The 56,278-nt window shown below is 63.8% G+C and carries 53 protein-coding genes (2 of these 53 only partly in view); 36 read left to right on the top strand and 17 right to left on the bottom strand.

Translation table 11 applies throughout. From position 1 onward, the window contains the following. A protein-coding gene (locus BMZ70_RS18810) for an RNA polymerase sigma-70 factor (protein ID WP_092278249.1) crosses the window boundary here: on the bottom strand, positions 1–654 show its 5' portion. 219 nt of this gene lie to the left of the window's left edge; the window shows 654 of its 873 coding nt (coding positions 1–654); its start codon is at positions 652–654; its stop codon lies off the left edge, out of view. A 141-nt stretch (positions 655–795) separates the two neighbouring features. Here BMZ70_RS18810 and BMZ70_RS18805 point away from each other — a divergent pair, with 141 nt between their 5' ends. The 11 genes from BMZ70_RS18805 to BMZ70_RS18755 all read left to right on the top strand — a co-directional run bounded on the left by BMZ70_RS18805 (position 796) and on the right by BMZ70_RS18755 (position 9,605). Next, entirely contained in the window at positions 796–2,067 is a 1,272-nt protein-coding gene (locus BMZ70_RS18805; RefSeq protein ID WP_092278247.1) for an O-acetylhomoserine aminocarboxypropyltransferase/cysteine synthase family protein, read from the top strand. A 273-nt stretch (positions 2,068–2,340) separates the two neighbouring features. After that, a complete protein-coding gene (locus tag BMZ70_RS18800; RefSeq protein WP_092278245.1) occupies positions 2,341–3,435 on the top strand; it encodes a sigma-54 interaction domain-containing protein in 1,095 nt (364 codons plus the stop codon). Beyond that, positions 3,435–4,073 (top strand): cytochrome c biogenesis heme-transporting ATPase CcmA, encoded by a 639-nt coding sequence (ccmA, locus tag BMZ70_RS18795; RefSeq protein ID WP_092278243.1) that lies wholly within the window; start codon positions 3,435–3,437, stop codon positions 4,071–4,073. Before BMZ70_RS18800 ends, ccmA begins: the two co-directional genes overlap by 1 nt. Next, complete coding sequence (gene ccmB / locus BMZ70_RS18790) at positions 4,067–4,735, top strand: heme exporter protein CcmB (RefSeq protein ID WP_092278241.1); 669 nt, start codon at positions 4,067–4,069, stop codon at positions 4,733–4,735. The genes ccmA and ccmB overlap by 7 nt, the downstream gene beginning before the upstream one ends. A gap of 18 nt (positions 4,736–4,753) precedes the next feature. After that, positions 4,754–5,533: a heme ABC transporter permease CcmC gene (gene ccmC, locus BMZ70_RS18785; protein ID WP_373922523.1), complete on the top strand. Its 780-nt coding sequence runs from the start codon at positions 4,754–4,756 to the stop codon at positions 5,531–5,533. Further along, positions 5,530–5,676: a heme exporter protein CcmD gene (ccmD, locus tag BMZ70_RS18780; protein ID WP_092278239.1), complete on the top strand. Its 147-nt coding sequence runs from the start codon at positions 5,530–5,532 to the stop codon at positions 5,674–5,676. Before ccmC ends, ccmD begins: the two co-directional genes overlap by 4 nt. After that, positions 5,673–6,116: a cytochrome c maturation protein CcmE gene (gene ccmE / locus BMZ70_RS18775; RefSeq protein WP_092278237.1), complete on the top strand. Its 444-nt coding sequence runs from the start codon at positions 5,673–5,675 to the stop codon at positions 6,114–6,116. Before ccmD ends, ccmE begins: the two co-directional genes overlap by 4 nt. Beyond that, positions 6,113–8,131, top strand: coding sequence for a heme lyase CcmF/NrfE family subunit (locus BMZ70_RS18770; RefSeq protein WP_092278235.1), 2,019 nt, complete (start codon positions 6,113–6,115; stop codon positions 8,129–8,131). Before ccmE ends, BMZ70_RS18770 begins: the two co-directional genes overlap by 4 nt. Further along, the gene (locus BMZ70_RS18765; RefSeq protein WP_092278233.1) at positions 8,058–8,585 is read left to right on the top strand and encodes a DsbE family thiol:disulfide interchange protein; all 528 of its coding nucleotides are present in this window, start codon (positions 8,058–8,060) and stop codon (positions 8,583–8,585) included. Before BMZ70_RS18770 ends, BMZ70_RS18765 begins: the two co-directional genes overlap by 74 nt. Beyond that, positions 8,578–8,976 carry a cytochrome c-type biogenesis protein gene (locus tag BMZ70_RS18760; protein ID WP_092278231.1) on the top strand — a complete coding sequence of 133 codons (399 nt, stop codon included), beginning with the start codon at positions 8,578–8,580 and terminating at the stop codon, positions 8,974–8,976. Before BMZ70_RS18765 ends, BMZ70_RS18760 begins: the two co-directional genes overlap by 8 nt. Beyond that, entirely contained in the window at positions 8,976–9,605 is a 630-nt protein-coding gene (locus BMZ70_RS18755) for a tetratricopeptide repeat protein (RefSeq protein ID WP_092278229.1), read from the top strand. Before BMZ70_RS18760 ends, BMZ70_RS18755 begins: the two co-directional genes overlap by 1 nt. 69 nt (positions 9,606–9,674) lie before the next feature. Here the strand turns inward: BMZ70_RS18755 and groL are convergent, their stop codons facing one another. Beyond that, positions 9,675–11,294, bottom strand: coding sequence for a chaperonin GroEL (gene groL / locus BMZ70_RS18750; protein ID WP_092278227.1), 1,620 nt, complete (start codon positions 11,292–11,294; stop codon positions 9,675–9,677). Positions 11,295–11,580: 286 nt separating this feature from the next. On the opposite strand from groL, the gene BMZ70_RS18745 reads away from it, so the two are divergent. Further along, positions 11,581–14,247 (top strand): TonB-dependent receptor, encoded by a 2,667-nt coding sequence (locus tag BMZ70_RS18745; RefSeq protein WP_207231584.1) that lies wholly within the window; start codon positions 11,581–11,583, stop codon positions 14,245–14,247. A 38-nt stretch (positions 14,248–14,285) separates the two neighbouring features. Here the strand turns inward: BMZ70_RS18745 and BMZ70_RS18740 are convergent, their stop codons facing one another. From BMZ70_RS18740 to BMZ70_RS18695, 10 genes are all read right to left on the bottom strand, one after another. Continuing rightward, positions 14,286–14,990, bottom strand: a complete 705-nt coding sequence (locus BMZ70_RS18740) for a lectin (RefSeq protein WP_229205500.1) — start codon at positions 14,988–14,990, stop codon at positions 14,286–14,288. Continuing rightward, entirely contained in the window at positions 14,990–15,469 is a 480-nt protein-coding gene (locus BMZ70_RS18735) for a c-type cytochrome (RefSeq protein ID WP_175500806.1), read from the bottom strand. Before BMZ70_RS18735 ends, BMZ70_RS18740 begins: the two co-directional genes overlap by 1 nt. A gap of 28 nt (positions 15,470–15,497) precedes the next feature. Further along, positions 15,498–16,502 carry an SMP-30/gluconolactonase/LRE family protein gene (locus BMZ70_RS18730; protein ID WP_092278223.1) on the bottom strand — a complete coding sequence of 335 codons (1,005 nt, stop codon included), beginning with the start codon at positions 16,500–16,502 and terminating at the stop codon, positions 15,498–15,500. 10 nt (positions 16,503–16,512) lie between these two features. Further along, positions 16,513–17,094 carry a peroxiredoxin gene (locus tag BMZ70_RS18725; RefSeq protein ID WP_092278221.1) on the bottom strand — a complete coding sequence of 194 codons (582 nt, stop codon included), beginning with the start codon at positions 17,092–17,094 and terminating at the stop codon, positions 16,513–16,515. A gap of 25 nt (positions 17,095–17,119) precedes the next feature. Beyond that, positions 17,120–17,737, bottom strand: a complete 618-nt coding sequence (locus BMZ70_RS18720; protein WP_229205499.1) for a c-type cytochrome — start codon at positions 17,735–17,737, stop codon at positions 17,120–17,122. Positions 17,738–17,752: 15 nt separating this feature from the next. Next, positions 17,753–18,130 (bottom strand): hypothetical protein, encoded by a 378-nt coding sequence (locus BMZ70_RS18715; protein ID WP_092278219.1) that lies wholly within the window; start codon positions 18,128–18,130, stop codon positions 17,753–17,755. Between the two features lie 12 nt (positions 18,131–18,142). Beyond that, the gene (locus tag BMZ70_RS18710; RefSeq protein WP_092278217.1) at positions 18,143–18,553 is read right to left on the bottom strand and encodes a CHRD domain-containing protein; all 411 of its coding nucleotides are present in this window, start codon (positions 18,551–18,553) and stop codon (positions 18,143–18,145) included. Positions 18,554–18,564: 11 nt separating this feature from the next. Further along, positions 18,565–20,010, bottom strand: a complete 1,446-nt coding sequence (locus tag BMZ70_RS18705) for a DUF1501 domain-containing protein (RefSeq protein ID WP_092278215.1) — start codon at positions 20,008–20,010, stop codon at positions 18,565–18,567. Between the two features lie 30 nt (positions 20,011–20,040). Further along, positions 20,041–22,362 (bottom strand): DUF1549 and DUF1553 domain-containing protein, encoded by a 2,322-nt coding sequence (locus BMZ70_RS18700; RefSeq protein WP_175500805.1) that lies wholly within the window; start codon positions 22,360–22,362, stop codon positions 20,041–20,043. 183 nt (positions 22,363–22,545) lie between these two features. Continuing rightward, complete coding sequence (locus tag BMZ70_RS18695; protein WP_092278213.1) at positions 22,546–25,359, bottom strand: TonB-dependent receptor; 2,814 nt, start codon at positions 25,357–25,359, stop codon at positions 22,546–22,548. Positions 25,360–25,672: 313 nt separating this feature from the next. On the opposite strand from BMZ70_RS18695, the gene BMZ70_RS18690 reads away from it, so the two are divergent. From BMZ70_RS18690 to BMZ70_RS18655, 8 genes are all read left to right on the top strand, one after another. Further along, entirely contained in the window at positions 25,673–26,116 is a 444-nt protein-coding gene (locus tag BMZ70_RS18690; RefSeq protein WP_092279506.1) for a rhodanese-like domain-containing protein, read from the top strand. An 8-nt stretch (positions 26,117–26,124) separates the two neighbouring features. Beyond that, positions 26,125–26,826, top strand: a complete 702-nt coding sequence (locus BMZ70_RS18685) for a cytochrome b/b6 domain-containing protein (protein WP_092278211.1) — start codon at positions 26,125–26,127, stop codon at positions 26,824–26,826. A gap of 139 nt (positions 26,827–26,965) precedes the next feature. After that, positions 26,966–27,742 carry an energy transducer TonB gene (locus BMZ70_RS18680; RefSeq protein ID WP_092278209.1) on the top strand — a complete coding sequence of 259 codons (777 nt, stop codon included), beginning with the start codon at positions 26,966–26,968 and terminating at the stop codon, positions 27,740–27,742. A 30-nt stretch (positions 27,743–27,772) separates the two neighbouring features. Further along, positions 27,773–28,495, top strand: coding sequence for a MotA/TolQ/ExbB proton channel family protein (locus tag BMZ70_RS18675; protein ID WP_092278207.1), 723 nt, complete (start codon positions 27,773–27,775; stop codon positions 28,493–28,495). After that, positions 28,495–28,905, top strand: a complete 411-nt coding sequence (locus BMZ70_RS18670; RefSeq protein ID WP_092278205.1) for an ExbD/TolR family protein — start codon at positions 28,495–28,497, stop codon at positions 28,903–28,905. The genes BMZ70_RS18675 and BMZ70_RS18670 overlap by 1 nt, the downstream gene beginning before the upstream one ends. Next, complete coding sequence (locus tag BMZ70_RS18665) at positions 28,905–30,059, top strand: efflux RND transporter periplasmic adaptor subunit (protein WP_092278203.1); 1,155 nt, start codon at positions 28,905–28,907, stop codon at positions 30,057–30,059. Before BMZ70_RS18670 ends, BMZ70_RS18665 begins: the two co-directional genes overlap by 1 nt. Further along, positions 30,056–33,223, top strand: a complete 3,168-nt coding sequence (locus BMZ70_RS18660) for an efflux RND transporter permease subunit (protein WP_092278201.1) — start codon at positions 30,056–30,058, stop codon at positions 33,221–33,223. The genes BMZ70_RS18665 and BMZ70_RS18660 overlap by 4 nt, the downstream gene beginning before the upstream one ends. After that, a complete protein-coding gene (locus tag BMZ70_RS18655) occupies positions 33,223–34,242 on the top strand; it encodes a sulfate ABC transporter substrate-binding protein (protein WP_092278199.1) in 1,020 nt (339 codons plus the stop codon). The genes BMZ70_RS18660 and BMZ70_RS18655 overlap by 1 nt, the downstream gene beginning before the upstream one ends. A 6-nt stretch (positions 34,243–34,248) precedes the next feature. Here the strand turns inward: BMZ70_RS18655 and BMZ70_RS18650 are convergent, their stop codons facing one another. From BMZ70_RS18650 to ubiG, 4 genes are all read right to left on the bottom strand, one after another. Further along, on the bottom strand, positions 34,249–35,352 hold the full coding sequence (locus BMZ70_RS18650) for a hypothetical protein (RefSeq protein WP_092278198.1): 1,104 nt from the start codon (positions 35,350–35,352) through the stop codon (positions 34,249–34,251). Between the two features lie 106 nt (positions 35,353–35,458). Further along, positions 35,459–36,325, bottom strand: coding sequence for a hypothetical protein (locus BMZ70_RS18645; RefSeq protein ID WP_092278196.1), 867 nt, complete (start codon positions 36,323–36,325; stop codon positions 35,459–35,461). Between the two features lie 83 nt (positions 36,326–36,408). Further along, positions 36,409–37,095 carry an HAD family hydrolase gene (locus tag BMZ70_RS18640; RefSeq protein ID WP_092278194.1) on the bottom strand — a complete coding sequence of 229 codons (687 nt, stop codon included), beginning with the start codon at positions 37,093–37,095 and terminating at the stop codon, positions 36,409–36,411. A 2-nt stretch (positions 37,096–37,097) separates the two neighbouring features. Beyond that, positions 37,098–37,799: a bifunctional 2-polyprenyl-6-hydroxyphenol methylase/3-demethylubiquinol 3-O-methyltransferase UbiG gene (gene ubiG, locus BMZ70_RS18635; RefSeq protein ID WP_092278192.1), complete on the bottom strand. Its 702-nt coding sequence runs from the start codon at positions 37,797–37,799 to the stop codon at positions 37,098–37,100. 87 nt (positions 37,800–37,886) lie between these two features. Here ubiG and BMZ70_RS18630 point away from each other — a divergent pair, with 87 nt between their 5' ends. Beyond that, entirely contained in the window at positions 37,887–38,207 is a 321-nt protein-coding gene (locus BMZ70_RS18630; RefSeq protein WP_092278190.1) for a hypothetical protein, read from the top strand. Positions 38,208–38,647: 440 nt separating this feature from the next. Here the strand turns inward: BMZ70_RS18630 and ompA are convergent, their stop codons facing one another. Continuing rightward, positions 38,648–39,364: an outer membrane protein OmpA gene (gene ompA / locus BMZ70_RS18620; RefSeq protein WP_092278186.1), complete on the bottom strand. Its 717-nt coding sequence runs from the start codon at positions 39,362–39,364 to the stop codon at positions 38,648–38,650. Between the two features lie 409 nt (positions 39,365–39,773). Between ompA and gyrA the strand changes: the two genes are divergently transcribed. The 15 genes from gyrA to BMZ70_RS18545 all read left to right on the top strand — a co-directional run. Beyond that, positions 39,774–42,404, top strand: a complete 2,631-nt coding sequence (gene gyrA, locus BMZ70_RS18615; RefSeq protein WP_092278184.1) for a DNA gyrase subunit A — start codon at positions 39,774–39,776, stop codon at positions 42,402–42,404. Positions 42,405–42,494: 90 nt separating this feature from the next. Further along, on the top strand, positions 42,495–43,583 hold the full coding sequence (serC, locus tag BMZ70_RS18610; protein ID WP_092278182.1) for a 3-phosphoserine/phosphohydroxythreonine transaminase: 1,089 nt from the start codon (positions 42,495–42,497) through the stop codon (positions 43,581–43,583). Positions 43,584–43,585: 2 nt separating this feature from the next. Beyond that, entirely contained in the window at positions 43,586–44,659 is a 1,074-nt protein-coding gene (pheA, locus tag BMZ70_RS18605) for a prephenate dehydratase (RefSeq protein ID WP_092278180.1), read from the top strand. Between the two features lie 17 nt (positions 44,660–44,676). After that, positions 44,677–45,789 (top strand): histidinol-phosphate transaminase, encoded by a 1,113-nt coding sequence (hisC, locus tag BMZ70_RS18600; RefSeq protein WP_092278178.1) that lies wholly within the window; start codon positions 44,677–44,679, stop codon positions 45,787–45,789. Then, the gene (locus tag BMZ70_RS18595) at positions 45,789–46,706 is read left to right on the top strand and encodes a prephenate dehydrogenase (protein ID WP_175500804.1); all 918 of its coding nucleotides are present in this window, start codon (positions 45,789–45,791) and stop codon (positions 46,704–46,706) included. Before hisC ends, BMZ70_RS18595 begins: the two co-directional genes overlap by 1 nt. Before the next feature lies 1 nt (position 46,707). After that, the gene (gene aroA / locus BMZ70_RS18590) at positions 46,708–48,024 is read left to right on the top strand and encodes a 3-phosphoshikimate 1-carboxyvinyltransferase (protein WP_092278176.1); all 1,317 of its coding nucleotides are present in this window, start codon (positions 46,708–46,710) and stop codon (positions 48,022–48,024) included. 5 nt (positions 48,025–48,029) lie between these two features. Next, a complete protein-coding gene (cmk, locus tag BMZ70_RS18585) occupies positions 48,030–48,698 on the top strand; it encodes a (d)CMP kinase (RefSeq protein WP_092278174.1) in 669 nt (222 codons plus the stop codon). 77 nt (positions 48,699–48,775) lie between these two features. After that, positions 48,776–50,452, top strand: coding sequence for a 30S ribosomal protein S1 (gene rpsA / locus BMZ70_RS18580; protein ID WP_092278172.1), 1,677 nt, complete (start codon positions 48,776–48,778; stop codon positions 50,450–50,452). 10 nt (positions 50,453–50,462) lie between these two features. Further along, positions 50,463–50,768, top strand: coding sequence for an integration host factor subunit beta (locus BMZ70_RS18575; protein ID WP_008446215.1), 306 nt, complete (start codon positions 50,463–50,465; stop codon positions 50,766–50,768). 107 nt (positions 50,769–50,875) lie between these two features. Beyond that, on the top strand, positions 50,876–51,178 hold the full coding sequence (locus BMZ70_RS18570) for a LapA family protein (protein WP_092278170.1): 303 nt from the start codon (positions 50,876–50,878) through the stop codon (positions 51,176–51,178). A 22-nt stretch (positions 51,179–51,200) separates the two neighbouring features. Further along, positions 51,201–52,376: a lipopolysaccharide assembly protein LapB gene (lapB, locus tag BMZ70_RS18565; RefSeq protein WP_092278168.1), complete on the top strand. Its 1,176-nt coding sequence runs from the start codon at positions 51,201–51,203 to the stop codon at positions 52,374–52,376. A gap of 118 nt (positions 52,377–52,494) precedes the next feature. Then, positions 52,495–53,868 carry a UDP-glucose dehydrogenase family protein gene (locus tag BMZ70_RS18560; RefSeq protein WP_092278166.1) on the top strand — a complete coding sequence of 458 codons (1,374 nt, stop codon included), beginning with the start codon at positions 52,495–52,497 and terminating at the stop codon, positions 53,866–53,868. A gap of 12 nt (positions 53,869–53,880) precedes the next feature. Beyond that, on the top strand, positions 53,881–54,804 hold the full coding sequence (rfaE1, locus tag BMZ70_RS18555; protein ID WP_092278164.1) for a D-glycero-beta-D-manno-heptose-7-phosphate kinase: 924 nt from the start codon (positions 53,881–53,883) through the stop codon (positions 54,802–54,804). Between the two features lie 91 nt (positions 54,805–54,895). Beyond that, positions 54,896–55,192 (top strand): ComEA family DNA-binding protein, encoded by a 297-nt coding sequence (locus BMZ70_RS18550; RefSeq protein ID WP_092278162.1) that lies wholly within the window; start codon positions 54,896–54,898, stop codon positions 55,190–55,192. Positions 55,193–55,254: 62 nt separating this feature from the next. Beyond that, positions 55,255–56,278 carry the 5' portion of a M20/M25/M40 family metallo-hydrolase gene (locus BMZ70_RS18545; protein WP_092278160.1) on the top strand. It continues 338 nt past the right edge of the window, so the window shows 1,024 of its 1,362 coding nt (coding positions 1–1,024); its start codon is at positions 55,255–55,257; its stop codon lies beyond the right edge, outside the window.

Genomic DNA, 56,278 nt, shown 5'->3' with positions numbered 1-56,278 from the left:
AGCGCCATGCAGCACGTGCAGGTAGGAGTTGACCTTGCCGCCGCCATCGGCCACCAGCTGCACATCGTCGGCCAGCATGGTCTTCATGGCCGCGCGGTCGCCCACCTGTGCGGCGGCGATGAAGCGGCCCAACAGCGCATGATGCTGCTCCTGCGGCACCGAAAAGCGCGGCGCCTGCTGCTGCACGCGCTCCTGCGCCCGATGCACCATCTGCCGGCAGGCGGCTTCGCTCTTGCCCAGCAGGTCGGCGATATCGGCGTAATCGTGCTCGAACACTTGCCGCATCAGGAAAGCCGCGCGCTCTTCCGGCGACAGTCGCTCCAGCACCCACATCAAGGCCATCGACACTTCACTGGCCAGTTCCGCATGGCTCTCCGGCGTGCGCTCGTCCAGTTCGACGATGGGCTCGGGCAGCCACCAGCCCACATACGACTCGCGTTCCGCCATGCGCGCGCGCAGGCGGTCGATGGCCAGCCGGGTGGTGGTGGTCACCAGCCAGGCTTCCGGCGACTGCACGGCCGCCTGATCACTGCCATGCCAGCGCAGCCACGCATCCTGCACCACATCCTCGGCATCGGCGCGGATGCCCAGCATGCGGTAGGCAATGGCAAACAGGCGCGGTCGCAGCGCGTTAAAAGTGGAGGTTTCGCTCATCATGCATCCTAGACGCGCCAGCCGCGCGGTTTGTGACAAGGATAGCTTATCCGGAATGCGTATTTGTATTTTTGGAATCATTCGTGGCCGCCGGCGCGGTTTCCCGCTACCGTTTTATGCACCATTGACCAAGGAGACAACATGAAACTGGAAACCATCGCCGTCCACGGCGGCTACAGCCCGGACCCGACCACGCGCGCCGTGGCGGTGCCGATTTACCAGACCGTGGCCTACGCCTTCGACGACACCCAGCACGGCGCCGACCTGTTCGACCTGAAAGTGCAGGGCAATATCTACACCCGCATCATGAACCCGACCCAGAACGTGCTGGAGGAGCGGGTGGCGGCGCTGGAGGGCGGCATCGGCGCGCTGGCGCTGGCCTCGGGGCAGGCGGCCATCACCTACGCCATCCAGACCATCGCCGAAGCCGGCGACAACATCGTGTCCGCCGCCACGCTGTACGGCGGCACCTACAACCTGTTCGCCCACACGCTGCCGCAGTTCGGCATCAGCACCCGCTTTGCCGATGCGCGCGACCCGGCATCGTTTGCCAGCCTGATCGACGAGCGCACCAAAGCCGTGTTCATCGAATCGATCGGCAACCCGCTCGGCAACATCACCGACATTGAAGCGATTGCCGCCGTGGCCCATGCCCACGGTGTGCCGCTGGTCGTCGACAACACGGTGGCCACGCCCTACCTGCTGCGTCCGATCGAGCACGGCGCCGACATCGTGGTGCACTCGCTGACCAAATACCTGGGCGGCCACGGCAACTCGATCGGCGGCGCGATTGTCGATTCCGGCAAATTCCCGTGGGCCCAGCACAAGCAGCGCTTCAAGCGCCTCAACGAGCCGGACGTGTCTTACCACGGTGTGGTCTACACCGACGCGCTGGGCCCGGCCGCCTACATCGGCCGCGCGCGCGTGGTGCCGCTGCGGAATACCGGCGCGGCGTTGTCGCCATTTAACGCCTTCCTGATCTTGCAGGGCATCGAAACGCTGGCGCTGCGCATGGAACGCATCGTCGAGAACACGCGCAAGGTGGCGCAGTTCCTCGGCCGGCACCCGAAGGTCAAGTGGGTCAATTACGCCGGGCTGGAAGACCATCGCGACCACGCACTGGCGCGCAAATACCTGGGCGGCCGTCCATCCGGCGTGCTGACGTTCGGTGTGCAGGGCGGGAAAGAGGGCGGGGCGCGCTTCCAGGATGCGCTCAAGCTGTTCACGCGGCTGGTCAATATCGGCGATGCCAAGTCGCTGGCCTGCCATCCTGCCTCCACCACGCACCGCCAGCTCAACGAGGAGGAACTGGCGAAGGCAGGCGTGACTGTGGATACGGTGCGGCTGTCGATTGGCATCGAGCACAGCGACGACTTGCTGGCCGACCTCGAACAGGCACTCGCGGCGGTTTAATCCTTGATACGCAGGCCACTGGTGTTGCATATCTGGTGGCCTGATGCACGGTTTTCACCACTTTGTAACATCGTATGTAAATACAACAGTCCCAGTTCCCATAAGGCTTCCTTGCTCATAGGGGCGACGTGTCTTTATCCAAAATGTGAATTTACATTGTCGGAATGATTCGTGTGCGCCGCAGCAAATTGGCCGTAGTCTGTAGTGACTACTTAATAACAATGAACGGGATGTGCTTTGGAAAAATTACTGACTTTCCCTGATCTAGGCAATATGGCTTTGTCCATCCGGGCCAAGGCCATGCTGTTCCATGATCCACGTTCGTGCGAATTGCTGCAGCAGGTTGAACGCATCGCGCGCAGCGATGCCACCACGCTGATCATCGGTGAAACCGGCACCGGCAAGGAGTTGATCGCACGCCATATCCACGCCCAGAGCGGCCGTCGCGGCCCGTTCGTGGCGGTCAACTGCGGCGCCTTCAGCGAGACGCTGATCGATGCCGAATTGTTCGGCCACGAAGCGGGCGCCTTCACCGGCGCCACGCAGGCGCGCTCCGGCTGGTTCGAGGCCGCCAACGAGGGCACGCTGTTCCTCGACGAGATCGGCGACCTGTCGATGGCCTTGCAGGTCAAGCTGCTGCGCGTGCTGCAGGAGCGCCAGGTGGTGCGCCTCGGCGCGCGCCAGCCGATTCCGCTCAATGTGCGGCTGGTGGCGGCCACCAACGTCGACCTGCACAAGGCGATTGTGGCGGACCGCTTCCGCTCCGACCTGTACTACCGGCTCGGCGTGGCCACCGTGCGCCTGCCACCGCTCAGTGAACGTAGCGGCGACATCCTGCCGCTGGCGCGCCATTTCATCGAGGTCTATAGCACCAAGCTGAAACTGCAAGACGTGACGCTGTCGCCGGACGCCAAGGTGGCGCTGCTGTCCTACGAATGGCCGGGGAATATCCGCGAGCTGGAAAACGTCATTCACTACGGGCTGATTGTCTGCCGCGATAACGTGATCCAGGCCGAGGACCTGAAGCTGACCGGCATTTCGCATCGCACGCAGCTGCATCATCCGCGCAAGCCGGCGCCGGGCGCCGCATCGCCTGAAACGGCCGACGCCTTCCAGCAGCAACTGGCGGCGCTGGTGAACAGCATGATCGAATCCGATCAGCCGGACCTGTTCGACCGCATCGAATCGGGCGTGGTGCGCACCGCGTTTGAAACCTGCAATCGCAATCAGGTGCAGACCGCGCGCGCGTTGGGCATCAGCCGCAACATCCTGCGCACGCACCTCAAGCGCTTTGGCTTGATCGGCTTCGATGGCGTGGCCGACCCGGTGCCGGGCGGCACACGACGCGACGAAGTATTGCAGCACTGATGGCGGCCCTGCAAGTACACCAGCTGGCGTGCGGACGCGGCGACCGCCAGCTGTTCAGCGACCTGAGTTTCGAACTGCAGGGCGGCGAAGCCTTGTGGCTCAAGGGCCGCAACGGCAGCGGCAAAACCAGTTTGCTGCGCGTGCTGTGCGGCCTGGGACGGCCGTTGCTGGGTGAGGTGCGCTGGAACGGCGCGCCGATCGAACGCCTGCGCGAGGACTACTACCGTCAGCTAATCTACTGCGGCCACGCCGCCGCCGTGAAGGACGATCTGCTGGCATGGGAAAACGTCGCCATGAGCAGCACGCTGTCCGGCGTCGCTTGCAGCCGTCAGCAGGCACTGGATGCATTGGATAGCGTAGGCCTGGGCGCGCAAGCCACGCGGCCGGCGCGCGCACTGTCGCAGGGCCAGCGCCGTCGTGTGGCGCTGGCGCGGCTGGCGGTCGAACCGTTGCCGCCCCTGCTGCTGCTGGATGAACCATTCGTCGCGCTGGACCAGCCGGCGGTGCAGACACTGTGCGCCACGCTGAACCGGCACCTGGCCGATGGCGGCATCCTGGTCTACACCACGCACCAGGCGCAGGCGCTGCAAGCGCGCCGCCTGGAGCAGTTTGACCTCGATCAGTTGGCCGCATGCTGAACGCGCTGCTGCATGTGATCCGCCGCGACCTGCTGCTGGCGTTCCGTCGCCGCACCGATGTGTTGGGAACCCTGGTGTTTTTCTGCATCGTGGGCGCGTTGTTCCCACTGGGCGTGGGGCCGGAGCCGGAACTGCTGCGTACCCTGGCGCCGGGCGCGTTGTGGGTGGCGGCGCTGTTGGCCAGCACGCTGGCGCTGCAACGCCTGTTCGGCGCCGATCACGCGGACGGCACGCTGGAACAACTGCTGCTGTCACCCGAGCCGCTGGCGCTGATCGTGGCCGGGAAGGTAATCGCGCACTGGCTGATCAGCGGCCTGCCGCTGGTGTTGCTGACGCCCTTGCTGGCGCTGCAATTCGGGCTGGACGCCGACGCCACTATCGCACTGGCACTGAGCCTGCTGGTCGGCACGCCGGCTCTGAGCCTGGTGGGCGCGATTGGCGCGGCGCTGACGCTGGATGTGCGCGGCGGCGGCGTGCTGGTGGCGCTGCTGGTGCTGCCGCTGTCGGCGCCGGTGCTGATCTTCGGCGCCGGCGCGGCGGTGGCCGAAACCGGCAGCTCGCTGGCCGACGCCAACCTGTTGCTGCTCTGTGGCCTGCTGGCCGCCGCTGCCGCGCTGGCGCCGTGGGCCACTGCCTCGGCGCTGCGCATCTCGCTGGAATGAACCTTGAAGGAAAAGCTTGTGTCTCAAATTGGAACCCTCATCGATGAACGCCGGCCGCGCGCCGCAAGCCTGCTGCGCTACGCCTCGCCGCAAGCCAGCCTGCCGCTGGTGGAGCGCCTGATCCCGTGGCTGCACGGCACGGCGGCGCTGCTGGCGCTGGCCGGCTTGTATATCGGCCTGCTGCTGGCGCCGACCGACTTCCAGCAGGGCGACGCCTACCGCATCATCTTCGTTCATGTGCCGGCGGCCTGGCTGTCGATGCTGATCTACGTGGCGATGGCTTTCTGGGCCGGCGTGGGGCTGGTGTTGAACACGCGCCTGTCGGCCATGCTGGCCAGCGCGCTGGCGCCCACCGGCGCCTTGTTCACCTTCCTCGCGCTGTGGACCGGCGCCCTGTGGGGCAAGCCGACGTGGGGCGCGTGGTGGGTGTGGGATGCGCGCCTGACCTCCGAATTGCTGCTGCTGTTCTTGTACATCGGCTTCATGGCCTTGCAGGCGGCCATCCCTGATCCACGCCGTGCCGACCGCGCTGGCGCCGTGATTGCGCTGGTCGGCGTGGTGAATGTGCCGGTGATTTACTTCTCGGTCCAGTGGTGGAACACGCTGCATCAAGGCGCATCGGTATCGCTGCGCAGCGCACCGTCGATGGCCACGCCGATGCTGGTGGGGATGCTGATCATGACGCTGGCGCTGTGGGCCTACGCCATTGGCGCGGTACTGCAACGGCTGCGCGCCATCGTGCTGGAGCGCGAGCGCCATGCGGCGTGGGTGCCGCGCCATCTGGGAGCGTCGAAATGATCTGGGACAGCTGGAACGATTTCATCGCAATGGGTGGCTACGGCCGCTACGTATGGGGCTCGCTGGCCGCAGTGGCGCTGGCGCTGGCGATCGAACAATGGACCCTGCGCGCACGCAACCGCGCAGCGGAGCAGCGGCCATGACGCGCCGCCAGCAACGCCTGCTCCTGCTGGCGACCGCATTGGCCGCGCTGGCGCTGGCCGCGTGGCTGGTGCTGTCGGCGTTCCGCAAGAACCTGGTGTTCTTCTACACGCCGACGCAAGTGCTGGCCGGCGAAGCGCCGCACAACCGCAGCTTCCGTCTGGGCGGCATGGTGGAAGCGGCAAGCCTGAAGCGCGACGCCGATGGTGTCGGCGTCAGCTTCGTGGTCACCGACACGGGACGCAGTCTGCCGGTGCATTATCGCGGCATCCTGCCGGACCTGTTCAGGGAAGGCAAGGGCGTGGTCGCGCAGGGCAAGCTGGATGCCGACCATCGCTTCGTCGCCGATGAAGTGCTGGCCAAGCACGATGAAAACTACATGCCGCCGGAAGCCGCCTACGCGCTGAAGAAAGGCCGCGAAAGTGTGAAGGTGGATCGATGATTCCTGAATTGGGCAATTTCGCGCTGATGATCGCACTGTGCCTGGCGCTGGTGCAGGGCAGCCTGCCGCTGCTGGGCGCCTGGCGCGGCAAGCCGCACTGGATCGCACTGGCGCGGCCGGCGGCGGTGGGGCAGTTCAGCTTCGTGGTATTTGCGTTCGGCTGCCTGCTGGCGGCGTTCGTCAACAACGATTTCTCGGTGGCCTATGTGGCGTCGAACTCCAACTCCATGCTGCCGCTGCACTACCGCGTGGCGGCGCTGTGGGGCGGGCATGAAGGCTCGCTGCTGTTGTGGGTATTGATCCTCGCCTGCTGGACTGCCGCCGTGGCGCGCTTCAGCCGCCAGTTGCCACCGCCGTTCGTAGCGCGCGTGCTGGGCGTGATGGCGTGGGTCAGCGTCGGCTTCCTGCTGTTCATGCTGTTCACATCCAATCCCTTCGACCGCCTGCTGCCGGCCGCGCGCGATGGCCGCGACCTCAATCCGCTGCTGCAGGACTTCGGCATGATTATCCATCCGCCGCTGCTCTACATGGGCTATGTCGGCTTTTCGGTGGCGTTCGCGTTTGCGATTGCGGCGCTGCTGGGCGGCGAACTGAATGCGGCGTGGGCGCGCTGGTCGCGTCCTTGGACGCTGGTGGCGTGGGCCTTCCTCACGCTGGGCATCTTCATGGGCAGTTTCTGGGCCTATTACGAATTGGGCTGGGGCGGATGGTGGTTCTGGGATGCGGTTGAAAATGCGTCCTTCATGCCCTGGCTGGTTGGCACGGCGCTGATTCACTCGCTGGCGGTGACGGAAAAGCGCGGCAGCTTCAAGAACTGGACCGTACTGCTGGCCATCGTGGCGTTCTCGCTGTCGCTGCTGGGGACTTTCCTGGTGCGCTCCGGCGTGCTGACGTCGGTGCATGCCTTTGCCACCGATCCGCGCCGTGGCCTGTTCATCCTGGTCTTCCTGGCGCTGGTGATCGGCGGTTCGCTGGCGCTGTATGCGTGGCGTGCGCCGACGGTGGGATTGGGTGAACGCTTTGCGCTGTTCTCGCGTGAATCTCTTCTGCTGTTGAATAACGTGCTGCTGCTGACGGCCGCCGCCACCATCCTGCTCGGCACCTTGTACCCGCTGTTCCTCGATGCGCTGGACCTCGGCAAGATATCGGTCGGTGCGCCGTATTTCGAATCGGTGTTCGTTCCGCTGCTGTTGCCGGTGCTGCTGTTGATGGCGGCGTCGCCGTTCGTCGCATGGCGGCGCGACGACTGGCGCGGCGTGGCGGCGCGCTTGGCGAAAATCGCGCAGGTCTCGCTGCTGTTTGGGCTGGCCTTGTGGCTGGGCTGGAAGTTTACGCCGGCAATGGCGGCAGGGTTGATGCTGGCGGCCTGGATTCTGCTGGGCTGCGCGCAGCATGTGCTGGAACGCCTGTCGTCGGTAGGCGAGGGCGTGACGCTGGCGCGCCATGTCGCCAAGCAGCCATTGAGTTACTGGGGCATGTTGGCGGCGCACGCCGGCGTGGCGGTGTTTGTGGTCGGCGTCGCGCTGGTCAAGGGCGGCGAAGTGTCGGAGGATGCCAGCCTGCAGGTGGGCGAAAGTGTGGTCAGCAACGGCTGGCGCTACAGCTTCACCAACCTGCAAAAGGTAGATGGCCCGAACTACGTGGCGGCACGCGCCACTTTCGAAGTACATGGTCCCGATGGCCGCGTGCTGCTCCTGCAGCCGGAGAAGCGCTACTACACCGTGCAGCAGATGCCGATGACGGAAGCAGCCATCGATCGCGGTTTTACGCGTGATGTCTACCTGTCGCTCGGCGAGCCAGGCAAGGATGGCGCGTGGCTGGTGCGCATGCAGCATAAGCCGTTCATGGGTTGGGTCTGGGGCGGCTGCCTGATTATCGCGGCCGGTGGGCTGCTGTCGGCATCCGACCGCCGCTACCGTTCTTATGTGAAGAGGAAGGAAGATGAAACGATACATACTGCCGCTGAGCGGCTTCGCGCTATTGCTGGTGTTGCTGGGCGTGGGCCTGCGGCTTAAGCCGCAGGAGATTCCGTCACCCCTGATCGGCAAGCGCGCGCCGGAGATCACACTGCCGCAGGTGGAGGACGGGAGTAGCGTGTTCCGTTCCAGCGATATGCGCGGCAAGGTGTGGGTGCTGAATGTGTGGGCGTCGTGGTGCGGTCCATGCCGCGCCGAGCATCCGGCTTTGCTGGCGTTGTCGAAGCTGGCGGTGGCGCCGGTGGTGGGCCTGAATTACAACGACCAGCGCGGCGACAGCCTGCAATGGCTGCGCGAGGTGGGCAATCCATACAGCGTTTCGGCGTTTGATGGCGATGGCAAGGCCGGCATCGAGTTTGGCGTGTATGGCGTGCCGGAGACCTTCGTCATCGACAAGCAGGGATTGATCCGCCTGAAGCTGACCGGGCCGGTGACGCAGGAAATCATCAACGACAAGCTGCTGCCTTTGATTCGCGAGCTTGATCATGGTTAGGCGCTGGGCTGCCATGCTGCTGTTTTGCTGGGGCATCGCCGCCAATGCGGCTACGGATACGGCGCTGCTGGAGCGGCGCGTCAATCACGTGGCGGAGCAGTTACGTTGCCTGGTGTGCCAGAACCAGAGCATCGCCGATTCGCATGCGCAACTGGCGGTGGACTTGAAGCGCGAGGCACGCTTGCAGTTGTCGCAGGGGCGTTCGGAGCAGGAAGTGATCGATTTCATGGTGCAGCGCTATGGCGACTTTGTGTTGTACCGGCCGCCGTTCAAGGCGATGACGATGGTGTTGTGGCTTGGGCCGTTTGTGGTGCTGGCCGCAGGTTGTACCGCCTTGCTGTACAACTTGCGCCGCCGTGAATTGCGCGAGGATGCGTTGGAGGAGGTTTGATGAGCGGTTTTATCGTTGCCGCCGGCGGCATGCTGGCCGGCGGTCTGGGATTTGTGGTGCCGCCGCTGTGGCGCAAACAGCGCGCGCTGGCGTCGGCGATAGCTGTATTGCTGCCGCTGGCGGCGGTGTCGCTGTATGTGGTGCTGGGGAATCCGAATGGCTTACGGCCGGTGCCGGAAGCGGTGGCCGAGGTTGGGCCGGCGCAGGTTGAGCAAATGGTGTCGCGCCTGGCCGCGCGGCTGGCGCAGCAGCCCGACGATGCTGCCGGCTGGCGCATGCTGGCCCGGTCGTATGAGACGCTGCGGCGCTTCGATCAGGCGGCCGACGCGTATCGGCACCTGTTGGCGCTGGAACCGGACAATCCGGATGTGATGGTCGATTATGCGGTGGTGCTGGGGATGACGGCGAACAGCAGTCTGGTTGGCGAGCCTGAGGCGCTGCTGGCGAAGGCCCTGGCGCTTAATCCGAATCACTTGCAGGCGCTGGCCTTGTCCGGCAGCGCGGCGCTGGAACGGGGCGATGTGGCGAATGCCGTCAAGCCGTGGAAGAAGATACTGGCGCTGGTGCCGGCCGATTCGGATATCGGCCGCTCCATCGCCGCCAGTATCGCCAAGGCGCAAGCTCGCTAAACCCCACCGCGCCACCGCGTCATTCCCGCGCAGGCGGGAATCCATGCTGAGAGCGAGTCGCCGCGACGTCTAATCGTGGTGGTCGTCGTGATGGTCGTGCGGGTCGTTTGGTTGCGGGATGGTGTAGATGCCGGCGTCGGTGGTCAGCAGCAGGCCGGCGATGGAGGCGGCGTTTTGCAGCGCGATGCGCGTTACCTTGGCTGGATCGAGCACGCCCAGCGCGGCCAGGTCGCCATAGCTGCCATCGGCGGCGTTGTAGCCGAAGTGGCCGGAGCCTTCCAACACACGGCCCAGCACAATCGATGGCGAGTCGCCCGCGTTGGCCGCAATCTGCCGCAGCGGTTCTTCGAGTGCGCGCAGCAGGATCGCAATGCCAGCATCCTCGCCCGCATTGGGTCCGCGTAGCGGCGACAGGGATTGGCGTGCACGGAGCAAGGCGATGCCGCCACCGGCCACCACGCCTTCGGCGATGGCTGCGCGGGTGGCATGCAGAGCGTCTTCAAGCCGCGCCTTTTTCTCTGACAGCTCCACGTCCGTGGACGCGCCGAGCCGGATTGCCGCTACGCCGCCGGCAAGTCCAGCCAGTCGCTTCTGCAATTGGTCGCGGTCATAGCCCGCGCCAACGGCCGCCATCTCCGCTTTGATCAGCGCCGCGCGCGCCGCGATCTGTTCCTGCGTTCCCGCGCCGTCGATAATGGTGGTGTGCTCCTTGCCGACCTCCACGCGGCGCGCCTGTCCCAGGTCGCCCAGGGACAGCGTATCCAGCGCCAGGCCGCTGTCACTGCTGATCAGACGCGCACCGGTCAGCGCCGCCAGATCCTCCAGGCTGGCGCGGCGACGTTCGCCGTAGCCGGGCGCCTTGATCGCCACCGACTTGAGCGCGCCACGCGCATGGTTCAGCACCAGCCCCGCCAGCGCATCGCCCTGCACATCTTCCGCCACCACCAGCAGCGGCCGCGCCGCCTGAGCCGCCAGTTCCAGCACCGGCAGCAGTTGGTGCAGGCTGGTGATCTTTTGGTCGGCCAGCAGGATCAGCGGCCGTTCCAGCTCCGCCAGCCCGCGCTCTGCGTCGCTGATGAAGTAGGGCGACAGATAACCGCGCGCAAACTGCAAGCCCGCCGTCAGTACCAGTTCATCATGCCGGCTGGGGCCATCTTCCACCGTGATCGCGCCATCCTTGCCAACCTTTTCGAAGGCCTGCGCAATCAGCGCGCCGATCGTGGCGTCGCCGTTGGCGGACACGGTCGCCACCTGTGCGATCTCGCTGGACGATGCCACCTCGCGTGACAGCGCCGCCAATTGGGCCAGTACGGCGGCAGTGCCAAGGTCGATGCCGCGCTTGAGCTCCGTCGGACTGTGGCCGGAAGCGACGTGCTTCAAGCCCTCGCGCAGGATGGCTTGCGCCAGCACGGTCGCCGTGGTGGTGCCGTCGCCGACACTATCGCCAGTGCGGGCCGAGACTTCGGTCGCCAGCTGCACGCCCATGTTCTGCAGCGGATCGGCCAGCGCGATTTCGCGCGCCACCGTTATGCCATCCTTGGTCAGTACCGGCGCGGCGACGCCGCGCTCCAGCACCGCGTGCCGGCCGCGCGGGCCGAGCGTGACTTTCACCGCATCCGCCAGCAGGTTGACGCCAGAGGCCAGGCGCGCACGCGCATCCTGGCCAAACACCACTTCCTTTGCACTCATCTCTTCTCTCGATAAACGGTCATTGCGCCGATTGTAGGTTGGCCAGCATGGCTGGCAAAGTAAGAGTTCCGCATTTGCATAGCGGCTTTAGGTATAAGCGCTTTGCTGTTTGGCTCGCAGCAGCAGGGCAACAAGAAATAGTGCTGCGATCAACAGTTGGCTGGCGTGAAATCGGCATCTCCCTGTGATGGCGGCGTGGCATACGACTTGCAAAGCGGGAGTTCACCGTTCACTTTTAAGATCGCACACAATGAAAGAACTATCGTTGACCGCCGTGGCGTCTGCCGTGGCATTACTGACTTCGGGCGCGGCGTATGCGGCCGATCCGAGCGTCGCCGAACTGCAGGCGGAGATCGCGCGCCTCAAGCAGATCATTGCCGCGCAGGGCGGCGCAGCGGCTGTGCCGGCGGCCGCGCCAGTGGCGACAACTGCTGCTGCGCCATCGGACGCTCCTGTCGTTGCGGCCGCCCCGGCGCCAGATGAAGCAGAAACACTGGGCGAGCTGACCGTCCGCGCCCGCAATCGCCTGGAGCGCCTGAAAGACGTCCCGGCCTCGATCTCGGTCGTCACCGGCAGCGAACTCGATCGCTTGCAAGCGCGCGACGTGGCCTCCATCACGCAGCGCGCCGCCAACGTCTCGTGGAATCAGGGGAATGCCCGCACCAGCGCCATCTCGATACGCGGCCTTGGCAAGCAAGCGCAGACCGACGCGATGGACCCCAGCGTCGGCATCACCGTGGATGGCGTCAGCTACGCCTACAATCCCTTGTCGTCGTTCGATTTCTACGACGTTGATGGCGTCGAAGTGCTGCGCGGCCCGCAGGGCACCCTGTATGGCAAGAACGCCAGCATGGGCGCGATCAACATCACCACCCGCCGTCCTTCCTTCACGCCGGACAGCAGCTACTCGGTCGCCTTCGGCGAGAAGAATCGCCTGATCGCCAACGCCGCCATCGGTGGCGCGGTGATTGATGACCTTCTGGCTTGGCGTGCCGCCTTCAGCGTGGACAAGGGGCAGGGCGTCTATCCCAACGCCTACAACGGGGACTTCAGCTACAAGAACAAGGACAACGTCTCCGGCCGCGTGCAGTTCCTTTTGACGCCATACGCCGGCTTCAACGCCTTGCTCAAGTTGGAGCTCACACCGCGCCACGAGGAGTACTACAACGGCTGGACGTTCTTCACTCCGACGCCGACCAAGTACGCCAACGGCCAGCCCAATGCGCTGGCGACAGACGCCTCCACGCGCCTGGCGCGCCGCTGGTTCCTCCAGCAGAAGGACTACGGCTACGCGAGCTCCTATCTTGCAGCACAGGTCAATCAGGATAACCAGCGCCCGCTGGTCACTGCCACCAACGGCGCCTCGGCCACGCTGACGTGGAAGCTGGGTGAACACACCGTTACCTCGATCACCGGTTACAAGGACTTCTACTTCCAGGCCCGCAACGACGAAGGTACGCCGTTCGATATCAGCAAGAACGGCGGTGGTTATGTCTCGCGCAATGCGCAGGTCAGCGAGGAGTTGCGCCTGACGTCACCGGTGGGCGGAGCGGTCGACTACCAGACCGGCTTGTACCTGCTCTCGCAGAAGAACAACTACAGCTCGCGTACCGGCTTCGGCTCGGATGCCGGCGCATGGTTCGCCAGCGCCGCCCAGTACACCACGCTGGATAAGGACGGCGCCGGCCGCTACCTGCTGCAAAATTCCCTGAGCCGGCTGGAGACCAACACGCCGCAGGACATCCACAGCAAGAGCGCCGCGCTGTATGGCCAAGCCAACTGGCATGCGTCGGAAGCGCTCACCGTCACCGGTGGCTTGCGCATCACCGCCGAGCAGCGCAAGAATTCCTCGGTCAAGTTCATCGCCGAAGACGGCTTTGGCGCGGAGCTGAATCCGGCGACGGTGAACGGCATCTCGCTCGGTGGCTTCAATAGCGACGCCAACGGCAACCTCGCCGCCAACAGCGCCACTCAACTGGCCCTGGCCGACTACACGGCGCAAAAATACTTCGGCGTCGCCTACGCGGCACTGAGCACTGACCAGAAGAAGCAGATCGCCGCCGCCAAGGCGATCCGCTCGGCGAACATCGGCGTGGTCTATAACCTGAAGCAGGCGGATACCATCCACGACCGCCAGCCGACCATCCTGCTCAGCCCAAGTTACAAGATCAACGACAACGTCACCACCTACGCCTCCTTCCAGTATGGAGAGAAGGCTGGCATCGCGCAGGTCATCAACGGCTTTTCCAACGACGCACGGCCGGAGAAATCGAAGTCCTACGAGATCGGCGTGAAGACCACGCTGCTGGACAAGAAGCTGACCCTGAGCGCGGATCTGTTCCTCAACGATATCAAGGACTATCAACAGGCGGTGCAAGTGTACGACGCCTACACCACGGCGCAGAAGGCTGATGGCTCGCTGTACTACACCGCTGCCACCGGCAATGCGGCGCGGGTACGGGCGCAGGGGCTGGAGTTCGACGGCGTCTACAGCGGCATCCCGAACACCAATATCCGCTTCTCAGGCGCGTTCAACGACGCGTACTACAAGGAGTTCAAGAATTCATCCAATCCGGTTGAAATGGCCAACCTCACCACGCCGTATCGCGACGTGACAGGGCAGAACCTGCCGGGAGCAGCGAAGTTCACCTTCAACGTGGGGGCCGAGTACCGCGCGCCGGTGAAGGGCTGGGACAAGGAATTCCATGCCAGCTTCAATACCGCCTATAGCAGCAAGTACAACTCGGATGTGGCCTTGTCCAGCTATGCATGGGTGCCGGCGTACAGCATCACCGACTTCGGCATCGGCCTTGGTACGCTGGACAAAAAGTTCGATGTGACGCTGCTGGCCAAGAACCTGTTCGACAACCGTACTTCGCAAGTGGTGACGTGGAATAGCTATGTGCCGGCGGTTGGGCGCTGGGTCGGCGTGGTATTCAGCGGGAAGCTGTAGCAGGAGGGAAGGGCGGCGCATGCGCCGCCCGGAGAAGCTTAGTTTGCGGCGAAGCAGTACAGCAAACCGGCGCCGCCGGTGGCGACCAGGTTGGCCTGGCCGCAGCCACGGCTCGGATGCGCCGCGTTCCACGAAGTGTTGCCACCGCCGGTGCGGTCGAAGTGACCCAGCTGCGCCGAACCATCCGCCGCGCTGGACGTGTAGTTCTTGCAGGTGTGGTCCGCCGCATCGGCGAACGCACGGCCATCCGGCGTGGAGCCGGTGATGATGTCATGCTCGTTCGGTTTGTCGCCCGCACCTTTCACCGGCTCGTTCTTCTCGGTCAGTACGGTGGTGCGCGACAGGTTGTTGCCGAGCCGTGCCGCCTCCACGTTATCGCCATGCAAATGCGCTACGTCGCGCGCGATCTGCGCGCCGCGCGTGTTGAACCAAGGGCCGCTGCCGATGCGGTCGCGCGCATTGACGGCCGGCTTGCCCTCGCTGGCCTGGGTGCTCAGGTAAGCACGCCACGTCTGCTTGCCGGCGCCGACCGATTCAGCCAGCTTCTGGCAGTGCGCGTCCGCGCCTTCGAGGCCGCCCAGGTCCGCGCCTTGGCCCTTGCCTTCACTGGTGACAAAAAAACTCAGCGGCTTGGCCGGGTCGGTGGAACGGGCGGTGTTAGGCTGCTGCTGCGCGTACGCGCCAGCAGCCATGCACAATGCGGCAACCGCGCCGCAGATCAGGGAAGTATGCTTGGTCATCATCAGTCTTTGGATTTGAAGTCGTCGTGGCAGGATTTGCAGGTGCGCTGCAGCTTGCCGAATTGGGCTTTGATGGCGGCCACGTCGCCACCGGCGGACACGGTAGCCAGCTCGCCGGCTTCTTTCGCGAAGGCGGCATTCAGTTCGCCGAAGCGCTTGGCGTCCTTGAACACTTCCGGCTTGGCGCTGGTGTCGTGCCAGCCCTTGCCTTGCTCGGTGCCGGCCGCGAACAGGCCAGGCAGGCCGGAATTGGCGATGGCGGCGATGGCGTTGGCCGCACGCTGCACTTCATCCTTGTTGTACTGGCCTTCGACCGAAGCCTTGATCTTGCCGGTGTTCCAGGCCACCAGCTGGAACGCCGACTGGCGCCATTTGATCAGGTTTTCCGGTTTGGGCGCCTGCTGCGCCACCGCAGCCACGGAGGCAGCCAGCAGTACCACCGCCAGCGACGGCGCGAGAATTTTCTTGAAACGAGCTTTCATCTGTATCCCATCGTCAGGTTAAAAAAAACTACTTGGCGCGTCCGCCATAGCCTTCCGCTTGCAGCGCGATCTTGTAGGCCGAACCACGACCGACCACGTACAGCGTTTTCTTGCCCGGGCCTGCAAAGGCCAGGTTCTGCGGTGCCTTCGGCAGCGCGATGATGCCCAGTGCTTCGCCTTTGCTGGAGAAGACCTGGATGCCGGCCGTGCTGGCGACATACAGCCTGCCGCTGGCGTCCACCGCCAGGCCGTCGGCGCCGCTGCTGCTGCCGGTTTCGGTCTGGCGCCAGCCCGCCAGCTTGGCGAAGTTGCGGCGCGGGCCGATGCTGCCGTCGGCCTGTATGTCGTAGGCCAGCACGTATTCGCCGGCGGTATTGGCGACGTACAGCACCTTCTCGTCGGGGCTGAGCTGGATGCCGTTCGGCCGCTCGATATCGGCGGCGAGTCGCTGCAACTGGCCGGCGGGCGTGATGTAGTAGACCGCAGGCTTGGCGACATCGCGCGGCGGTTCTGCCGGCGCAGGCGAGCCGGCAGGGCGCGGCGGCGCGCCGGAGTCGGTGAAGTAGACGCCGCCCTTGCGGTCGACCACCAGGTCATTGGGGCGGCCGAAGGGCTTGCCCTCAAAGCCGTCCGCCAGCGTGCGCGCATGTTCGGCGGGGTAGACGATGCCGACGCGCGGCTTCAGTACCTGCACAGCGTACAAGTCGCCGTTGGCGCCGAAGCCCAGGCCATTGGAGCCGTTGCTGTTGTCGAGGAAGGTGGAGATGCTGCCGTCCGGCGCGATGCGGGTGATGCGGTTGGCGGTGGTCTCGGTGAAGATAAAGCTGCCATCCTGCAGGACCAGCGGGCCTTCGGTGCCGTTGAAGCCTTCCTTGATCAATTCGATGGCGGTGCCGGCGGCCACCACACCGGCGATGGCCGGCGTGACGGCAGCGCCGACGCTGGCGGTTTGCGCGGTGATGTCGGCAGCGGCCAGCGTCAGGCCGGCGGCTATCAGAGCTGCGGAGAGTGGTTTCAGGAGTTGGTATCGCATGCGCTTGTCCTTACGATTTTTTACGCGGCAGCTGCTGTACCGTGGCCAGCGCTTTTTCGACGTTGGCTTCCGGTGTCAGGCCGCCCACGGTGGCGGCGATCTTGCCGTCCGGGGTGATGACGAAGGTGGTGCGCTCAGTGGCGGCGTGGTCGATCTCGACGCCGCGCGTGTCCTTGCGGCCAGCCGGGATCTCGCGGATGGCCAGGTCGAACGACTTGGCGATATCGCCGTTGGCGTCCGCCGCCACCGGGAATTTGCCGGCGCAGTAATTCGGATCGGCCGAGAATTCATTTAGCCGCGCGATGCTGTCCAGCGATACGCCGACCACAGTGGCTCCTGCGGCGCTGAATTTGTCATGATTGACGGCGAAGGTGTGGGCCTGGATGTTGCAGCCGCCGGTGAAGGCGGAAGGGTAGAAGTACACCACCACCGGCCCTTTCTTCAGCGCTTCCTTGAGCGAATAGGAAAAGGCTTTGCCGTTTTGCGAAGCTTGCACCTGGAAGGCCGGCGCGGTGTCGCCTTCCTTCAGCGCGGCGCTGGCTGGAATGGCCACCGCTGCGGACAGCAGGGCGGCGATCAGGATGCGTTTCATTCGATGTTCCTCTCTGTGTGGTTGTCTACATGTCCGATACGTAGCGCGCCAGCGCTTCGATTTCGGTGTCGCTCAGCGGCTTGGTGAACTGGTTCATCACGTCGCCGGCGCTGTTTTTTCGGCTGCCGTTGCGCCAGTCGCGCAATTGCTGCTCAAGGTAGGCCTTGCCTTGTCCGCCGATCACCGGCGCCACGCCTGCAAGGCCTTTTCCGCCTTCGCCGTGGCAGCTGGCGCAGGCGGGCAGCTTGCGGGCCGGATCGCCGTGCGCATAAAGCTGCTGTGCGGCGCCACCATGCGCGTTTGCTGCCGCCGTAGCCTGCGCTGCCGGTTCTGGCGGCAGCGAGGCGAAGTAGGCGGCGATATCGGCCAGATCGGCATCGCTGATCCCGCGCGCCATCATCTGCATGAACTCGTGCTTGCGCTTACCGCTACGGAAATCCTTGACCTGCTTGACGATGTACTCGTACTGCTGGCCGCCGAGGCGGGCGAACTTGCCATCGGTGCCGGTGCTGAAGCCCTGTCCTTCGGTCGGCGCACCGTGGCATTCCAGGCAGCGCTCCGTATCGGCCTTTTCGCGGCCAATGAGCGGATCGCCCGGCGGCGCTGCCAGCGCCAGCGCGGGCAGCAGCAGGGCGCACTGCAATGCTTTTAAAATGTGCTACTCCTTCTTGTAGAACGTATGGCAGGTACGGCAGGTACGCGACAGGGTGGTCGCCGCCGTGGTGGCCGATTCAAAATTATTCGCCGCCACAAAACCGACGATCTGGTTCGACAAGTCCTTGCTTTGCTTTGCCAGGTCGACCGCGTTGTTGGCGTCGCCCTTGTGGTTGAAATAGGTTTCAACCTCGGCGAACATCTGTGTCAGTTCCTTCGCATCCGACGTGGCGCCGGCCTTGTTACTGAGGGCGATGTTCGACGACAGGCTTTTGTTGGTATCCTCGATGTTCTGCATCAGGTCCATGCCCATCTCCTCTGCGGAGCGGACAGCGGTTGATACGAACACCGAGGCTGCAACGATCAAAATCACTTTACGCATGGTGCTCCGGCATCAAGGACGCAGCTGGCCGCGAATCTCGCCCGGCTTGTGTTCCGCGCTGTGCACATTGATGTACAGGTTACCGGCCAGGTAAGCGGCATACTGGTCGTCGTTGAAGGACGAGCCCTCCGGAACCGACCACGTGTTGTCGCCGGTCTTGGCCAGGGTGATCACCGGAGGGCCGCTCTTGCCGGCGGCGCCCTGGTGGATATGGGCTGCCGTGGCCTGCACGTCTTTCACGACGATGCTGCCGCTGACCGCGTGGCCGGCGCCGTTGCCGACCACGATCACGCCGCTGCCGCTGGCATTGGTGGTGACGGCTGGGAGTTCCTCGGCCCCCGTCAGGACGACGCGGGTTTCACCGGCGTTTGCCAGCGCGGCGCCCAGCGCCAGTACAATTGCTGCGATACGATGTTTGTTCATTTTTAATCCTGTTAAGCCAGCAGTTCTTTGATGACCTTCCCGTAGACGACGGTCGGGCGTTCCGAGCGGCCGTTGTTGAGGAAAGTGGTTTTCAGGTGGTCGAGGCCCAGCAGCTGCAGCACGGTGGCGTGCAGGTCGTAGGTATCGACGGCGGTGTCCTTGTCGGCCACTTGCAGGCCGATTTCATCGGTCGCGCCGTAGGTGGTGCCGGCCTTGATGCCGCCGCCCGCCACCCACTGGGTGTAGCCCCACGGATTGTGGTCGCGGCCATTGCCGCTCTGGCCATACGAGGTGCGGCCGAATTCCGAAGTCCACACCACCAGCGTCGATTGCAGCAGGCCGCGCGATTCCAGGTCGGCCAGCAGGCCGGCGATCGGCTTGTCGATCATGCGGGCATTCACGCTGTGGTTTTTTTCCAGTTCGCTGTGCGCGTCCCAGCTGGTGATATCGGTCTGGCCGTCCGGCGCACCGGTCACCACCTGCACGAAACGCACGCCGCGCTCCACCAGGCGGCGCGCGCGCAGCAGGGTGGTGCCGTAGCTGGAACTGGTTTCGTCGTTGATGCCATACAGTTCCTTGGTCGCGTCGCTTTCCTTGGCCAGGTCCACCGCTTCCGGTGCGGCCACCTGCATGCGGTCGGCCAGTTCGTAGGAACGTACGCGCGCTTTCAGTTCGGTGTCGGCCGGGTAGCGCGCCGCGCCTTCGTTGTTGAGACGCTTGAGCAGGTCCAGCGACGAGCGCTGTTGCTCCGCCGTGCGCAGCTCCGGACGTTCCAGGTACAGAATCGGCGACGGGCCGGGACGGAAGGCCGTGCCTTGGTACACCGCCGGCAGGAAACCGGAGTTCCAGTTGACCGAGCCGGCGCTAGGCTCGCTCTTGCCATTGTAGAGCACCACGTAAGGCGGCAGGTCCGGATTGGCGGTGCCCAGCGCGTAGCTGACCCACGCGCCCAGCGATGGACGACCGGGACTCAGGTCGCCGGTATTCAGCTTCAGGATCGAGATGTCGTGGGTCGCGCCCACGGTCACGCTGGACTTGATGAAGGCGATCTTGTCGGCCTGGGTGGCGATGTTCGGCACCAGGTCGGAGAACCACGCAGCGCTTTCGCCATGCTGCTTCCAGGTGCGCTTGGATGCATACAGTTTGCCGACGCCGCCCTGGGTACTGGTCTTGATCCCTTTCAGGAACGAGGCCGGCGTGTCTTGCCCGGCCAGGCGAACCAGCTCCGGCTTGTAGTCGAACAGGTCCAGCGTGCTTGGTGCGCCGTTCTGGTGGAGCCAGATCACCGACTTGACCTTGGCTGGGAAGTGCGGCTGCTTGGGCGCCAGCGGATCGATCAGCTCTGCAGCGGTGGCCGCGTGCAGGAAGCCGCCGCCCGGCAGCAGGCCGCTAACGGCGCCAGCGCCGAGGCCAAGGCCGGTTTTCAGCAGGAAGTCGCGACGTGAATTGATGCTCATGGTGCTGTCCTTCTTTGTTAAGTGTTGTAGTTAGAAGCGATATGCGAAATCGTTGGAGTTGGCGACCGCGTGAACCAGATCGACGAAAGCGGCGGCGCGAATCGGATTCACGCGCTTCTCTTTCGCGCCCACCGGCACGGCGATCTCGAACTTGCCGTCGGCGTTCTTGGCCTGGATGATTTTTTCCTCTTTATCCAGGAAGTCCTTCAGCGCCGCCTTCTCGCTCTTGTTCGGGGCGCGCGAGAACAGGATTTCGTACAGGCGGGTGAGCTGCGCGTTTTCATCCTGGCCGGCTTCGCGGATCACGCGGCCTGCCAGTGCCTGCGACCAGTTGAACACCACGTCGCTGTTGAAGAGCGTGAGCGCTTGCAGCGGCGTAGTGGTGACGTCCCGCTTGTGGTGGGCGTGCGATGGGTCGGCCGGATCAAAGCTTTGCGTCAGCGGGTAAGGCACGCTGCGGCGTACGAACACATACAGGCTGCGGCGGTTCTGCTCCTGCGGATCGGTGGAGGCGGTCCACAGGTTGCCGGCGTTGAAGTTGCCCGGCACTTGCGGGAATACCGCAGGGCCGCCTACTTTGTCGACCAGCTGGCCCGATGCGGCCAGCAGCGAGTCGCGGATCGCTTCCGCTTCCAGGCGTTTGCGTGGATAGACCGCCAGCAGCTTGTTGTCCGGATCGGCCTTCAGCACATCGTCACGCTGGTTGGACGACTGGCGATACACCGACGACAGCAGGATCTGGCGATGCAGCTTCTTCACGCTCCAGCCGTTCTTCACAAAGTCGGTGGCCAGGTAGTCCAGCAGTTCCGGGTGGGTCGGCTTCTGGCCTGCACGACCAAAGTCGGCCACGGTGCTGACGATGCCGTTGGCGAAGTACTGGCTCCATACGCGGTTGACGAACACGCGTGCGGTCAGCGGATTGCTGTCGCTGGCCAGCCAGTCGGCCAGCGCGGTGCGGCGGCCGGAGGAGGTGGCGGTTGGCTTGATTTCCAGCTTGGTGTTACTTGCGCTGCCGGCCCACAGCGCAGGCAGCGCTGGTTGCACTTCATCGGTCGGACGCTCATGCACGCCGCCGAAGCGGACGTAGGTCGCCGGTGCATCGGCGTGACCCAGCTCGGTGGCGGTGGTCAGCGTCAGGCTGCCCTTGGTCGGGCGCAGCTTGTCGAACTTGCGCAGCTCGGCGGTCAGCTTCTGGTATTGCTTCCACTTCTCGACGTTGGCCGGATTGTATTCCGCCGCATCCTTTTCCTCGGCGGTGATGCGCAGGTACTGCACCACATCCTGCTCGCTGCTGACGGACTTCAGGCGGAAGTTAACCCAGCGGTCCATCGGCGTCCATTCGGACTCCGGCTTGAAGATGGCCTCGCGGCTGTCGGTCAGGTAGCGCTCCTTGTGGTACTTGACGCCCTCGGTGCGCACGGTGTCGAGGATGGCTTTCTGCTGATCGCGGATCGACTTCGTCGCTTCGCGGTACGCGGCCTGCTGCTTCTCGAATTCCAGTTCGCCCGGACCTTTGATGGCCGGCGCTTTTTCATCGAAGCTGGTGTTGGCGAAGTAGGCCTGCAGCTGGAAGTATTCCTTCTGGCTGACCTTATCGGCCTTGTGGTTGTGGCAGCGCGCGCAGCCGACGGTGGCGGCCAGGAAGGTCTCGCCTACCAGGTCGGTCATGTCGGTGGCGATCTGGTATTTACGCTGGACCAGGTCGCGCGAGTTCAGGTTGTCCGGATAGCCGGCCAGGAAGCCGGTGGCGATGCGGGCGTCCTGATTGTCAGGCCAGATCTCGTCGCCGGCGATCTGCTCGCGGATGAAGCGATTGAACGGCTTGTCGCCGTTGAAGGCGTTGATGACGTAGTCGCGGTAGCGGAAGTTGTTCGGCCGCGTCACATCCTGCTGGAAGCCGGCGCTGTCGGCGTAGCACGCCAGGTCCAGCCAGCGGCGCGCCTGGCGTTCGCCGTAGTGCGGCGACGACAGCAGGCGGTCGGCCAGCTTCTCATAGGCGTCGGGCGACTTGTCGTTGACGAAGGCCTTCACTTCTTCCGGCGTCGGGATCAGGCCCCAGGTGTCGAGCGTGGCGCGGCGGATGTAGGTGGCGCGGTCGGCGTCGGGCGAGGGTTTCAGGCCTTTCTGTTCCAGCTTGGCCAGCACGAAGGCGTCGACCGGCGTGCGTACCCACGCTTTTTGTTTGACGACCGGTACGTCCGGGCGTTGCGGCGTGCTGTAGGCCCAGGCTTTGGCTGATGCGGCGGCCGGTTTGGAATCTGCGGCGGGTTTATCGTCGTTGGCCGCCGACAGCGCTGCGGAAAAGCACAGCAGCACGGCGATCGCTAACGTCTTGATGACAGGCTGGTTCACGGACTTGCTCCTTCTAGATGCGTGGCTTGGTGAGGTTGATGGCTATCTGTTCGCAACTACCGTGCCAGTCGCCGGAAAAACTTCATGTACTTGATTTATATGGATTTTCCTGCGGGAGGCAGCGGCGGGGCTGCTGCCTCCCGGTCAGGGTGCGCTGGGGTGCTGTTAAAAACGCAGCACGTCCTACAACTTGCCGCTGAAGGTCAGGCCGTACCAGCGCGGGTACGGATTCGGCGAGTAGCTGACCCATGCCGGTTCGTGCTTGCGGTTGTCGGTCAGGTTTTTCACGATCAGGCTGACGTCGAAGCCGCCCTTGAAACCCAGGCCGATGGCGAAGTCGGTCACCGTGTTACCCGGCACTACGCCGTAGGACGACAGCGTGTCGGTGTTGTTATAGCGGCTGGTGAAGGCGGTGTTGAAGCTGGTGTGGAACTGCTTGTCGCCCCACACCGGCGCGCGGTACTCGGCGCCGACGTTGCCGGTCCACTTGGCCACGCCCGGTAGCTGCAGGCCGCTCTGGTCGATGTAGGCGCCTGGCAGGTAGGCCAGTTCGTCCGGCTTGGCGGCCTGCGCGAAGCTGATGTAGCGCGCATCCGTGTAGGCGGCGGCGACGCGGATGCTGAGGTTCTGGATGCCGCTGTACACCGCATCCAGCTCCAGCCCGCGTGCGCGCGCCTTGGGCACGTTGCCTTGCGCCGTGACGTAGGCGATAGGGTTGGCCTGGCCGTTGGCGATGTTGGTCTGGGTGGTGAATTCGTCCACTACGCGCACGGTCGACTGATAGTCGCGGATATTCATCTGGTAGATGTCGGCGTTGAGCACCAGTGTGTTGTTCAGCACCGTCGACTTCAGACCGAGCTCGAAGGCGTTGGTCTTCTCGGGACGCACATTGGCCGACAGGCCGTTGACGTTGAGCGCGGAGCCGGACTTCTCGCCGTGCTGCCAGCTGGCGTAGCCAGTGATGTTGTCGCTGAAGCGGTAGCTCGGCCCCAGGGTGCTGGTCCACAGGTTGTCGTTATAGCGGCTGGTGATGCCGCTGATGAGTTGACCGATCTGGCCTGCGCGCAGCGCCTTGGCCGCCGCCACTTGCGCCAGCTGCGCGGTGGTCAGTGCGCTGTAGGAGGCGGCGCCGAAGTAGCGCGCCGCCACCGCGTCGGCCAGCGCGGTTTGCGCCGCCGTATTGCCGGCGGCGAGGGCGCCGGTACTGGTGGAGTTGAAACCGCCCAGCGCCACGCCGCGCACCGATACCGGGTTGAGCGCCGCACCGGCGCCATAGGCGGTCAGGAAACGGGTATCGGTGGTGTTGCGGTCTTCGTGCGTGAGGCGCAGGCCGCCGTTCAGGCTAAGCTGGTCGGTGGTATGCCAGGTGGCGTTGCCGTAGATGGCGGAGCTCTTGGTATGGACCACCGTGTCGCCTTTGACGATGCTGTCGTCCAGCACATCCTTCAACAGCGCCAGTCCGGCGCCGCGATTGACGCCGGCGTTGCGGTCCAGCGTGTTGTACTGCGCGGTGGTGGCGAACCATGCGCCGGCGTCAGAGCCCCAGCCGGTCTTGGACTGGATATCGTCCTCGGTCTTCAGGTAGTACAGGCCGGCCACGTAGTCGACTGCGCCACCCGGCTTGTTTTTCAGCTTGAACTCCTGGCTGATTTGTTTGTAATCGACACCGCCGCCGCCATTGCGGTTGATGTCGAACGGCGTGCCTTCGTCGTTGTGGGCGTCGAAGCTGTATTTGCGGTTGGCGGTGACGGAGGTCAGCGTGTGGTTGGCGAGGTTCCAGGTCAGGTCGATCTGGCCGCCCTTGTTGTGTACCGTCTGGCCCTGGTTCTCGTTGAAGTTGATGTTGTTGTCACCGATGTAGTTGGCATCGTAGGTGTAGGGCTTGCCGTTAAAGTCGCGGCCTGCGAACCATGCGCGGCCAGCGGTGTAGACGCCGGCGGCGTTGGTGAAGCCGGTCAGCTTGGCGCGCGTGGTGGTGCCGCTGGCATCGGTGAGCGAACCGTCGGCGAAGCGTTCCGGCTGGTTCTTGTAGAAGGTCAGGCCGTTCTGCACTTGCGGCGCGTGCGGTTCGAGGTCGAAGCTGACGCGCGCGTTGAAGTCGGCGCTCGGCGTGAACAGGAATTGCGTGCGGCCGCTGACACGGTTCTTGTTATACAGGCTGTAGTTGGTGTCGAAGTTGTTGGTGTAATAGCCGCGGCTGCGGTCCACCACGAAGGAGCCGCGCCAGGCCAGCAGGTCGTCGATGATAGGGCCACCCAGGTTGGCCTTGGCAATCAGCGTGTCGCGCTGGCCGTAGGTCACCTGGTAGTCGGCGCTTGGGTAGAACGACGGACGCTTGGTGTTCACGCTGACCACGCCGGAGCTGGCGCCTTTGCCGCCCAGCGTGCCTTGCGGGCCGCGTACCACGTCGACGCTGTCGACGTCATAGAAATCGAAGTTGGCCAGTTGCGACAGGCCGTATGCCACGCCGTCCACCACCATGCCGACGCTTGGGTCCTGCGTTTCGGTGAAGGAGCGCTTGCCCAGGCCGCGTACCGACAGCGAGGCGCCGCGCGTGTTGTTCTGGTTGAACTGGATGCCGGCGCTGCGCTTGGTGATTGCGCTCAGGTCTTGCGCCAGCTCGCGGTCCAGCTCCGCGCCGGTGACCACGGAGACCGACAACGGCACGTCTTTCAGCAGTTCGATTTTCTTTTTGCCGCGCACGGTGATGGCCCCCAGTGCTTGCGGTTCTTCTTCGGCTGCGGGTGCAGCGGCGACTGGCGCGCTGGCAGGTTCCGGCGCCGGCGTGGCGGCAGCGCCGCCTTGCGCGGCAAGGGCTTGTTTCAAGCGGGCGTTTTCGGCCAGCACACGCGCGATTTCGGCCTGCAGGTCGGCGACGCTCGGTGCGTCGGCCGCCAATGCTGCCCCGGACATCAGCGCCAGCGCCGCAGCGACGGCGGCGGTGAGCGGCGCCGCTCGGAAATGCTGTCGGGATAAGGCCTTCTGCGTTTTGCTCATTACGTTATTCTCCTGAGTGGGTGGTGTGGTAGTGAGCTCTATTCCGCAAGGAGCATGCCATCTTGCAGGCTGCAAGGCGGCATAAGCTTATGCGCCAGCAACGGCGGGCGTTGCAACTGGTTTCATGTTGGCTGCGACGTTTTGCACGGGTGTTGAAATCGCAGCAGTTCTGTTTCAAGTGCTGACCGCAGTGCAGCATTTGGCATCGCACGGAGTCGCAGGAAGCCAGTAAATCCGGGGCTTCTTTCCGTGGCACGATAGTTGCAGACGTGGTGATCGAGGCTTTTCTCAATCACTACGAAAGATGTACATCATGAGCAAACTGAAAACCGCAGTGCTGGCATTGGCCCTGGTCTCCAGCGTATCGGCGTGGGCGCAGCAACAACCGCAGCCCTGGACTTACAAAACCAAGCAGCTGGAACGCGCCGAAGTCGACGCCTTGCTGGCGGCACCGGAAAAACTGGTGGTGCTGGACGTACGCCGTCCGGACGAAGTGGCGGCCAAGGGCAGCTTCCCGGTGTTCCTCAACATTCAGGCCAAGGATGTGGAAAACCGCTTGGCCTATATTCCTAAAGACCGCGTGATCGTCACCGTTTCCAATCACGCGCATCGCGCCGGCGCCATCGGCGACCTGCTGACCTCCAAAGGCTTCAAGGTGGCTGGCGCCGCCGGCTCGGAAGACTATGAAGCGCAGGGCGGCAAGATCGTACGCATCGCGGCGCCAGTCAAGGCGGTGGCAGCCGCAGGCCAGAACTGAGAGGCCATATGAACAAGCGTGCCGCCCTCAAACAGTTTGCGCCGGCCCATGAAGAAGTAGTTGCGCCGCAGCGTAAGCGCATCCTGGTATGGGACCTGCCGACGCGGATTTTCCACTGGTCGCTGGTGGCGGCGGTCACCGTCGCCATCATCAGCGGCGAGATCGGCGGCGACTGGATGGCGGTGCACGGCAAGGCCGGCCTGGCGATCGTCGGGCTGGTGGCGTTCCGTCTGGTGTGGGGCGTGGTGGGCGCGACGCATGCGCGCTTCATCAGCTTTGCGCCGACGCCGTCCACGCTGCGCGCTTATCTGCGTGGGCGCTGGAAAGGCCACGGCCACAATCCGCTCGGCGCCTTGTCGGTGTTCGCCTTGCTGGCATTGCTGGCGGCGCAGGCGGGAACTGGCTTGTTCGGAACCGACGAGATTTCCTTCACTGGCCCGCTGGCGGCGCTGGTGGAGGAAACCACATCCCTACGCCTCACCGGCTGGCACCAGAAGCTGGTGTACCTGCTGTTTGCCTTGCTGGCGCTGCACGTGCTGGCCATCGCTGCCTATCTGCTGCTGAAGAAGGACAACCTGGTCAAGCCGATGGTCACGGGCTGGAAGGAAGTGCGCGCCGGTGTTTCGGCGCGTAAGGGCAGCTGGCCGGCGCTGGTGCTGTCGCTGGCGGCAGCTGCGGCGGCGGTGTATTTCGCCAGCGGCACGTATTGAGGCAGTTCTGCTGATCTGCTGTTGCTGATGCAGCAGATTTTACGGCTGCTGCAACACTGGTACTAATGAAATCAGTCACTTAGGTCCGGGCACAGAAACTGCTCAAGGACTAGCAGGACTAACAGGGAAAGGGCGCATCATGACTGCACTGACTTTTGAGAGCATCAACTATTCACCACGCCGTGCTGCCGTCCGGCGTCAGGCGCGGCCGGTGTCGCACCTGACGGTTGTGGAAGCGGCGGCGCCGGCCAGCGTGGCTGCGCACGTCGGCAATGTCGCCCAGCGCGGCAATAAGCGCGGTATCGCCGCCTTGTTCGGCGTGGCCTTCGTGCTGCACGCCGGCGTGTGGGTCGCCTTGCATCAGGGTGGCCAGATCGAAGCGTTGCCGCCGAAGGCGCCGGAACCGCTGGCGATTGAATTCGCTCCGCCACCGCCGCCACCTCCGGAACCGCCGAAGGTGCAGCCGCAGGTAGCCAAGGTGGCGCCGCCGCGCGCCGCGCCGCAAGTACCGGTGGTGCAGCAGGCGCCGGTCGACGACGGTGTGCCGAGCGAGAACACGGTACAGGTGGCGCAGGCCGCGCCGCCGGCGCCGGTGGCTGCCGCTCCGGTGCCGCCACCGCCAGCGCCGGAGCCGGTGACCGAGCCGCGCGGTTTCGCCGGCTATCGCAACAACCCGGCGCCTGATTATCCGGCGCTGGCGCAGGATCGTGGCCTGCAAGGGCAGGTGATCCTGAAAGTACGCGTGCTCGCCACCGGCAAGCCGGAGAGCGTGACCGTCGATAAAACCAGCGGCCACAAGATCCTCGACGATGCCGCCATCAAGGCGGTGACCGCGTGGACTTTCGATCCCGCCAAACGTGGCCAGACGCCGATTGACGGCTGGGTCAAGGTTCCACTGAATTTTAAACTTTCCTAAATTTCTTAACTTCATACTGAGAGCTATCCAATGTCTTCCTACTACTTAGATCTTATCGTTCAGGGCTCCCTGTATGCGCTGGTGTTGTTTTCCATCGTGACGTGGGTGCTGATTCTGGCCAAGGGCGTGCAGCATTACCGCGTTGGAAAACGTGATAAACAGTTTACGCGCCAGTTCTGGAGCGCCAGTACCCTGGATGCGGCCAGCGCGCTGGCCAGCGATGCGAGTCCTAAATCGCGTCTGGCCAATGTCGGCTTCGAGGTGTTGAACGTCAGCGAGTCCGGCGCCGGCAATGACCTGGAACATAGCTGGGACAGGCAAGAGCTGCTGGAACGTCACCTGCGCCAGCAGATCCAGAAGGAGTACCAGTCGCTGGAAAGCGGTCTGGCGGTACTGGCTTCCATCGGCAGCACGGCGCCGTTCGTCGGTTTGTTCGGTACGGTGTTCGGCATCATTCACGCGCTGAGTGCGATCGGCAAGAGCGGTTCGGCCAGCATCGATGTGGTGGCGGGGCCGATTGGCGAAGCACTGATCGCCACCGGTGTCGGTATCGCGGTGGCGGTGCCTGCGGTGCTGGCGTTTAACTTCTACGTACGTCGCCTGAAAGTGACGGCTGCGGAACTGGATAACTACGCCACCGATTTCGTCAACCTGGCGCAGAAGAACGGCTTCCGCGTGGTGCGTCCTGTGACTAAGGGCGCTACGCAGAATGTTCGTCCAGTGACTACGCCGCAGCAGGGAGCATTTGCATAATGGCTTTCTCTACTGGACGCGATAGCAGCGATGTTGTCAGCGAGATCAATATCACGCCGCTGGTGGACGTGATGCTGGTGTTGCTGGTGACTTTCATTCTGACTGCGCCGCTGCTGAATAACGCGGTGCGGATTAGCCTGCCGAAAACCTCGACCACCACGCCTGCGAATCCTTCGAAGTCGGTGACGGTCAGTATCGACGGCAGCAACAAGATCTTTATCGACAAGCGAGAAGTGGAACCGGCAGCGCTTGAGCCGGAGCTGAAGCAGCTGGTGGATAAGGATCCTGAGCTGGCATTGAGCCTGCAGGCCGACCAGGGCGTGCCGTATCGCGCGGTGGCCAAAGTGATCGCCAACATCCAGCGCTCCGGCGTGAGCAAGCTGTCGGTGCTGACGGAGCCGGGTGGGTGATGGCGAAGCGTTCCGTCACTGTGGCGGCGCTGGTAGCGATGGCCGCCGGCAGCTACGTGCTGCTGGGTGGTCCGCTGCCAGCCCGTGCCATCACCGCGCCGCCGGCGGCAGCGCCTGCCGCCTCGCCACGCGTCGGCGTGCCGCTGGTGCGGTTGGCGCCGGCCGAGCGGCGGGATGTGCCGCTTGAGGTGCAGGCCAATGGCACGGTCACGCCGCTTAGCAGCGTCGAAATCCGCCCGCACGTCAGCCGCCAGCTAACGCAAGTGCATGTGAAGGAGGGGCAGTTCGTTGCTGCCAACGCCTTATTGTTCTCTCTGGACGACCGCGCCGAACGCGCCGCGCTGGACCGCACGCAGGCGCAGCTCAAACGCGACCAGGCCGTCCTCGCTGACCTGGAACGACAGCACCAGCGCAGCCGCGAACTCTCGTCGCAACAATTCATTTCCGCCAGCGCCGCCGATGGCGTGCAGGCGCAGGCCGAAAGCCAGCGCGCGCTGGTGCAGGCCGACCAAGCCGCTGTGCGCGCCGCGCAGGTGGACCTCAGCTACACCGCCATCCGCGCGCCATCGGCAGGCCGGGTGGGCGAAGTTAAAGTGTACGCCGGCAGTCTGGTGCAAGCCAACGCCGTACTGGCCAGCGTCACGCAGATCGATCCTATTGCCGTCAGCTTCACCGTGCCGGAGGGCGACGTCGGCGCGCTGCTGGCCGCATTCAAGGCCGGCCCGGTCGCGGTCAGCGCGGCGCTGCCGGACAGCGCGATTCAAGGACGCTTGAGCTTTGTCGACAGCAGCGTCGATCCGGTCGCCGGCACCATCCGCGTCAAAGCCCAATTCGACAACCGTAGCAACCGCCTGTGGCCCGGCCAATACGTGCCCGCCACCGTCGCGCTCGCCACGCTGCGCAACGCCATCGTGGTGCCGCTGGCCGCCATCATCACGCAGACCGACGGCGCGCTGGTGTACGCAGTCGACGAGCAGCAATCCGCCAAGCCGCGCAAGGTGCGCGTGCTGCACACCTTCGGCAAGCTGGCCGCCGTCAGCGGCGTGGAGGAGGGCGAGCGCATCATCGTTGAAGGCAAGCAGAATCTGCATCCCGGCGCCAAAGTCAAGCCAGGCAAGGACGCGCTGCTGGCCGATGCAGGGAGTGGTCGTTGAACATTTCCGAATTGTGCATCCGGCGTCCCGCGCTGGTGCTGGTGTTGTCGCTGTCGCTGATCGCGGCCGGCATACTGGCCTGCCTCAAGCTGCCGGTGGCGGCGCTGCCCAGCTATAACACGCCCGTCATCAACGTCAACGCCGACCTGCCGGGCGCCAGTCCGGAGACGATGGCGTCGTCGGTGGCGCTGCCGCTGGAAAAGCAGTTCTCCACCATCTCGGGCCTTAACCTGATCACTTCCAGCAGTTCGCCGGGCACCACCTCGCTGACGCTGGAATTCGATCCGAGCATCGACATCAACGTGGCGGCGCTGGACGTGCAGGCGGCGCTGCTGCGCGCCCAGCGCGCGCTGCCGCAGGAAGTGACCGAGCTGCCGTCCTACCGCAAGACCAATCCGGCCGACGGCCCGACCTTGTTCATCGTCCTCAACTCGCCGTCGATGAGCCTCGCCGAATTGAACGACTACGCGGAAAACCTGATCGCGCCCAGTATCGCCACGCTGGACGGCGTGGCGCAGGTCAACGTCAATGGCCAGAAGCGCTTTGCGGTGCGGGTCAAGGCCGATCTGGACAAACTCAACGCCCGCAACCTGACGCTCGATGAACTGGCCAACGCCGTCAAAGCGGCCAACTCCAATTCCCCGCTTGGCATTATCGAAGGCCCGGACCAGACGCTGACCATCCAGGCCGACGCCCGCCTGATGAAGGCGACGCACTTTGCCGACCTGATTATCGCCAACCGCAACGGCCTGCCGGTGCGCCTGAAGGAAGTGGCGTCGCTGGAAGACAGCTACCAGTCGGTGCGCACCAGCGCCTACTACAACGGCGCCAATTCGGTAGTGCTGCAAGTGCAGCGCCAGCCCAACGCCAACACCGTGCAGGTGGTGGACGGCGTGCGCCGCCTGCTGCCGCAGCTGCAAGCGCAATTGCCGGCGTCGATCAGCGTCACCCTGAGCGGCGACAGTTCGCTGTCGATCCGCGACGCCATCCACGATGTGAACATCACGCTGGCGCTGACTATCGTGCTGGTGGTGCTGGTGATCTTCCTGTTCCTGCGCCGCGCCTCGGCCACGCTGATTCCGGCGGTGACGCTGCCGATTTCGCTGCTGGGCGCGATGGTGCTGTTCTACTGGCTGGGCTACAGCTTGAATAACGTCTCGCTGCTCGGGATTACGCTGGCGGTGGGACTGGTGGTCGATGACGCCATCGTGGTGCTGGAAAATATCGTCCGCCACATCGAACAGGGCGAGCCGCCGTTGAAGGCGGCGCTGGCCGGATCGAAGGAGATGGGCTTCACCATCATCTCGATTTCTGTCTCGCTGGTGGCGGTATTTATCCCGATCTTCTTCATGCCCGGCGTGATCGGCCTGCTGTTCCATGAATTCGCGATCGTGGTGTCGCTGTCCGTGCTGGTATCGGCGCTGGTGTCGCTGACGCTGGTGCCGATGCTGGCCAGCCGCCTGCTGACCCACGATGATGCGGCGCATGGCGGCGGCAACATCGCCGTGCGCTGGTTCGACGCCGGTTTCACGCGCCTGAGTAACGCCTACGAGCGCTCGCTGGACTGGGGCCTCAAGCACCGCAACGCGGTGCTGCTGGCGGCGCTGGCCAGCTTCGTGCTGACCGCTGTGCTGTACCAGACCATTCCGAAAGGCTTCTTCCCTGAAGAAGACCTGGGCCGCGTGCGCGTCATCACCGAAGCCTCTGAAGATGTGTCGATGCCGGCGCTGATGGTCTTGCAGGCCAGGGTGGCCAAGGCAATCCAGTCGGATCCGAATGTGCTCGGCGTGCTGTCCTTTACCGGCCCCGGTGGGCCAGGCGGCGGCACCAGTTCGTCCAGCGGCCGCCTGATCGTTACGCTGAAGCCCAAGGGCGAACGCGCCAGCATGAAGGAAGCGCTGGACTCGATGCGCAAGGCCGCGCGCACGGTGCCCGGCGTGGCTGTCTACATCAGCCCTATGCAGAACCTGCAACTGGGCGGACGCTCCAGCAAGAGCCGCTACCAGTACACGCTGCAAAGCGTGACGCCTGATGCACTGGAAGGCTGGGCGGAGAAAATCATGCAAGGCATGCGCGCCGATCCGCTGTTCCGCGACGTCACCAGCGACACCCAAAACAAAGGCCTGCAAGCCACGCTTGATATCGATCGCGACAAAGCCAATGGCCTCGGCGTGCAGATGGCCGAGGTGCGCAGTGCGCTGTACCTGGCCTTCGGCGACCGCCAGATCTCCACCATCTACGCGCCGAGCGCCAGCTACCAGGTCATCATGGAAGCGGCCGACCGCGAATACGTGAATGCGCTCGACAAGATCAGCGTGCGCGGCGACAGCGGCGCGCTGGTGAAACTGAACAGCTTCGCGCACGTGGTGCGCACGGTGGGGCCGACTGCCGTCAACCATCAGGGCCAGCTACAGGCGATCACACTGTCGTTCAACCTCGCGCCCGATGCGGCGCTGGGCGACGCCACCGCGCGCATTGAAGCCATCGGCCGCGAAGCGGGCCTGCCGGCCTCCATCCTCACCAAGTACGGCGGCGAGGCGGCGGTGTTCCAGGACACGCAATCGAGCCAGCTGGTGCTGATCGCCATCGCGGTGCTGGTGATCTACGTGCTGCTGGTGGTGCTGTACGAAAGCTATATCCATCCGCTGACCATCCTGGCCGGCCTGCCGTCGGCGGCGGTGGGCGCGCTGATTACGCTGCGCCTGTGCGGCATGGACCTGACCCTGATTGCCACCATCGGCATCCTGATGCTGGTGGGGATCGTCAAGAAGAACGCCATCATGATGATCGACTTCGCGCTGGACGCCCAGCGCACGCAAGGCCTGCCGGCGCCGCAGGCGATCCGCGCCGCCTGCGTGCAGCGCTTCCGGCCGATCATGATGACCACTTTGGCCGCCCTGATGGGCGCCTTGCCGCTGGCCTTCGGCTGGGGGGCGGGCGCCGAACTACGACAGCCGCTCGGGCTGGCCGTGGTGGGCGGCTTGCTGTTTTCGCAGGTGATCACGCTGTACATCACGCCGGTGATTTATCTGGTACTGGACCGCTACAGCGGCACCGGCCCGATGACTGACCAGCAGATGGCGGCGCGTATCGCCAGCATCACGCTGGTGCCGCCGGTGGCGGCACCTACAAAAAATCCAACTGTCCAAAGGGAGAACTACTGATGTTGTTGAAAAAAATAGTCCAATCGGCGCTGCTGTTCGGCGCACTGGCCGGCGCCGCGCACGCTGCAGATATCACGCTGCTCAACGTGTCCTACGACCCGACGCGCGAGCTGTATCAAGACTTCAATGCGGCCTTCGCCAAGCAGTGGAAGGCCAGGACCGGCGACAACGTCACCATCAAGCAGTCGCACGGCGGCTCGGGCAAGCAGGCGCGCACCGTGATCGACGGGCTGGATGCGGACGTGGTCACGCTGGGTCTGGCCTACGATATCGATGAAGTGGCGGAGCACGGCCTGCTCGACAAGAGCTGGCAGAAGCGCCTGGCGCATAACAGCACGCCGTATTCGTCGACCATCGTGTTCCTGGTCCGCAAAGGCAACCCGAAAGCGATCAAGGACTGGGGCGATCTGGTCAAGCCGGGCATCTCGGTGATTACGCCGAATCCGAAAACCTCGGGCGGCGCACGCTGGAACTACATTGCGGCGTGGGGCTATGCGCTGAAGCAGAAGGGCGGCAGCGAAGCCACCGCCAAGGACTACATCAGCAAGTTGTTTAAAAACGTGCCGGTGCTGGATTCCGGCGCGCGCGGTTCGACCGTGACTTTCGTTGAACGCGGCATCGGCGATGTGCTGATCGCATGGGAAAACGAAGCCTTCCTGGCGCTGAAGGAACTGGGTCCGGACAAGGTCGATATCGTGGTGCCGTCGGTCAGCGTGCTGGCCGAGCCGCCAGTCGCAGTGGTGGATAAATTCGCCGACAAGCATGGCACCCGCAAAGTGGCGCAGGCCTATCTCGATTACCTGTATTCGGATGCGGGCCAGGAGATCATCGCCAAGAACTACTACCGTCCAACGGTGGCGGCAGCGGCGAAAAAATATGCCAACCAGTTCCCGGCGGTGAAGCTGTTCACCATCGATGAAGTGGCCGGCAACTGGGCCAAGGCGCACAAGACGCACTTCGCCGACGGCGGCCTGTTCGACCAGCTGTACCAGCCGGCCGCCAAGGCCGCAGCGCTGTAACGGCGTTCAGGCTTTCGCCGGCTTGGCCGGCTTGTCCGGCACGCGCGTGACGATCACGTTGCCATCGACGATTTCGCAATCGATGATGTGGCTGCGCGAGACGGGGACGTGGCGCGAGGTCAGGTCGTGGTACTTGCCCGCGTCCTCGAGCCGCAAGTCGATACGGAAGCTTTCCAGGTTGTTGCTGGCCTGGACTTCGCGCAGGCGCTGCCTGCGCACGTCGGCTTCCTTGTCGCTGCGGCCGTGCATCTCCGGGCCTTCGAAGTAGCGGATCAGGGCGCACTCGATGACGTCGATGCGGTCCTTGAGCAGGATGTCGGCGGCCACCGGGTTCTGGTTGACTTCCAGCTCGGCCGGATCGCCGTCCTCCGACAGCACTTCCACGTTGAAGCGCTGGATCAGCAGCAGCATGTCGTTGTCTTCGCTGAACTTCTGGTGCACGCGCTGCACCGGCACCAGGCGCGCGCGCGCCAGCCGGCCCAGCGGATCCTTGGTCTGGCCGACATACTGCACCTCGCTTTTGTCAGTGAGATGGTTCTCGTACTGCTGCAGCAGGTCGTGGATCGACAGCGCTTCGACCAGGCCGCCCCAGTTGAGGGTCAGGAAGCTGTCGGTCATCGCCACCGACGGCTTCTTCAGCGTGGCCGCGAACGGCACCGTCAGCTCGATAGTCAGCGAGTCCTTCTTTTCTTCCGGCCCCACCAGCAGCGGCACCGTCAGCTTGAGCGAGAAGAAGCCCCAACTGGTGCTGCGCGAGGTATCGAAGCGCACGCGCGGACGGTTGACGGCGAAGTAGAGCAGCCGCTTTTCGCTGGTCGCCTCGAGGTCGAACTGCATGCGGCGCAGGTGGCGGCCGATCGGGTCGCGGATGTCCGGCACGGCCGGGAAGCCGGCGATCAGGTCATACCAGTGGTACTTGGCGTCGGCCACCGTGACCACCCAGGTCTGGGGCGCGGCGGTGCGTTGCGGTATCAGCGGCAGCAATTCGTCCATCGCGTCGGGCGGTGGCGCCACCAGGTCGTGGAACGGTTCCGGCGCTTCTTCGAACAGCGCGCCTATGCCCAGCTCTTCCGGCGACGGATCAGGGTAATCGTCGTCGTCATGGCTCATGTCGTTGCGCGCTCCAAATAGATCATAGAGAGATGATTATAGTGCCTCCGCCGCAGCATTTCCATACGGAAACTTCGTCGGCGGCGATAAATCACTCAATGTAACATTAGCCGGGTTGGAAAGGCATGGACGCAACCTGCACCTGGCCGTCGGCGATGAAGCAGCTGAGCAGATGGCGCTCGGCTGCGGTGACGAAGGCGGAGCACAATTGCTGGTAATGGCCGCAGCCGGGCAGGGCCAGGTCGATGGTGTATTGCACCAGATGGTTGGCGGCCTGGATGGCCAGCAGGCGCGCGCTGCGTGCCTGGCGCTCGCCGTCGCTGCGATGGCGCGGCGCGCTGCCTTCGAAGTAGCGGATCAGGGCCGCTTCGATCATTTCTGTGCGCTCGCCGCGCAGGACATCGGGATCGTCCGCACGGTCGGCGGGATCGCCTTCGGCGCAGTTCACTTGCACCTCGGTGTCGATCCCCAGCAGCAGGGTGTCGTAGCCGTCGATGACCGGGGGACGCGGCGTGCGGCCGACATGGCACACCTTGCTCGGCAGCGTGTGCGTGTGGCCGTAGAGGCGCAACAGGTCGTGCACGGACAGCACTTCCACCAGGTTGCCCCAGTTCAGGCGGATCTCGGTGGCGCTCAACGCCACGCTGGGTTTCTTTGCGCTGGCGTTGGGCGGCATCTTGAGTTCGACCGTGATGTGGTCCTTGCTTTGCTCGGCGCCGCGCAGCAGCGGCAGCGTCAGCTTGAGGGAGAAGAAGCCCCATTGCACCATGCCGGTCACATCGAAGCGCACGCGCGGGCGGGTGACGGCCAGCAACAGCTGGTGGCCGGCCGGATCGTGCAGGTCAGGCCAGTAGTATCGGGCGTCGACAATGCGCACCATCCAGCTCTGCGGAGCGGTGGTGCGCTGCGGTAGCGCGTGGCGTGTGTCGATGGCCGGCCGCAGCGTGGCGGCGGCCTGTCCCTGGGTATCCATGATGCACCTGCTTGGTTGTGTATGAATAGGAGACTACGCTCAATCTATCCGTGCGGCAACAAACATCGTGCGCCATGCTTGGTCTATACCACGGAATCGATAGTATTGACCCGATGCAGCAGGGCCAGCAGCTCGGCCGGGTGCTGGAACAGGTGGTCTGCCTGCCAATGTTGCGGTTCGACCGGGCCGCAGTAGCCCCAGCCGCAGGCGATGGTGACCATGCCGGCCGCCTTGCCGGCCTGGATGTCGCGCAGGTCGTCGCCCACGTACCAGCAGTCCTGCGGCGCCAGGTTGAGGCGGCGCGCCGCTTCGAGCAGCGGGGCAGGGTGGGGCTTGGCGTGCGGCGTGGTGTCGCCCGAGATGGCGCAGGCCGCGTGGGCCAGGCCGATCTGCGGCAGCAGCGGGTCGGTGAAACGCTTGGGTTTGTTGGTGACGATGCCCCATTGCAGGCCGGCCGCCTCGATGCCGTCCAGCAGCGCCGGGATGCCGTCGAACAGGCCGCTGTGCACGGCCATTGCCGCCTCGTAGTTGCTGAAGAAGCCGTCGCGCAGTTCGGCGTAGCCTTCGTCGTCCGGCGTCAGGCCGAAGGAGGCGCCGATCATGCCACGCGCGCCGGCTGAGGCGGTCGGGCGCAGGATGGCGTAGGCGGTCGGCTCCAGGCCGCGCACGGTGCGCAGCAGGTTGACGGCGGCGGCCAGGTCGGGCGCGGTGTCGGCCAGGGTGCCGTCGAGGTCGAACAGGATGGCGCGTGGGGCGTTCGGGGTGCTCATGCTCAGGCTTCCAGTGGGCGGCGCGCGGCCACCAGGTAGTTGACGCTGGTGTCGTCGTTGAGCGAGTAGATCTTGGTCAGCGGGTTGTAGCCCATGCCCTTGAAGCCTTGCACTTCCAGCCCGGCGCTGCGGATGAACTGCGACAGCTCGGACGGGGTGATGAACTTGTCGTAGTCGTGGGTACCTTTCGGCAGCATGCGCAGGATGTACTCGGCGCCGATCACGGCAAACAGGTAGGCTTTCGGATTGCGGTTCAGGGTCGAGAAGAACACGTGGCCGCCCGGTTTGACCAGCGCGGCGGCGGCGCGCACGATGGCGGCCGGATCCGGCACGTGCTCAAGCATCTCCATGCAGGTGACCACGTCGTACTGGCCGGCTTCCTGCGCGGCCATCTCTTCGGCGGCGATCAGCTTGTAGCGCACTTGCACGCCCGATTCCAGCGAGTGCAGGTCGGCCACTTTCAGGGCTTTTTCGCCGAGGTCGATGCCGGTGACGGTGGCGCCCTTGCGCGCCATCGATTCGGACAGGATGCCGCCGCCGCAGCCGATGTCGATCACGTTCTTGCCGGCCAGCGGCGCGCGCGCGTTGATCCATTCCAGGCGCAGCGGGTTAATCTCGTGCAGCGGACGGAACTCCGAGGTCGGGTCCCACCAGCGGTGGGCGAGTTCGGCGAATTTTTGCAGTTCTAATGGATCAGCGTTCATGGTTTCTTGTGCAAATAGAATGCGCTATTTTACTCCGCTTTGCCGTTTGTCATAGGGTGGTGTGCGGCTTGGCGGCAGACTGGGCGGATGTCGACTATCGCTCCTCCAGCCCGTTACGACCTGCCCTGGAAGGCGGTGGTGGCGCATGCTTTCCATCCGTTCATGAATTTCTGCTTCCCCGTCTTCAGCGAGCGTATTGATTGGCGACAAAGGCCGCGCTTCCGCGACAAGGAATTGGCAGGATTCGGTATCCCTCTTTGGCGTCCGGCTAGCTTTCGCCAGCGCATGGAGGGCAGGACATTCACTTTTACGACTGCCAAGCTGCTCGATTTGGCTGACGATGCCGCTGCGCTCGAGGCCTCGCACCTGGAAGCCGAGGCGCATAATCGTCTTATTCAACGTGATTAACTGGATGATGGTCTTGCCGGAACCTCATCAACGACGCTACTGGAGGGCTGTTCTGCAACTGGAAAAGGAGCACGAAATGAAATTGCTCAACCCATTGGAACAAATGTTTTTTGATGACGGCATCAAGGAAGGTGTCGAGCGAGGCTTGAAACAAGGCCTGAAGCAAGGGCTTAAACAGGGCTTGGAGCAGGGGCTGGAGCAGGGGCTGGAGCAGGGGCTGGAGCAGGGGCGCGTGGAAGGGGCGGCTGCAGTGCTGGAGCGCCTGCTTGTGCTGCGGTTCGGGCCGTTGCCGCAAACTGTGCGGAAAAAGCTGGCCAAGGCCAGTGCGGAGCAAGTCGAGCTTTGGACTGAGGCGCTGGTGACGGCGCGGTCGCTCAAGGAAGTGTTTGCATTAAAAAACCCCGCCGAAGCGGGGTTCTCATTCAGTGGAGCGCTAGCAATTACTTGCTGGTGCCGACCACTTCGATTTCTACGCGACGGTTCTTGGCGCGGCCTTCGGCGGTTTTGTTGTCCGCTACTGGCTGTTTCTCGCCTTTGCCTTCGGTGTACACGCGGTTGGCTTCTACACCTTTCGAGATGATGTAGGCCTTGACGGCTTCAGCGCGGCGTACCGACAGCTTCTGGTTGTACTCGTCCGAGCCCACCGAGTCGGTGTGGCCAACGGCGATGATGACTTCCAGGTTGATCGAACCCAGTTTCGAGGCTACGTCGTCCAGCTTGGCTTTGCCTTCTGGTTTCAGCACGGCCTTGTCGAAGTCGAAGAAGGCGTCAGCAGCGAAGCTCACTTTTTGTGCGGTTGGCACTGGCGCTGGTGCTGGGGCTGGAGCAGGGGCTGGCGCCGGTGCCGGGGCAGGAGCGACTGGCGGTGGCGGCGGTGCTACGCACTTGCCGTTTTCCAGTTTCTCTGGCTCGACGCACAGCGGCAGATCGCAACCTGGCACGGCGTCAGCCGGGGTCCAGTAGCCGGTACGCCAGCACAGGCCGAACGGGTCGCGTGCGATCACGCCGCGTGCATCTTGCACGTAGGCGCTTTTCGGGGTGGCGGCCTTGATGTCCTGGGTGACTGGCGCGTATGGTGGCGCGGTCGGGGTGGTCTGGGCGATGGCCGAGGCGGCGAATGCAGCCGAGATGGCCAGCATCGAAATCAGTTTTTTCATATTTTTCTTCCTTTCGGGGGTGATGACTATCTGCAGAAAACTGCGCAGCGAGTTCTTTGCGTGGGGCGAATTCTACCACGCAGGGGCGTCAGCCTCGTTTTCTGCTTGTGATTCAAGCAATTGACTTCTCGTCCATTTTGCCACAGCCGATGAAAGTCGTTTAAAACGCGCCAACATGGCGGCGTTTCGCGTTCAACCAAAATGTTGTTTTGCTGCAACGTGATTGTCGATAATAATTGAGTAATGTGTCATGAATATTACAAGTTGTTACGCACGCCACACGGGCGTGACACCGCATGAACGCTGGGCTGCTGCGGATTTCCGCTAGTTGCCGTGCGCCCATGCTAAAATCGTACGCTTGCCTATCCCTTGGGAGAGGCTCAATAAACCACAGTAAAACGACCGGCCAATGGATCAATTCGCAAAAGAAACAATCCCGATTTCCCTCGAAGAAGAGATGCGCAAGAGCTACCTCGATTACGCCATGAGCGTGATCGTCGGCCGCGCCTTGCCGGATGTGCGTGACGGCCTGAAGCCTGTACACCGCCGCGTCCTGTACTCGATGCACGAAATGAACAACGTGTGGAACCGTCCTTACGTCAAGTGCGCCCGTGTGGTGGGCGAGACGATGGGTAAGTACCACCCGCACGGCGACGCCTCGATTTACGACACGCTGGTGCGTATGGCGCAGGACTTCTCGCTGCGCTACATGCTGGTCGACGGCCAGGGCAACTTCGGCTCGGTCGACGGCGACGGCGCGGCGGCCATGCGTTACACCGAGTGCCGTCTCGACAAGATTTCCAGCGAACTGCTGGCCGACATCGACAAGGACACGGTCGACTTCCAGCCCAACTATGACGGCAAGGAAAAAGAACCGACCGTCCTGCCGACCCGCATTCCCAACCTGCTGATCAACGGTTCCTCCGGTATCGCGGTGGGGATGGCGACCAACATTCCGCCGCACAACCTGCATGAAGTGATTGCCGGCGCGCTGCACGTGCTGAACAACCCGGACTGCACGATCGACGAGCTGATCGAACTGATCCCGGCGCCGGACTTCCCGACCGGTGGCACCATTTACGGCGTGTCGGGCGTGCGCGACGGCTACCGCACCGGCCGTGGCCGCGTGGTGATGCGCGCCAAGACCCACTACGAGGAATACGGCAAGGACGGCGGCCGCACCGCCATCATCGTTGACGAGCTGCCGTACCAGGTCAACAAGAAATCGCTGCTGGAACGCATCGCCGAAAACGTGCGCGACAAGAAGCTCGAAGGCATTTCCGACATCCGCGACGAGTCCGACAAATCGGGCATGCGCGTGGTGATCGAGCTGAAACGCGGCGAAGTACCGGAAGTGGTGCTGAACAACCTGTACAAGCAAACCCAGCTGCAAGACACCTTCGGCATGAACATGGTGGCGCTGGTCGACGGCCAGCCGCGCCTGCTGAACCTGAAGGAAATGCTGTCGTGCTTCCTGTCGCACCGCCGCGAAGTGGTGACGCGCCGTACCGTGTTCGAACTGCGCAAGGCGCGCGAACGCGGCCACGTGCTGGAAGGCCTGGCGGTTGCACTGGCCAACATCGACGAGTTCATCGCCATCATCAAGGCCGCCCCGACGCCGCCGGTGGCGAAGACCGCCCTGATGGAAAAATCGTGGGATTCGTCGCTGGTGCGCGAGATGCTGGCCCGTACCGGCGAAGGCGACACCATCGGCGGCATCGACGCCTTCCGTCCGGAGCACCTGCCTAAGCACTACGGCATGCAGCAAGACGGCCTGTACAAGCTGTCCGACGACCAGGCGCAGGAAATCCTGCAAATGCGTCTGCAACGCCTGACTGGTCTGGAACAGGACAAGATCGTCAACGAGTACAAGGATGTGATGGCCGAAATCGCCGACCTGCTGGACATCCTGTCCAAGCCGGCCCGCGTGACCACCATCATCACCGACGAGATGACCTCGATGGTGGGCGAATTCGGCGATCCAACCAAGGATCCGCGCCGCTCCAACATCGAACACAACGCCAGCGACCTGAATACCGAAGACCTGATCACGCCGCAAGACATGGTGGTGACCCTGTCGCACACCGGTTACATGAAGGCGCAGCCGATCAGCGAATACCGCGCGCAGAAACGCGGTGGCCGTGGCAAGCAGGCAATGGCGACCAAGGATGAAGACTGGATCGACCAGCTGTTCATCGCCAACACGCACGATTACATCCTGTGCTTCTCCAACCGTGGCCGCCTGTACTGGCTGAAGGTGTGGGAAGTGCCGCAAGGCTCGCGCAATTCGCGCGGCAAGCCGATCGTCAACATGTTCCCGCTGGCGGACAACGAGAAGATCACGGTCATCCTGCCGCTGTCGGGCGAGAACCGCACCTTCCCGGAAGACCACTACGTGTTCATGTCGACCAGCCTGGGCACCGTGAAGAAGACGCCGCTGAAAGACTTCAGCAATCCGCGCAAGGCCGGCATTATCGCGGTCGACCTGGACGAGGGCGACTTCCTGATCGGCGCCGCGCTGACCGATGGCGAACACGATGTGATGCTGTTCTCCGACGCCGGCAAGGCAGTGCGCTTCGACGAGAACGACGTGCGTCCGATGGGCCGTAATGCTCGCGGCGTGCGCGGCATGAACTTGGACGAAGGCCAGCGTGTGATCGCGCTGCTGGTGGCCGAGAACGAGCAGCAGTCGGTGCTGACCGCAACCGAGAACGGTTTCGGCAAGCGTACTCCGATCGTCGAGTACACCCGTCATGGTCGTGGCACCAAGGGCATGATCGCGATCCAGACCTCCGAGCGTAACGGCAAGGTGGTGGCGGCCACGCTGGTCGATTCGACCGACGAGATCATGCTGATCACCACCGGCGGCGTGCTGATTCGCACCCGCGTGTCGGAAATCCGCGAGATGGGCCGCGCGACCCAGGGTGTGACCCTGATCGCCGTGGAAGACGGCACCAAGCTGTCCGGCCTGCAGCGCGTGGTGGAAACCGATATCGATGAAGTAGAGCTGGAACCGGGCCCGGATTCGGCTACTGAGTAAACGCTCGGAGTACTGAGCCAGCGGGGCCAAGGCTATTGCGTGATTCAGCGTCAATAGCATTGGCCCCGTTTTTATTTTTTAAGGAACGCAATGACTCAAATCTTTAACTTCTCCGCCGGCCCTGCGGTGCTGCCGAAGGAAGTGCTGGCGCAAGCTGCTGCCGAAATGCTGGACTGGCACGGCAGCGGCATGTCGGTGATGGAGATGAGCCACCGCGGACCGGAGTTTATGTCGATTTACAAGGCAGCCGAGCGCGATCTGCGCGAGTTGCTGGCAGTACCGGACAATTACAAGATCTTGTTCATGCAGGGCGGCGGTCTGTCGCAGAACGCCCTGATTCCGTTGAACCTGCTGGGCCACAAGCCTGAAGGTGCAACCATCGATTTCATTCACACCGGTTCGTGGTCGGCCAAGTCCATCAAGGAAGCCGGCAAATACGCCAAGGTGAATACTGCCGCTTCCAACACCACTGCGGTGCCGGCGCAAGCCGAGTGGCAGCTGACGCCTGCGCCAGGCGCGGCGTATCTGCATATGTGCACCAACGAGACCATCGACGGTGTTGAGTACCAGCCGGACTTCAATGATCCGCGCTTCGCCGGCCGCGTACTGGTGGCCGACATGTCGTCGCACATCCTGTCGCGCGTGATCGACGTCGCCAAGTACGGCGTGATCTTCGCTGGCGCGCAAAAGAACATCGGCCCGGCCGGCGTCACCATCGTCATCATCCGCGACGACCTGCTGGGCAAGGCGCTGCCGGTATGCCCGTCGGCGTTCGACTTCAAGCTGGTGGCCGACAACGAATCGATGTACAACACGCCGCCGACCTATGGCATCTACATCGCCGGCCTGGTGTTCCAGTGGCTGAAGCAGCAGGGCGGCGTGGCCGAGATGGAGAAGCGCGCCAAAGCCAAGGCCGACCTGCTGTACGCGGCGCTGGACGCCGATGATTTTTACCAGAACCGTGTTGCGCCGGCCAACCGCTCGCGCATGAACGTGCCCTTCTACCTGAAGGACGAAAGCAAGAACGAAGCATTCCTGGCCGGCGCCAAAGCGCGCGGCCTGCTGCAACTGAAGGGCCACAAGTCCGTCGGCGGTATGCGCGCATCGATCTACAACGCGATGCCTATCGAGGGCGTGCAAGCGCTCGTAGACTACTTGAACGAATTCGCTGGCCGATAACCATGAACGACAAACTCAAACCATTGCGCGAACAGATCGATTCGATCGACGCGCAAATCCTGGACCTGCTGAACCAGCGCGCCAAAGTGGCGCAGGAAGTCGGTCACGTGAAAGCCGAAACCGGCGCCCCGGTGTTCCGCCCTGAACGCGAAGCGCAAGTGCTGCGCGGCGTGGCGGATCGCAATCCCGGTCCGATGGGCAACAGCGAGCTGCAAACCATCTGGCGCGAAATCATGTCCGCCTGCCGTTCGCTGGAGAAGCGCGTGACCGTGGCCTTCCTCGGCCCGGCCGGCACCTACAGCGAGCAGGCGGTGTACCAGCAGTTCGGCACCGCCGTCGATGTGCTGCCTTGCTCCTCGATCGATGAAGTGTTCCGCGCCACCGAGGCGGGGACGGCGGAATTCGGCGTGGTGCCGGTCGAGAATTCGACCGAAGGCGCCATCGGCCGCACGCTGGACCTGCTGCTGCATACGCCGCTGACCATCAGCGGCGAGGTCTCCATCGCCGTGCGTCACAGCCTGTTGACCGGCACCGGCAATATGGAAGGCATCACCGCCATCTGCGCCCACGCGCAGGCGTTGGCGCAGTGCCAGATCTGGTTGAACAATAACTATCCGGACCTGGAGCGCCGCGCGGTGTCGTCGAATGCCGAGGCGGCGCGCATGGCGCGTGACGATCACACGCTGGCGGCCATCGCCGGCGAGCGCGCCGGCGTGCGTTACAGCCTGGGCACGGTCAAGGCCAATATTCAGGACGACCCGTCGAACCGCACGCGCTTTGCCGTGATTGGCTCGCTGCAGGCCGGCCCGTCGGGCGAGGATCGCACCTCGCTGGCGCTGGCGGCGCCGCACAAGGCGGGCTCGATCTATCGCCTGCTTGGGTCGCTGGCGCAGCACGGCGTATCGATGACGCGCTTTGAGTCGCGTCCGGCGCGCACCGGCACGTGGGAGTACTACTTCTACGTCGACGTCGAAGGCCATGTGCAGGATCCCGCCGTTGCCAAGGCGCTCGATGAGCTGCAAGGCAATGCCGCATTCTTCAAGGTGCTGGGTTCCTACCCGGTCAGCCTGACCTGATTTCGAAGAGAGAGAACATGAGCAGCAAGAACTACGGCCCGGAATACGTCCGCGCCATCGCACCATACCAGGCAGGCAAACCAATTTCGGAAGTTGCGCGCGAATTCGGCCTTGATGAGGCGAGCATTGTGAAGCTGGCATCGAACGAGAATCCGTTCGGCGTGCCGGAATCGGCCAGGCAGGCCATGACCGAGGCAGTGGCGGAACTGGGTCGCTACCCGGACGCCAACGGCTTCGATCTGAAAGGCGCGCTGGCCAAGCGCTACGACGTGCCGGCTGACTGGATCACGCTGGGCAACGGCTCCAACGACATTCTGGAAATCGCCGCGCATGCATTTGTGGAGCGCGGCCAGTCGATCGTGTATGCGCAGTATTCGTTTGCGGTGTATGCGCTGGCGACGCAGGGCGTCGGCGCGCAGCACATCGTGGTGCCGGCCAAGGCGCACGGCCACGACCTGCCGGCGATGCTGGCGGCGATTCGCGACGATACGCGTCTGGTGTTCGTCGCCAATCCGAACAACCCGACCGGCACGTTTATCCCGGCGGCGGAGATCGAGGCGTTCATCGCCAAGGTGCCGGCGCACGTGGTGGTGGTGCTGGATGAGGCTTACAACGAATTCCTCGCGGCCGAGCATCAGTTCGAGTCGGCGGAATGGGTGAAGAAGTATCCTAACCTGCTGGTATCGCGTACCTTCTCGAAAGCGTACGGTTTGGCAGGCCTGCGCGTGGGCTTCGCGATTGCGCAGCCGGCGTTGACGGATCTGATGAACCGTATTCGCCAGCCGTTCAATGTGAACTCGCTGGCGCAGGCAGCGGCCATTGCGGCGCTGAACGACAAGGAATTCCTGGCGCAGAGCGCGGCCAATAATGCGGCTGGCTACCAGCAGTTTGTGGAAGCGTTCGAGCAGATGGGCCTTGAGTATGTGCCGTCCTACGGTAACTTCGTGCTGGTGAAAGTGGGCAGCGATGCTGGTGCTGGCGCGCGCGTGAACTTGTCGCTGCTGAAGCAGGGCGTGATTGTGCGCCCGGTCGGCAACTACGGCCTGCCGGAGTGGCTGCGTATTTCCATCGGCCTGCCGCAGGAGAATGCGGTCTTCATCGCGGCGTTGGCGAAAGCATTGGCGGAGTAATGCTGAACAAAGTCGTTATTTTTGGCGTAGGCCTGATCGGCGGCTCGTTCGCGCGCTCGCTGAAGAAGGCTGGCGCCGTGCGGCAGATCGTTGGTGTCGGCCGCTCGGCCGCATCGATGGCGCGCGCGCTGGAGCTGGGCATCGTTGACGCCATCGGCGTCGCTGGCGAACAGGCCTCGCTAGCCGAGGCGCTGCAAGGCGCGGAGCTGGTGCTGCTGGCCGCACCGGTGGCGCAGACCGAGACGATCCTGGCGGCGATTGCGCCGCATCTGCAAGCCGGCACGGTGGTGACCGATGCGGGCAGCACCAAGTCCGACGTGGTGGCTGCCGCGCGCCGTGCACTGGGCGACAAGGTCGCGCAGTTCGTGCCGGGCCATCCGATCGCCGGCCGCGAAACCAACGGCCCGGATGCGGCCATCGACAATCTGTATGTCGGCAAGAAGGTGGTGATCACCGCGCTGGCCGAGAATACGGAGGCTGACGTGGAACGCGTGGCGGCCGCATGGCGCGCCTGCGACGCCATCATCCACCGCCTGACGCCAGAGGAGCACGACAAGGTCTTCGCTGCGGTGAGCCATCTGCCGCACCTGCTGGCCTACGCGCTGGTGGACGACATCGCCAGGAAACCGCACGCCGACCTGCTGTTCCAGTACGCCGCCAGCGGTTTCCGCGACTTCACCCGCATCGCCGGCTCGTCGCCGGAGATGTGGCGCGACATCAGCCTGGCCAACCAATCGGCCCTGCTGGTGGAACTGGATGCCTACATGGCGCAACTGACCGCACTGCGCGCGCAACTGGCCTCCGGCGACGGCGCCGGTTTGGAGCGCGTCTACAGCAACGCCCAGCACGCCCGCCACCAATGGATAACCGCGATTGAAACGGCCGAAGCGCCGCCATCGCAAGATAAAGCAGACTAATATGACTACCCACGAATTCCTCGACCTGCAAACGGTCGCCCACGTTGAAGGCGCGGTGCGCCTGCCGGGCTCCAAGTCCATCTCCAATCGCATCCTGCTGCTGTCGGCGCTGTCGCAAGGGCAGGTGGCCATCGTTGACCTGCTGGCCTCCGACGACACCGCCGTGATGCTGGCCGCGCTGCGCGCCCTCGGCGTCCAATGGACCGAAGAGAAAACCGCCGCCGGCACTGTCCACCACGTCACCGGCGTGGCCGGCGTGCTGCCGAATAAGTCGGCCGATCTGTTCATGGGCAACGCCGGCACCGCGATCCGCCCGCTGACCGCCGCGCTGGCCGTGATCGGCGGCGACTACACGCTGCACGGTGTGCCGCGCATGCACGAGCGCCCGATCGGCGATCTGGTCGACGCCCTCAACGCCGCCGGCACCAATGTCGAATACACCGGCAATCCGGGCTTCCCGCCGCTGCACATCAAGCGGGGCAAGATCACCACCGAGCGCCTGTCGGTGCGCGGTGACGTGTCGAGCCAGTTCCTGACCGCGCTGCTGATGGTGGCGCCGTTGATGGCCAAGGACCACGCGATCACCATCGACGTCATCGGCGAGCTGATTTCCAAGCCGTACATCGAGATCACGCTGAACCTGATCCGCCGCTTTGGCGTCAAGGTCGAGCAGAACGGCTGGGAGTCGTTCACCATCCAGCCGGGCCAGGTCTACCAGTCGCCGGGCACCATCCACGTCGAGGGCGATGCGTCGTCGGCGTCGTACTTCCTGGCGGCCGGCGCGATTGCCGGCGGCCCGGTGCGGGTGGAAGGCGTGGGCAAGGATTCGATCCAGGGCGACGTGCGCTTTGCCGCCGCGCTGGAGCAGATGGGCGCGCAGATCACGATGGGCGACAACTGGATCGAGGCGCGCGCCAATGGTCCGCTGAAGGCCATCGACGCCGATTTCAATCACATCCCGGACGCCGCCATGACCATCGCTGTGGCCGCGCTGTACGCCGACGGCCCGTCGACGCTGCGCAATATCGCCAGCTGGCGCGTCAAGGAAACCGACCGCATCGCCGCGATGGCGGCCGAACTGCGCAAGGTCGGCGCCATCGTGGAGGAGGGGCCGGACTACATCAAGGTCACGCCGCCGGCCGCGCTGACGCCTGCTACCATTGATACCTACGACGACCACCGCATGGCCATGTGCTTCTCGCTGACCGCGCTGGACGGCGCGCTGCGCAAGGGCGCGGCGGTACGCATCAACGATCCTAAATGCGTCAACAAGACTTTCCCTGAATACTTCAAGGCGTTTGCCGAAATAGCAAAATAAAGAATATGCCAACATCCCAGATTCCAGTCATCACCATCGACGGCCCTACCGCATCCGGCAAGGGCACGGTCGCACATCGCGTTGCCGATAAGCTCGGCTTCCATTACCTGGACTCGGGCGCCCTGTACCGTTTGACCGCGCTGTCGGCCTTGCGCCGCGGCACCGATCTGACCGACGAGCACGCGCTGGCCAAGCTGGCCGAACACTTGCAGTGCAGTTTCCAGGGCGGCGACATCATCTTGTCGCAGGAAAACGTCAGTGACGCCATCCGCGCCGAAGAGGTCGGCAACACCGCCTCCAAGATCGCCACGTTCCCGGCCGTGCGCCACGCGCTGGTGGGGCTGCAGCTGGGTTTCCGCAAGGCGCCGGGGCTGGTGGCGGATGGCCGCGACATGGGCTCGGTGATCTTCCCGCACGCCGCGCTCAAGGTGTTTTTGACGGCCTCGGTCCAGGCCCGCGCCGAGCGCCGCTATAAGCAATTGATCGACAAGGGATTTTCTGCTAATATGCAAGACCTACTGGTGGATTTGCAGGCGCGGGACGATCGGGATACAAACCGGACCATCGCGCCGCTGGCCCCAGCGGAAGGCGCACTGGTGCTCGACACCTCTGAAATGAACGCTGATCAAGCGGTCGATCAGGTGTTGGCATGGTACGCCTCGGTCGTAAAGTAATACCACTTTATCAACCTAACCCAGTTGAAGTCGCATACCGCGAGCCTTGCTGGCAACCTGGAAACACAATGTCTAATATGGAAAGTTTTGCAGCCCTCTTCGAAGAATCCCTGTCGCGTCAAGACATGCGTTCGGGCGAAGTGATCTCGGCTGAAGTCGTTCGTCTGGATCACAACTTCGTGATCGTCAACGCCGGCCTGAAATCGGAAGCATTCATCCCTGTTGAAGAATTCAAGAATGACCAAGGCGAACTGGAAGTCAAAGTAGGTGACTTCGTTTCCGTGGCCATCGAATCGCTGGAAAATGGTTTCGGCGATACCATCCTGTCGCGCGACAAAGCCAAGCGTCTGGCGTCGTGGCTGGCACTGGAAAAAGCAATGGAGTCGGGCGAGATCGTGGTCGGCACCGTGAACGGCAAAGTCAAGGGCGGCCTGACCGTGCTGACCAACGGCATCCGTGCCTTCCTGCCAGGTTCGCTGGTGGACACCCGTCCAGTCAAAGACACCACCCCATTCGAAGGCAAAACCCTCGAATTCAAAGTTATCAAACTGGACCGCAAGCGTAACAACGTGGTGCTGTCGCGTCGCGCCGTGATCGAAGCTTCGATGGGCGAAGAGCGTCAGAAACTGATGGAAACGCTGAAAGAAGGCACCGTGGTGACCGGCGTTGTGAAAAACATCACCGACTACGGCGCGTTCGTGGATCTGGGCGGCATCGACGGCCTGCTGCACATCACCGACCTGGCATGGCGTCGTGTGCGTCACCCATCGGAAGTGCTGACCGTGGGTCAAGAGATCACCGCGAAAGTCCTGAAATACGATCAAGAGAAGAACCGTGTTTCGCTGGGCGTGAAGCAACTGGGCGACGATCCTTGGACCGGCCTGTCGCGTCGCTACCCACAAGGCACCCGCCTGTTCGGTAAAGTCACCAACCTGACCGACTACGGTGCGTTCGTTGAAGTTGAACAAGGCATCGAAGGCCTGGTGCACGTGTCGGAAATGGACTGGACCAACAAAAACGTCGCTCCTAACAAAGTGGTCCAGCTGGGCGACGAAGTAGAAGTGATGGTTCTGGAGATCGACGAAGAGCGTCGCCGTATCTCGCTGGGCATGAAACAGTGCAAAGCCAATCCTTGGGACGACTTCGGCGTGACCCACAAGAAGGGCGATAAAGTCCGTGGCGCGATCAAATCGATCACCGACTTCGGCGTGTTCATCGGCCTGGCCGGCAACATCGACGGCCTGGTACACCTGTCCGACCTGTCGTGGACCGAGTCCGGCGAAGAAGCCGTACGCAAGTTCAAGAAAGGTGACGAACTGGAAGCCGTGGTGCTGGCCATCGACGTGGAGCGCGAGCGCGTTTCGCTGGGCGTGAAGCAACTGGAAGGTGATCCATTCAACAACTTCGCCGCCATGAACGACAAAGGTTCGCTGGTGACCGGCACCGTGAAATCGGTGGAGCCTAAAGGCGCCGTGATCCAACTGTCGGAAGAAGTTGAAGGCTACCTGCGCGCTTCGGAAATCTCGCGTGACCGCGTGGAAGATGCTGGCACCCACCTGAAAGTCGGCGACTCCGTCGAAGCTCTGGTGATCAACATCGACCGTAAAGCACGTTCGATCCAGCTGTCGATCAAAGCGAAAGACTCGGCTGACACCGCTGAAGCGATGAAAAACATCGCTTCGGACAGCAGCGCCGCTTCGGGCACCACCAGCCTGGGCGCACTGCTGAAAGCCAAGCTGGACAACAAGAACTAAGAACTAGTCGATGACTAAGTCCGAACTGATCAACCGCCTGGCTGAGCGTTATTCTCAGCTGGTGGCCAAGGATGCGGAATATGCCGTCAAGACCATTCTGGATGCGATGACCAACGCCCTGGCGACCGGTCAGCGCATCGAGATCCGCGGTTTTGGCAGCTTTGCCCTCAACAGCCGGCCGCCGCGCATCGGACGCAATCCGAAGTCGGGCGACAAGGTGATGGTGCCGGAAAAACGGGTGCCGCACTTCAAGCCGGGCAAGCAGTTGCGCGAGCGGGTTGACGCGATGGTCGGGCAACCGATCATCGAGGACTGAAGCATTCAATAGTTAAACAAAGCGGCGTCCTTCGGGATGCCGCTTTTTTTTTGTTGCCCGAGGTGCGATACTGGCGCTCTCGGAACTACACCACAGGACACCGGCTGATGAGATTCATCTCCACCTTCATAGGCTTCGTCATCTTTGTCTTGTTTTTCGGCTTCGCGCTGAAGAACTCGCAGGAAGTCGATCTGCAACTGTTCCTGCACTACGAGCTGCGTGGCCCGCTGGTGCTGATGCTGCTGGGCTTTTTCGTGGCCGGCGCCGTGCTCGGCGTGCTGGCGCTGACGCCCACCGTGTTCCGCCACCGCCGCGAAGCGAACAAACACAAGACCACCCTCCACGCGCTGCAAGCGTCGGCCCTGCAGGCGAACCAGCAGCCGCAGCCGGACAGCGTCAACACACAATAAACAATAACGACAAGTACACAGCATGGAATTTGAACTCTGGTGGTTACTGGGCATCCCGGTTTTCTTCGGCCTTGGATGGGTGGCGGCGCGGGTCGACATCCGCCAGCTGCTGTCGGAATCGCGCACCCTGCCGCGCGGCTATTACAAGGGCTTGAACCACCTGCTCAACGAGCAGCCCGACAAGGCGGTCGACGCCTTTATCGAAATCGTGCGGCTGGACCCGGAATCGGCCGAGATGCACTTCGCGCTCGGTAACCTGTTCCGCCGGCGCGGCGAGACCGAGCGCGCCATCCGCGTGCACCAGAACCTGCTGGCGCGGCCCGACCTGCCGCAGGAGCAGAAGGAGCATGCGCAGTATGAGCTGGGCATGGACTACCTGAAGGCCGGCCTGTTGGACCGCGCCGAGGAAACCTTCAACACGCTGCTCAACGGCGCCTATTCGGCGCAGGCGCGGCGCGCGCTGCTGGAGATTTTCCAGCGCGAGAAGGAGTGGCCGCGCGCGATCGAAGCGGCGATCGGCCTGCAGGAATCGGGCGCCGGTTCGCGCCAGAAGGAAATCGCGCAGTTCTACTGCGAGCTGGCGCAGGACGCGCTGGTGCACCTGCATCCGGAGGAAGCGCTGGCGCTGCTGGAGAAATCGCTGCAGGCCGACCGCGTCAACGTGCGCGCCACCCTGCTGACCGGCGATGCCCAGCTGGCGCAGGGCGATGTGGAGGGCGCGCTGCTGACCTGGCGCCGCGTCGAGCAAATCAGCGTGCCGCACGTGGCGCTGGTGGCGCAGCGCCTGATGGACGGTTACCGCAAGGTCGGGCGTCCGCAGGAAGGCGTCAACCTGCTGAAGTCCTACCTGGAGCAGGCCTCGTCCATCGATCTGGTGGAGGTGGTGTACAAGGCGGTGCTGGAGCTGGATGGCGTGGAAGCGGCCAAGCAACTGGTCAGCGACCAGCTGCGCCGCACGCCCACCTTGCTGGGCCTGGACAAGTTCCTGGAGGCGCGCCTGATGGATGCGCCGGCGGCGGTGGTGCCGGAGCTGTCGATGGTGAAGAACCTGGTGCACGGCTACACCCAGAAGCTGGCGCGCTACCAGTGCAGCCACTGCGGCTTCAAGGCGCGCCAGTTTTACTGGCAGTGCCCTGGCTGCAGCAAGTGGGAAACCTACCCGCCGCGCCGCACCGAAGAATTGAATGTGATGAATTAACCCGCGCCGCCGTCATCCCGGCGTAGGCCGGGATCCATGCTGAGTGTGCTGTACTGACAGCGTGCAATTGGGTCCCGGCCTGCGCCGGGACGACGGTGGTGGTTGAAAGGCTACTGCTATGAAAATTACTATTATCGGCACCGGCTACGTCGGCCTGGTCACTGGCGCCTGCCTGGCGGAGCTGGGCAATGATGTGTTCTGCCTGGACGTTGACCAGCGCAAGATCGACCTGCTCAACAGCGGCGGCATTCCGATCCACGAGCCGGGCCTGGACGAGGTGGTGGCGCGCAACCGCGCGGCCGGCCGCATCCAGTTTTCGACCGATGTCGCGGCCTCGGTCGCGCATGGCGAGGTGCAGTTCATCGCGGTCGGCACGCCGCCCGACGAAGACGGCTCGGCCGACCTGCAGTACGTGCTGGCCGCCGCCCGCAACATCGGCAAGCACATGACCGGCTTCAAGGTCATCGTCGACAAGTCGACCGTGCCGGTGGGCACCGGTGACCGCGTCAAGGCGGCGTTGCAGGAAGAGTTGACCGCGCGCGGCGCCAATGGCCAAGCCACGTTCTCGGTGGTGTCGAATCCGGAATTCCTGAAAGAGGGCGCGGCGGTCGAGGACTTCATGCGCCCGGACCGCATCGTGATCGGCCATGACAGCGCGGCCGACGGCCAGAAGGCCGCCGCCATCATGAAGAAGCTGTACGCGCCGTTCAACCGCAACCACGAGCGCACCTTCTGGATGGACGTGCGCTCGGCCGAGTTCACCAAGTACGCCGCCAACTCGATGCTGGCCACCCGCATCTCGTTCATGAACGAACTGGCCAACCTGGCCGACCGCGTCGGCGTCGACATCGAGGCGGTGCGCCACGGTATCGGTTCCGATCCGCGCATCGGCCACAGCTTCCTGTACGCCGGCGCCGGCTACGGCGGCTCCTGCTTCCCGAAAGACGTGCAGGCGCTGGAGCGCACCGCACGCCAGTACGACCAGGACTTGCTGATCCTGCGCGCGGTGGAGGCGGTCAACGACAAGCAAAAGCTGGTGCTGGGCCAGAAGGTCATCAAGCGCTTCGGCGAGGATTTGCGCGGCAAGCACTTTGCCGTGTGGGGCCTGGCCTTCAAGCCGAATACCGACGACATGCGCGAAGCGCCGTCGCGCGTGCTGGTGCGCCAGTTGATCGACGCCGGCGCCACGCTGGCGGTGTACGATCCGGTGGCCATGCCGGAAGCGCAGCGCGTGCTGGCGCTCGACCTGACGGCCGACGAGCTGGCGCGCGTGCGCTTCGCCGACAGCCCGATGGACGCGCTGACCGGCGCCGAAGCGCTGGTGATCGTCACCGAGTGGAAGGCCTTCCGCAGCCCGGACTTCGCGCGCATCAAGGCGGCGCTCAAGCAGGCTGTGATCTTCGACGGCCGCAATCTGTTCGAGCCGGAAGCGATGGCCGAAGCGGCGTTTGAATACCACGGCATCGGCCGTTCCATCCTGACCCGCACTTAACGAGGCCGCACCGTGACGAAAAATCTGGATCAAGTCCGCATTCTGGTGGTCGGCGACGTGATGCTGGACCGCTACTGGTTCGGCGATGTGAGCCGCATTTCGCCGGAAGCACCGGTGCCGGTGGTGCGCATCGAGAAGCGCGAGGCGCGCCTCGGCGGCGCCGCCAACGTGTCGCGCAACGCGGCGGCGCTGGGCGCACAGGCCGGCCTGCTGGGCATCGTCGGCAACGACGAGGCGGGCGATGAAGTGGCGTCGCTGCTGGCCGGCGGCGGCATCCGCAGCTACCTGAAACGCGACGAGGCGATTTCCACCATCATCAAGCTGCGCGTGATCGGCCGCCAGCAGCAGATGGTGCGCATCGACTTCGAGGAAGCGCCGACCGATACGGTCCTGCGCGACAAGCTGGAACAGTTCAAGGCGCTGCTGGCCGATTACGATGTGATTGTGCTGTCGGACTACGCCAAGGGCAGCCTGGTGGCGGTGGCCGACATGATCGCCGCCGCGCGCGCGGCCGGCAAGGTGGTGATGGTCGATCCGAAGGGCGACGACTTTTCGCGCTACGCCGGCGCCACCGTGCTGACGCCGAACAAATCGGAATTCAAGCGCATCGTCGGCTCGTGGAACAGCGAGGAGCAGCTGACCGCCAAGGCGCAGGCCTTGCGCGCGGAACTGAAACTCGATGCGCTGCTGCTGACCCGCTCGGAAGAGGGCATGACCTTGTACACCGACGGCGCGCAGCATCACACCCCGGCGCAGGCGCGCGAGGTGTTCGACGTCTCCGGCGCCGGCGACACGGTGATCGCGACGATGGCGTGCATGCTGGGCGCCGGCGCCGGCTGGCAGGAAGCGGTGGAAACCGCCAACCGCGCCGGCGGCATCGTGGTCGGCAAGCTGGGGACGGCCACCGTCACGCACGAGGAATTGTTCGGCGCTTGATCTGTCTCAACGGCGCTATGGCCGTGCTCCGTTAAGGTGCTCTATCAAGGTGCGAATAGGCGCATCTTGCTTAACTTTAACGGAGACTGTGATGATCAAGAAACTATTGCTGGCCGTTGCGACGCTGGTGGCAACCATGACCTTCGCGTGGGCGCAGGTCGATGTCAACAAGGCCGATGCGGCCGCGCTCGATAGCATCCGTGGCCTGGGGCCGGCCAAGACCAAGGCCATCCTCGAAGAGCGCAAGAAGGGCGAGTTCAAGGACTGGTCCGATTTCGAGCAGCGCGTCAAGGGCATCGGCGAGAAGAACGCGGTCAAGCTGTCCGCCGCCGGCCTGCAGGTGAACGGCAAGTCGAAAGATGGTGCGCCGGCCAAGGCCAGCAAGTAAGATAGTGGCTTTCCAACGGCCCGCAGTGCAACGCTGCGGGTCTTCACCACGGAGACCGCTGTATGCAGCTCAAACCGCAGTTGGCGCCCATTGCGCTGGCCCTGCTGATCGCAGCGCCGGCAATGGCCGCAGAACCTGATACCAACCGTCATCAGGCCCAGATCGACCAGATCGTCAAACAAATTTCCCCTGCGCGCATCGAGGCGACCATCCGCAAGCTGGTGGGCTTCCGCACCCGCCACACCATGTCGGACACGGTGTCCGAGACCGAAGGCATCGGCGCGGCGCGGCGCTGGATCAAGGCGGAGCTGGAGCGCTGCGGCGCCGGTACCGCCTTGCAGGTGGAATTCGACAGCCATATCGCGCCGGTCTCCGCGCGTATCAGCCGCCCGACCGAGATCGTCAACGTGGTGGCGACCCTGCCGGGCACGCAGGAGGCGTCGGCGCAGCGCATGTACGTGGTCAGCGGCCACTATGATTCGCGCAACACCGACGTGATGGACGCGACGGGCGACGCGCCGGGCGCCAACGACGACGCCTCTGGCACCGCCGCCGTGATGGAGATGGCCTGCGTGATGGCCAAGTACAAATTCGACGCCACGCTGGTGTTCATGACGGTGGCGGCCGAGGAGCAGGGCTTGCTGGGCGCGGCGCATTGGGCCGAGCAGGCCAAGCAGAAGAACCTCAACATCGCCGGCATGTTCACCAACGACATCATCGGCAGCTCGCGCGACGAGCATGGCAAGAAGGACGACACCCAAGTGCGCCTGTTCGCCGAAGGCCTGCCGGTACAGAAGGAGAACAGCGACGTGGTGCGCACCCTGATCCAGACCGGCGGCGAGAACGATTCGCTGTCGCGCCAGCTGGCGCGCGCGGTGAAGGAAGCGGGCGAGCGTTATGTGCCGAAGTTTAAAGTCAACGTGATCCAGCGGCGCGACCGCTACCTGCGCGGCGGCGATCACATGCCGTTCCTGGAGCGCGGCTACGCGGCCCTGCGTTTCACCGAGCCGGCCGAGGACTTCAATCACCAGCACCAGAACATCCGCACCGAGAACGGTGTGCTGATCGGCGATCTGCCGCAATACA

The sequence above is a fragment of the Duganella sp. CF402 genome, from assembly GCF_900109645.1.
Classification (GTDB): Bacteria; Pseudomonadota; Gammaproteobacteria; order Burkholderiales; family Burkholderiaceae_D; genus Rugamonas.
This window is presented reverse-complemented; position numbering and strand designations above follow the sequence as displayed.

Excerpts from the sequence above, each read along its gene's own strand:
- BMZ70_RS18595 (WP_175500804.1), top strand. The coding sequence starts at position 45,789 with ATGCTGAACAAAGTCGTTATTTTTGGCGTAGGCCTGATCGGCGGCTCG.
- ccmA (WP_092278243.1), top strand. The coding sequence starts at position 3,435 with ATGGCGGCCCTGCAAGTACACCAGCTGGCGTGCGGACGCGGCGACCGC.
- pheA (WP_092278180.1), top strand. The coding sequence starts at position 43,586 with ATGAACGACAAACTCAAACCATTGCGCGAACAGATCGATTCGATCGAC.
- BMZ70_RS18575 (WP_008446215.1), top strand. The coding sequence starts at position 50,463 with ATGACTAAGTCCGAACTGATCAACCGCCTGGCTGAGCGTTATTCTCAG.
- BMZ70_RS18740 (WP_229205500.1), bottom strand. The coding sequence starts at position 14,990 with ATGATGACCAAGCATACTTCCCTGATCTGCGGCGCGGTTGCCGCATTG.
- BMZ70_RS18710 (WP_092278217.1), bottom strand. The coding sequence starts at position 18,553 with ATGAACAAACATCGTATCGCAGCAATTGTACTGGCGCTGGGCGCCGCG.
- BMZ70_RS18760 (WP_092278231.1), top strand. The coding sequence starts at position 8,578 with ATGGTTAGGCGCTGGGCTGCCATGCTGCTGTTTTGCTGGGGCATCGCC.
- BMZ70_RS18805 (WP_092278247.1), top strand. The coding sequence starts at position 796 with ATGAAACTGGAAACCATCGCCGTCCACGGCGGCTACAGCCCGGACCCG.
- BMZ70_RS18675 (WP_092278207.1), top strand. The coding sequence starts at position 27,773 with ATGTCTTCCTACTACTTAGATCTTATCGTTCAGGGCTCCCTGTATGCG.
- BMZ70_RS18765 (WP_092278233.1), top strand. The coding sequence starts at position 8,058 with ATGAAACGATACATACTGCCGCTGAGCGGCTTCGCGCTATTGCTGGTG.
- BMZ70_RS18560 (WP_092278166.1), top strand. The coding sequence starts at position 52,495 with ATGAAAATTACTATTATCGGCACCGGCTACGTCGGCCTGGTCACTGGC.
- ccmB (WP_092278241.1), top strand. The coding sequence starts at position 4,067 with ATGCTGAACGCGCTGCTGCATGTGATCCGCCGCGACCTGCTGCTGGCG.
- BMZ70_RS18725 (WP_092278221.1), bottom strand. The coding sequence starts at position 17,094 with ATGAAACGCATCCTGATCGCCGCCCTGCTGTCCGCAGCGGTGGCCATT.
- BMZ70_RS18755 (WP_092278229.1), top strand. The coding sequence starts at position 8,976 with ATGAGCGGTTTTATCGTTGCCGCCGGCGGCATGCTGGCCGGCGGTCTG.
- BMZ70_RS18770 (WP_092278235.1), top strand. The coding sequence starts at position 6,113 with ATGATTCCTGAATTGGGCAATTTCGCGCTGATGATCGCACTGTGCCTG.
- BMZ70_RS18640 (WP_092278194.1), bottom strand. The coding sequence starts at position 37,095 with ATGAGCACCCCGAACGCCCCACGCGCCATCCTGTTCGACCTCGACGGC.
- BMZ70_RS18715 (WP_092278219.1), bottom strand. The coding sequence starts at position 18,130 with ATGCGTAAAGTGATTTTGATCGTTGCAGCCTCGGTGTTCGTATCAACC.
- BMZ70_RS18665 (WP_092278203.1), top strand. The coding sequence starts at position 28,905 with ATGGCGAAGCGTTCCGTCACTGTGGCGGCGCTGGTAGCGATGGCCGCC.
- BMZ70_RS18705 (WP_092278215.1), bottom strand. The coding sequence starts at position 20,010 with ATGAGCATCAATTCACGTCGCGACTTCCTGCTGAAAACCGGCCTTGGC.
- BMZ70_RS18690 (WP_092279506.1), top strand. The coding sequence starts at position 25,673 with ATGAGCAAACTGAAAACCGCAGTGCTGGCATTGGCCCTGGTCTCCAGC.
- BMZ70_RS18730 (WP_092278223.1), bottom strand. The coding sequence starts at position 16,502 with ATGCGATACCAACTCCTGAAACCACTCTCCGCAGCTCTGATAGCCGCC.
- ccmE (WP_092278237.1), top strand. The coding sequence starts at position 5,673 with ATGACGCGCCGCCAGCAACGCCTGCTCCTGCTGGCGACCGCATTGGCC.
- BMZ70_RS18630 (WP_092278190.1), top strand. The coding sequence starts at position 37,887 with ATGTCGACTATCGCTCCTCCAGCCCGTTACGACCTGCCCTGGAAGGCG.
- BMZ70_RS18570 (WP_092278170.1), top strand. The coding sequence starts at position 50,876 with ATGAGATTCATCTCCACCTTCATAGGCTTCGTCATCTTTGTCTTGTTT.
- ompA (WP_092278186.1), bottom strand. The coding sequence starts at position 39,364 with ATGAAAAAACTGATTTCGATGCTGGCCATCTCGGCTGCATTCGCCGCC.
- cmk (WP_092278174.1), top strand. The coding sequence starts at position 48,030 with ATGCCAACATCCCAGATTCCAGTCATCACCATCGACGGCCCTACCGCA.
- BMZ70_RS18550 (WP_092278162.1), top strand. The coding sequence starts at position 54,896 with ATGATCAAGAAACTATTGCTGGCCGTTGCGACGCTGGTGGCAACCATG.
- BMZ70_RS18650 (WP_092278198.1), bottom strand. The coding sequence starts at position 35,352 with ATGAGCCATGACGACGACGATTACCCTGATCCGTCGCCGGAAGAGCTG.
- BMZ70_RS18645 (WP_092278196.1), bottom strand. The coding sequence starts at position 36,325 with ATGGATACCCAGGGACAGGCCGCCGCCACGCTGCGGCCGGCCATCGAC.
- gyrA (WP_092278184.1), top strand. The coding sequence starts at position 39,774 with ATGGATCAATTCGCAAAAGAAACAATCCCGATTTCCCTCGAAGAAGAG.
- hisC (WP_092278178.1), top strand. The coding sequence starts at position 44,677 with ATGAGCAGCAAGAACTACGGCCCGGAATACGTCCGCGCCATCGCACCA.
- BMZ70_RS18680 (WP_092278209.1), top strand. The coding sequence starts at position 26,966 with ATGACTGCACTGACTTTTGAGAGCATCAACTATTCACCACGCCGTGCT.
- BMZ70_RS18800 (WP_092278245.1), top strand. The coding sequence starts at position 2,341 with ATGGCTTTGTCCATCCGGGCCAAGGCCATGCTGTTCCATGATCCACGT.
- aroA (WP_092278176.1), top strand. The coding sequence starts at position 46,708 with ATGACTACCCACGAATTCCTCGACCTGCAAACGGTCGCCCACGTTGAA.
- BMZ70_RS18655 (WP_092278199.1), top strand. The coding sequence starts at position 33,223 with ATGTTGTTGAAAAAAATAGTCCAATCGGCGCTGCTGTTCGGCGCACTG.
- BMZ70_RS18685 (WP_092278211.1), top strand. The coding sequence starts at position 26,125 with ATGAACAAGCGTGCCGCCCTCAAACAGTTTGCGCCGGCCCATGAAGAA.
- serC (WP_092278182.1), top strand. The coding sequence starts at position 42,495 with ATGACTCAAATCTTTAACTTCTCCGCCGGCCCTGCGGTGCTGCCGAAG.
- ccmD (WP_092278239.1), top strand. The coding sequence starts at position 5,530 with ATGATCTGGGACAGCTGGAACGATTTCATCGCAATGGGTGGCTACGGC.
- ubiG (WP_092278192.1), bottom strand. The coding sequence starts at position 37,799 with ATGAACGCTGATCCATTAGAACTGCAAAAATTCGCCGAACTCGCCCAC.
- BMZ70_RS18670 (WP_092278205.1), top strand. The coding sequence starts at position 28,495 with ATGGCTTTCTCTACTGGACGCGATAGCAGCGATGTTGTCAGCGAGATC.
- groL (WP_092278227.1), bottom strand. The coding sequence starts at position 11,294 with ATGAGTGCAAAGGAAGTGGTGTTTGGCCAGGATGCGCGTGCGCGCCTG.
- lapB (WP_092278168.1), top strand. The coding sequence starts at position 51,201 with ATGGAATTTGAACTCTGGTGGTTACTGGGCATCCCGGTTTTCTTCGGC.
- BMZ70_RS18735 (WP_175500806.1), bottom strand. The coding sequence starts at position 15,469 with ATGAAAGCTCGTTTCAAGAAAATTCTCGCGCCGTCGCTGGCGGTGGTA.
- BMZ70_RS18695 (WP_092278213.1), bottom strand. The coding sequence starts at position 25,359 with ATGAGCAAAACGCAGAAGGCCTTATCCCGACAGCATTTCCGAGCGGCG.
- rpsA (WP_092278172.1), top strand. The coding sequence starts at position 48,776 with ATGGAAAGTTTTGCAGCCCTCTTCGAAGAATCCCTGTCGCGTCAAGAC.